The sequence below is a fragment of the Myxococcus sp. CA023 genome, from assembly GCF_010998615.1.
Lineage (GTDB): Bacteria > Myxococcota > Myxococcia > Myxococcales > Myxococcaceae > Myxococcus.
In genome coordinates this window covers 1-57,671 of record NZ_JAAEAH010000030.1, presented here as the reverse complement: position 1 = coordinate 57,671, position 57,671 = coordinate 1, and the positions used below count along the sequence as shown (strand labels likewise).

Below are 57,671 nucleotides of genomic sequence, written 5' to 3'. Positions count from 1 at the left end.
ACTCCGCGTCGAGAATCCGCGTGAATCCCTCCGCTCGTGATGGGTCCACCACGTAGTGGCCGGGCTCGACGAGCCGGGTCTCCTCGCCGTGGGAGACGAGGATGCAACGCGCCCCACGCTCGCTCAGCACGGCGCGTAGCTTCGCGCTGAAACCAGCACGGTCCGCGAGCACCAACCAGGTGCCGGGCGTGGACTCCGAGACGGCCGTGGGCGTCTCGCGCGGCGCTTCCTGCCAGTCCACCCGGTACATCCACTGGTCGATTTCATCTGCGGACCGGCGCCGGACCGCATCCAGACGGCGCGCCATCAGGCCGCGGGCCTCCATCAGGACGTTGCCCTCCGCGTCCAGCAACGTCACATCGGCTTCAATCGAGCCCGGACCACTGCCCGTGCCCGGCCGGACACGAGCGTGACTCCACAGCGCATGTCCGGGCCGCCCGTGCATGCGCAGCGCGTCCACCGCCACCGGGACGAACGTCTCCCCCCTGCGGTCCCCCAGCCCCGCGCCGTTGATGGCTTGCAAGCAGGCATCCAGCAGCGCCGGATGGAGCTGATGCGCCGTCATCTCCGCCGCGACGGAAGGTGACAATTCCAGGCGCGCCACCGCCTCGCCCTCCCCCTTCCACATCTCCTTCACCAGGCGGAAGCTGGGACCGAAGTCGACGCCCCGCTCCAGCATGAGCTGGTAGTGCTTCTCGCCCTCCAGAAGCTCGGGGCACCGCGCCCGCGCCTCGTCGAGCGCGAAGGGCTCCGCTCTCGTGCTCTCACTCAGTCGCCCTTCGGCGTGCAGTGTCCAAGCCCCAGCGCCGTCCACCGGACGGCTGAAGACCTGCAAGCGACGGGTGCCATCCGCCTCCGGGATGACGCGCATCTGAACCGACAGCGCCTCGTCCCGAGGGAGCACCATCATCTCCTGGAAGATGACGTCCTCCAGCGCGAGCCGTGCCGGCCCGAAGGCCTCGGCGGCCCCCGCGAGCGCCATCTCCAGGTACCCGGTGCCAGGGAGCACGACCTCCCCGTGGACGACGTGGTCCGACAGATACGAAGGGCTGTCCGCGAACAGCTCCGTCTGCCACAGGTGCGCGCCGTCCTGTCCCGCCAGGGACAGGTGCGTGCCCAGCAACGGGTGGTGGCCCGTGTCCCGGGCACGACGGGGCCGCGTGGACGACTCAATCCAGAAGCGCTCGTGCTGCCACGGGTACGTGGGCAGCGCCGCGAGCCGGCCCCGCACGGGGTGCTGGCGCTTGAGGTCCACCTCGTGCCCCACGGCGTAGAGCGCGCCCAGGGACGACAACATCGCCCCGCGCTCGTCTTCGTCACGGCGGAGCGAGGGCAGCACCGTCCCCTCTCGCCCGAGGTGCCGCAGGTGTTGCTCCACGGCGGGCAGGAGGATGGGATGCGGGCTCAGCTCGATGAAGATGTCATGGCTGTCAACCGCGAGCTTCTCGATGGCCTTCGAGAACAACACCGGCTCGCGCAGGTTGTCCGCCCAGTAGCCGGCACGGAACTCCGCGCCATCCGTCATTCGCCCCGTCACCGTCGAGCAGATGGGCACACGGGCCGCGCGCGGCGCGAGGTCCTGGAGCGCCGCGATCAGGTCGGGCCGCAGCGGGTCCATTTGAGGACTGTGCGAGGCCACGTCCACCTTCACGAAGCGGCAGAAGACGTCCCGTTGCTTGAGCCGCTGGGCGATGTCCTCCAGGGCCCCAGGAGCGCCCGACAGCACCGTGGAGCGCACGCTGTTGCTCACCGCGACCGAGACCTGCGACTCCCAGCCGTAAAGGGCCTGCTTCGCCTCTTCCAACGTCAGGTCCACCAGCAGCATGGAGCCCTGCCCGCTCACACCTCGAAGCAGGAGACTGCGGCGGCAGATGATCTTCGCCGCGTCCTCCAGGCTCAGCGCTCCGGCCACGTGCGCCGCGGCCACCTCGCCCATGCTGTGCCCCACCACGGCGTCGGGCTCGATGCCCCAGGCGCGCCACAACTCCGCCAGCGCCACTTCCATGGCGAAGAGGACGGGCTGGATGACGTCGATTTCATGGAGGCGGCCCTTGCTCTCTTCGGCCGCCAACTCCCCCAGGACGCTGAAGCCCGCGCACGCATGGATGGCCGCGTCGCAGCGCTCCATGGCATCGCGGAACGCCGTCTCCTCCGCCAGCAGCTTCCGGCCCATGCCCAGCCACTGAGAGCCCTGACCCGGGAACACGAAGACGACCCGGCGCCGGGTCTGCCCCGATGCACGTCCCGTGGCCGCGCCCGGCACGGGCTCACCACGCGCGAAGGCGCCCAGCTTCTCCTCGAGTTCAGCGTGAGTGTGACCCGCGAGCGCGAGGCGGTGCTCATGGTGGGAGCGCGACAGGGCGGCCGTGGCGCAGACGTCGCGGAGTGACACCTCCGGATGCGCGGCGAGCCAATGCGCGTGGCTCCCGGCCATGGCCTGGAGCGCCTCCTGACTGCGCGCCGACAACACGAGCAACTCCGCGCCACGAGCGGGCATGGCGGGCTGTGATGACGGCACCGGCGGCTCCTGCAAGATGACGTGGGCATTGGTGCCACTGATGCCAAACGCGCTCACGCCGGCGAGACGAGGCTGCTCGGCGCGGGGCCACGGCTGGAGCGCCGTGGGAACGACGACGGGTGCCCCGTCGAGGACGATGTCCGGGTTGAGGCTGTGGAAGTGCAGGTTCGGAGGAATCGCCTCGTGGCGCAGCGATAGGGCCGTCTTCAGGACGCCCGTGAGGCCCGCTGTCGCTTCGAGGTGTCCGACGTTCGTCTTCACCGAGCCCACGACGAGCGGCGTATCCGCGCGCCGTCCCGCGCCCAGTACCCGCGCCAGCGCTTGCAGCTCGATGGGGTCCCCCAGCGACGTGCCCGTTCCGTGTGCCTCGACGAAGGAGACCTGCGAGGGCTTCAGCCCCGCGCTCGCCAGCGCCTGCTCGATGACCCGCTCCTGCGCCGGCCCGTTGGGCACCATGAGCCCACTGCTGGCGCCGTCCTGGTTCACCGCCGAGCCCGCGACGAGCGACAGAATCTCATCGCCGTTGGCCAGCGCATCCGAGAGCCGCTTGAGCACCAGGACGACGCAGCCCTCCGCGCGCACGAAGCCATTGGCGGCGGCATCGAAGCTCTTGCACCGTCCGTCCGGCGCCAGCCCTCGGCTGCTGGAGAGGGCCACTGTCGGGTCCGGCATCAGCATGAGGTTGACGCCGGCGGAGAGCGCCAGGTCGCACTCGCGGTTGCGCAGGCTCTGGCAGGCGACGTGGAGTCCCACCAGCGACGACGAGCACGCCGTGTCGATGGACATGCATGGCCCCTGGAGGCCCAGCGTGTACGCCAGGCGGCCCGCCGCCGCGTTCAGGGAGGTCCCCGTCAGGTGATAGATATCCGGCGCATCGCCGAGCTGCCGCGCCTGGAGCTGTGCGTAGTCGCTGCCGATGATGCCCAGGAAGACACCGGACTTGCTTCCCGCGAGCTGGTCCGGTGGCTGGCCCGCGCGCTCCAGCGCCTCCCACGCGACCTCCAGCAGCATCCGCTGCTGCGGGTCCATGCGCGAGGCTTCCCGGGGCGAGACGCCGAAGAATGCGGCATCAAACTGGTCCACGCCGTCGATGAAGCCGCCCCAGCGAGCATAGGTGCGGCCCCGCTTGCTCGGGTCGGGGTCGAAGAGCGCCTCCGCGTCCCACCGCTCGCGCGGTACCTCGGTGATGGCGTCCACCCCCTGGCTCAGCAGGCGCCAGAAGGCCTCGGGTGTCCGCACGCCTCCGGGAACGCGGCAGGACGCACCGACGATGGCGATGGGCTCCGAGCGCGCGCGCTTGAGGGCTTCGCTCTCCGCGTGCAGGTCGAGCGCCAGCAACGCGAGCCTCTTGGGAGAGAGGTTCGAAATCTTCTCGTAGAATTCCTTGCTCATCGCAGTCGTCCGATTCAGCTCAGCTTCAGGGCAATCAACCGCTCGACTTCGTCGTCCGACAGCTCCGTGACTTGCGCCAGCCGCTCCGACAGGCCACCGACGTCCGAAGGCACCGGGGATGACTTCTGCACCGGAGCCGCCGCCACCGTGGGCAACGGGATGTCCACCGCGGTGACGCTCCCCGCCAGACGCTTCGCCAGCGCCAGGACGGTGGGGTGATCGAACGCGAGGCTCGCGGGCAGCTCCTTCTCGAGTCCGCGCTGCAACACGTTGCGCAGCTCCACGGACATCTGGGACGTCATCCCCATCTGGAAGAAGCCGCGGTCCGCGGGGGGCAAGTCGGTGGGAGCGAAGCCGAGAATGCGCCCCACCTCGCCCTGGATGCGCTGCACGAGCGTGTCGAACCGGCGCTCAGCAGGGAGCGCCTTCAACTCCGAGAGCAACCGTGCCCGCGAGGTGGCCCCCCCCTTCGTGGCCGGCGACGCCGCGCCCATGTTCAGCAGGAAGGGCCGGCAACGCCGAGCCTCCCAGATGGGCTTGAGCACGGACCAGTCCACGGAGGCGACCGTCTTATGGATCACGCCCGACCGCAGCACCTGTCCCATCGCATCGAGCGCGCGCTCCGAGGCCATGGGGTTCAGCCCGAAGCGCGCGTAGCCCCGCGCGTTGTCGGCGCGCTCTCCACCAATCTCGTCCCACGTCCCCCAGTGAATGGTGGTCGCGGGCAGCCCTTCGGCCCGGCGGTGGTGCGCCAGCGCTTCCAGGAACTGGTTGCCCGCCGCGTAGTGCGCCAGACCGGAGGCGCCCCACAGCGTGGATGTCGACGAGAACATCACGAAGAAGTCGAGCGAGAGGCCGCGCGTCAGGTCGTGCAGCACCCAGCTCCCGAGCACCTTCGGACGCATCATCGCCGTCGTGGCGGCGACATCCAGGTCCTCCAACCGGCACTCCGTGATGAGCGCGGCGGCATGAATCACGCCGCGCAACGGAGGCAGCGTCGCCGCCATGTCGCGCAGGAGCGCCGCCATCCGCTCACGGTCCGCCACGTCCGAGGCCATGGGCATGACAGTCGCCCCGAGCGCCCGGATCGACTCGAGCTCCTCGCGGCGCCGCACCGACGCCGCATCGTCCGCACCGGAGACCCCACTGCGGCCCAGCAGCACCAGGTGCCGCGCGCCCCGCTCCACCAGCCACCGCGCCACCTTCAGCCCCAGCCCGCCCAGGCCGCCCGAGACGAGGTACGTCGCGTCCGAGCGCAGGCGCAGTGACTCCTTGGCCGTCCCTGCCTTTCCCCGTGTGAGCCGGGGGACCAGCGAGCGCCCATCGCGGAAGGCGAGCTGGTCCTCTCCATCCGTTCCGAACGCGGAGACTTCCCGCAGCACCGAGGTGACTTCATCCGGAGACCGAGTCGGCGGCAGGTCGATGAGGCCGCCCCAAACGCCCGGCTGTTCCAGCGAGACGCTCCGGCCCATGCCCCACAGGGGTGACTGGGCCAGCGACACACGTTCGGTCCCCACGCCCGTGACCTGCGCGCCCCGCGTCACCCCCCAGAGCCGCGCACGCCCTGGCACCTCAATGAGGGCCTTCACCAGGTGCAGCGCCGCCACCGTAGACGCGGGCACTGCCATCTCCCCATCCAGCGTTTCGTCGAGGCCCCACAGGAAGAGCGCCCGGCCTTCGTGCCCAGCCGCGAGCGCTGGAAGCTCTCGCAGCAAGCGCGCCATGTCCTCCGGTCGCTGCGGGTCCACCACGAAGCTTCGCGTATCCAGGCGCTGGAAGGCGTCCCCCGCGGTCACCGTGACGAAGGGGGTGCCCTGACGCCGCAGCTCCTCGGCGAATGCCACGCCCCAACCACCCCGGTCCGCGAACACAAGCCAATCCGTGGGAGCCGACTGGGGTGTCCCCGCCGGCCGCGCCTCCCACGACACGTCGTGGAACCAGTCCTGCGCGCGGACCTCTCCCAACACCTCGAGCAGCCGATCCATCGCCACGTGCCGCAACCGGACACCGCGAGCCACCGCGACCGGGCGGCCCTCCGCGTCCAGCAAGGACAGTGTGCCCAGCCGCTCCTCAGGACGAGACGCGGGCGAAATGGATACATGGGCCCACCGGACGTCCGCGCTGCCAGGGACGCACTCGAAGGATTCGAGCCCCAAGGGCATGAAGAGCGCGGACTGCCCCGGTTCGGCCGCCAGCGCGAGCGCCAGCGTCTGGAGCCCGGCGTCCAGCAACGCGGGATGAAGCTGATACTGGGACGCTTCCTGAAGTCGCTCCGCGCCCAGCACCACCCGGCCCAGCGCCTCCCCCGGCCGCCGCCACGCCTCGCCCAGTGTCCGCAGCGGCTCGTCGTATTGGACGTTGCAGCGCTCCAACTCGCCGTAGACCGCCGCGCCCGGGACATGCTCCACACAGCGCGCACGGACCGCGTCGATGGACGCCAACGCGCCCATCGATGCACTGAGCACCTGGACATGGCCCCGGCAATGGCGCACCCATCCCGCCTCGGCCGAGGTCCCACCCACCGCGCGGCTGTGGATGTGGAACTCGTGCTTCCCTCCTGCCTCGGAAGAGAGGTGGACCTGCACGAGCCGCCGCGGAGTCTCCGTCAGCACCAGCGCCCGCTCGAACTCGACGCCGGACAGCACCCGTCCCCCAGTGCCCAACACATCGGCGGCGGCGCTCAGCCCGAGCTCCACCAGCGCCGAGGCAGGAACGACCGCGACGCCACCCAACCGGTGAGCACCAAGCCACGGCAGCGAATTGCTCCCCAGTTCCAGCTCGAAGACCTGGCCATCGACGCCGTGAGCCACGCTCACCGGCCGGCCCTTCAGGGACGTCACCGGCTCGACCATCGCGGCCACGGGCGTGGCCACCGCGTCCAGCCAGTACCGCTTGTGCTGCCAGGGATAGGTGGGCAGCGGGAGCGGCGCCCCACCCTCCGGGAAGAAGCGCCTCCACTGCACGGGGAATCCCGCGCGGTACAGCGCGCCCACGGACTCCAGCAGCACGGTCCGCTCAGCCTCCTCGCGGCGCAGGGACGGAAGCGTCACGCCCTCGCGGCCCCCGTGCTGCAGACACCGCTCCACGGCGGGCAGCAGAATCGGGTGCGGGCTCATCTCCAGGAAAACGGAGTGCCCAGCCTCGGCGAGTTGCAGCACCGACGAGGAGAAGAGCACCGGGTCGCGCAGATTGCGGACCCAGTAGGTGGCATCGAAGCCGGAGCCGTCACAGGAGGCGCCGGTCACCGTGGAGAGAATGGGCACGCTGGAGCGTCCGGGCCGCACCGCCGAGAGCACGGAGAGCAGCTCGTCACGCAGCGGGTCCACCTGTGGACTGTGCGAGGCCACGTCGACCTTCACCCAGCGGCAGAAGACGTTGCGCGACTCCAGCTCGGCGCGAATTGCTTCGAGCGCGGCATTCTCCCCCGACAGCACCGTGGAGGTCGGACTGTTGCTGACCGCGATGGCCACGCGGTCCTCGCGGCCCGCCAGCGTCTTGCGCGCGTCCTCCAGGGTCAGCTCCGTCGCGAGCATGCCCCCCTGGCCGCTGATGCGCCGCAGGAGCTTGCTGCGCAGGCAGATGATGCGCGCCGCGTCCTCCAGGGAGAGCGCGCCCGCGACGTGCGCCGCGGCCACCTCGCCCATGCTGTGCCCCACCACCGCGTCCGGCTCGACACCCCAGGAGCGCCAGAGCGCGGACAGCGCCACCGCCATGGCGAACAACACCGGCTGCACGACGTCGATGTCCTGAAACCGGGAGTCCTCGGCGGGTGCGCGCAGCACGTCGATCAGACGCCACGTGACGTGGGGTCGCATGGCCGTGTCGATGCGCTCCACGGCCTCACGGAAGACAGGCTCCTGTTCGAGGAGCTGCCGCCCCATGCCGGCCCACTGCGAGCCCTGCCCCGGGAACACGAAGACCGCCTTGCGCCGGGTATCCGTGTCCGTCGCCGCCGGAGCAGGCCCCTCCAAGGCGAACTCCCGAAGCTGCCGCGCCACCGCCTCCGCCGAGTCCCCCGCGACCGCCGTCCGGTACTCGTGATGGGTCCGCCGCAGCGCCGCGGTGAAGCAAACATCCCGGAGCGACATCTCCGGGGACGACGTGAGGACGTCCGCGTACTTCCTGGCCAATGCTTGAAGCGCGGAGGGTGAGCGCGCGGACAGCGGCAACAGGTACGCCCCGCGAGAAGGCGCAGCGGGCGCCGCCGCGGCCACGGGGCCCTCTTCGAGAATCACATGGGCATTCGTGCCGCTGATGCCAAACGAGCTGACCGCGCCCCGGCGCTTGCGCGTCTCCCGCGCGGGCCAGGGGTGCAGCTTCGTGGGGACGGTGAGGACCTCACCGCCGAAGTCGATGCGCGGGTTGAGCCGCTGAAAGTGCGCGAGCGGCGGAACGGCCCCGTGCTGCATCGACAGGACCAACTTGATGATGCCGGCGATGCCGGCGGCCGACTCCAGATGGCCGATGTTCGTCTTCGCCGCGCCCACCACCAGCGACTGCTCCGCGGTGCGCCCCTGGGCGTACACCTCGTGGAGCGCCTCCATCTCGATGGGGTCGCCCAGCGACGTCCCGGTGCCATGGGCCTCGACGCAGTCGATGTCGGCGGGCTCCAGGTTCGCGCTCTGGAGCGCCTGGCGGATGAGCGCCTTCTGCGCGAGCACGTTGGGCGCCGTCAACCCCGCCGACTTGCCGTCCTGGTTGACGGCAGAACCCCGGATGAGCGCGAGGACGGTGTCCCCCGCCGCCAGCGCATCCGACAGCCGCTTGAGGACGACCACGCCGCAGCCCTCGCCCCGCACGAAGCCGTTGGCGCGGGCATCGAAGGTCTTGCAACGACCATCCGGCGCGAGCGCCTGGGCACGGGACACGCGGCTGGACGACAGCGGCGACAGGATGAGGTTGACGCCGCACGCCAGCGCCATGGTGCACTCTTGCTGCCGGAGACTCTGCGCGGCCAGATGCAGCGCCACCAGGGATGACGAACACGCGGTGTCCACGGACAGGCTGGGTCCCTGGAAGTCCAGGAGGTACGACAGCCGCCCCGGCACCACGCAGTTGATGGCGCCCGTCACGCTGCTGGAGTCGCGCGCCGCCGGATTCCCCACCTGCAACAGCGCGTAGTCATCGCTGTACACGCCCACGAACACGCCCGTGCGGCTCCCCGCCAGCCGAGACATGTCCTGGCCCGCGTTCTCCAGCGCCTCCCACGCCACTTCCAGGAGGATGCGCTGCTGCGGGTCCATCCGATGCGCTTCGTGCGGAGAGATGCCGAAGAAGTCCGCGTCGAACTGGTCCACCGCGTCCATGAAGGCGCCCCACTTCGCGCCCAGCTTCTCCTGGGCCTCGGGGTCCATCCGCGCCATGTCCTCACGGGTCCACCGCGAGGATGGCACCTCGGTCACGGCATCCACGCCGTTGCACAGGAGGTTCCAGTACGACGCAGGGTCGTTCCCTCCGCCCGGGAAGCGGCAGCCCATCCCGATGATGGCCACGGGCTCCGACCGGCTGCCCTCCACCGCGTCGAGCCTCGACTTGAGGTCCATCGCCAGCAGCGCGAGCCGCTTGGGGGAGTACTGCGCAATCTTCTCCGCGAACGTCGTCATGAGCCTTGCGCCATCCTCTGAGCGAACAGCCGCTCGACTTCTTCTTCCGACAGGTCGTCAATCTCGCTGGCCGTCACATCCGCCTGAGGGGCCTTCGCCGGTGCCACCTCCAGCGCGGGCTCGGGGCGGGAGTCCTCCAGCGGAAGTGCCAGCTTCTCCGCCAGGAACGGCGCCAGCGCGGCCACCGTCGGATAGGTCCACACCACCGTCGCGCTGAGCTTCAGCCCGAGCGCCGCCTCCAGGCGGTTGCGAATCTCCATGCTCATCAGCGAGTCGAGCCCGAAGGTCACCAACGGTGTCCGTGGTTCGATGCGCGCGGGCGCCATCCGCAGCACCCCGCCAATCAGCTCACGCAAGTGCGTATCCAGCAGGCCGCGACGCTCGGACGCACGGGCCGCTTCGAGCTGCTCTCGAATCCGGCTCTTGCCCGCGCTCACAGCGGGCCGGCTGGACGGCTCCTGCGCCAGCTTCGTGAAGTACGGAGACTGCGCCGCGGCCAGATAGAAGCCCAGCCACTGGCGTGGCTCGAAGGCCATGACGCTGAGCTGTGGCCGCTCCTGTCCCAGCAGCATGCCAAGCACCGCCAGCGCCTTGTCCGGCGCCATGCCGCCCAGGCCACGTGCCTCCAGGCGCTCACCGCGGATGGACTGCGCCGCCGCGAGGCCCACCTGCGTCCAGGTGCCCCAGTTGATGCTCAGCGCGGGCAACCTCTCCGCCCGACGGGCCTGGGCCAGCGCGTCCATGAAGGCATTCGCCGACGCGTAGTTCGACTGTCCCGGCGTGCCCAGCGAAGCGGCCACGCTGGAGAACAGCACGAAGTGCTCCAGCGGCAGGTGTCGCGTCTGCGCGTGCAGGTTCCAACTGCCCAGGACCTTCGGTGCCGACACCGAGGCGAAGCGCGCCTCGGTGAGGTTGAGCAACAGTCCGTCCTCGATGAGTCCCGCGGCATGGAACACGCCGCGCAGCGGGGGCATCGCGTCCTCCACCCGAGCCAACGCGCCCGTCACGTCCTCCAGCCGCGCGACGTCGCCCTGGAAGGACTCCACCCGAGCGCCGGCCTCACGAAGCGCCGCCAGCGCCTGCTCCGCCTCCGCGGAGGGAGCGCGGCGGCCCATCAGAAGCAGGTGACGTGCGCCCTGGGAAACGAGCCAGCGCGCGAGTTCCAGCCCCAGGCCACCGAAGCCCCCCGTGATGAGGTAGGTGCCATCCTCGCGCAGCAGCGTCGCCGGTTCACGGGCGGACAGCGCATCCGCCGCCCGAGACAGCCGCGCCACCCGTCGCGTCCCACCCCGCCACGCGGTCTGGTCCTCGAACGCGGTCGATGACAGCTCCCGCAGCAGCGCATCCGCCGCGACGTCCGCGCCGCCTTCCAGGTCCACACGGGTGCAGCGCAGCTCCGGTTGCTCCACCGCCAGCACCTGCCCCAAACCCAGGAGCGGAGCCTGCGCCACCGCGACACGTTCTGCCGCCTTGCCCGCGGAACGTGCCCCACGCGTGGCCAGCCAGAGCCGGGGCGCATCCCGCCAGCCCGCCCCCGAAAGCGCCTGCACCAGGTGCAACACGCTGGTGGTCCCCAGCCGCCGCGAGTCCTCCAGCGCCAGTGGCGTCAGCGCCTCCGTCGAGGCCAGGTCCAGGCTCCACAGGTGCACCACGCCGCGACAAGGCGGAACGCCCGCGCCCAACAGGTCCGTGAGCAACCGGCGCCAGTGCTCCGGATTCCGGGGGTCCACCTCGGCACTCCGCGGTCCGGTCAGCCGGTACGCCTCACCGGGCGCGACGAGCACGCACGTCTCGCCCCGCGTCCGGAGCTGCGCGGACAGCCGCTGCCCCACTCCGCCGTCGTCCTGGAGAATCAGCCAGCTTCCCGGCGTGTGCTCGGGCCACGCCAGCTCCGCCGGCAGCGGCCGCTCCTCCCAGTCCACCTGGTAGAGCCACGCACCCAGCTCCTTGCGGGCGGAGGCGCCCGCATCAAGGCGGTACAGGCGCAGCGCTTCGAGTTCCAGCAGCACCTGGCCCTGCTCATCCAGCAACCAGAAGTCGAAGGTGCGCTCACGCTCGCTCGCGGCCCCTTCCCCACGGACCTTCACTCGCGCCCAGGCCGCGCGCCCGGGACGCTGGAAGAAACGAATCCGCCCGATTCCCACCGGCACATGCGTCGCTGGAGCGGACGTCGCGGTCAGCGGGGCAAGGAGCTCCACCGCCACCTGCAGTCCCGCATCCAGCAGCGCGGGGTGGAGCCGGTACGCCCCCGCCTCCAAGGCCACCGTGTCGGAGACCTCCAGGCGTCCCAGTGCCTCCTGCTCATTGCGCCAGATGCCCCGCAGCCCCTGGAACGTCGGGCCATACATGAGGCCTTGCGCCTGCCGGCGCTGGTAGTGCGATTCAGCGGAGACCGCCACCGTGACGCGCACCCGGAGCGCCTCGGGTGATTCAACAGCCGCGCCCGCATGTGCCTCCCGCCGCACCGTCCCCGCCGCGTGCTTGCGCCAGGACGTCTCGCCCTCCGCGCGGCCGGCAATCTGGAAGGTGGCGCGGCCCGGCACCTCCTCGGACAGCACCACCTGCACGCGCTTCGACTGGCCCGGCTCCAGCGCGAGCATCTCACTGAAGGAGACGTCCTCCAGCACGAGCCCCGTCTCGCCCAGCACCTCCGCGCCGGCGCTCAGCGCCATCTCCACGTAACCGGCGCCAGGGAAGACAACGTCCCCCCACACGCAGTGGTCGGCCAGATACGGGAACGCCGCCGTGCTCACGGTCCGCTCCCAGAAGTGAGTCCCGGGCTGGACGGACGAAGAGAGCGAACCACCGATGAGGGGATGTCCCTTCCGGTCCGCGAGGACCACGCCCTCCGGCTGCGCATCCACCTCTGCCTCGTCCGGGAGCCAGAAGCGCTCCCGCTGCCACGGGTACCGTGGGAGCGCGACGACACGGCCCTTCACCGGGTGCAGCGCCTTCCAGTCCACCGCGCAACCCCAGGCGTACATCGCCGCCAGGGACTCCAGCAGGCAGCGGCGCTCGGGCATCTGTCGCCGCGCGGACGCGAGCGCGATGGCGCCCTGTTTCGACTCGCGCAGCGTCTCCTCGATGGGCGCGAGCAACACCGGGTGTGGGCTCACCTCGACCAGCACCGTGAAGCCATCCGCCAGGAGTTGCTCGACAGCACCGTGGAACAGCACCGGCTCGCGCAGGTTGCTGACCCAGTAGGCCGGGTGGAAGTCCGCGCCGTCGCTCGTCTGGCCCGTCACCGTGGAGTAGATGGGCACGGGCGCCCCCTGAGGAGCGACACCGTCGAGCACCCGCAGGAGGTCGTCCTTCAGCGAGTCCATCTGCGGACTGTGAGAGGCGACGTTGACCTTCACCCGGCGGCAGAAGACACCCTGGCTTTCGAGCTTCGGCAGCAGCGACTCCAATGCGTCGGTGTCACCCGAGAGCACCGTGGAGCGCGCGCTGTTGCTGACCGCGACGGAGAGCCGCGTCTCGTAGCCGGCCAGCACCTCGCGGGCCTGCGCCAGCCCCAGCTCCACCACCGCCATGGCCCCCTGCCCGCTCTTGCGGCGCAGGAGCTTGCTGCGCAGGCAGATGATGCGCGCCGCATCCTCCAGGGAGAGCGCGCCCGCGACGTGCGCAGCGGCCACCTCGCCCATGCTGTGCCCCACCACCGCGTCCGGCGCGATGCCCCACGAGCGCCACAGTGCCGTCAACGCCACCTGCATGGCGAAAAGCACCGGCTGCACCACGTCGATGTCCTGCAGACGCGAATGCGGCTCGTCCGCCAGCAGTTCCGCCGTGAGCGACCAGTCCACGTGCGGCCGCATGGCCTGCTCGCACGCCTCGATGGCGGACCGGAACACCGGCTCCTCACGCAGGAGCTGACGCCCCATGCCCAACCACTGGGAGCCTTGTCCCGGGAAGACGAAGGCCACCTTGGCCCGTCCCTCGGGGCTCACCCGTCCCTCGCTCACACCCGGCGGGAGCTCCCCCCGCGTGACGGCGTCCAGCGCCTCCGCCAGCTCCCGTCGCGAGCCGCCCACCACCGACAAGCGGTGCGACAAGTGGCCGCGGCGCACGCTCGCGGTGTAGGTGACGTCATCGAGCGGCGCGCCCGACTCCCCAGCCAGGAAGTCGCGCCAGTCCGCGGCCAGCGCCTTGAGCGCCTCCGGGCTCCGCGCCGACAGGGGCAGCAGGTGCACCGTCTCCCCGTCATGGTCCACCCCACGCGCGACGAGTGCGTCCCACCGGACCGGCTGTCCCGCCGCGTAGAGCACGCCCAACGAATCGAACAGCGTGGCGCGCTCATCCTCCTGCCGCCGCAGGGAGGGCACCACGCGGCCCTGCCGCCCCAGGTGCTTCAGCGTCGCGTCGATGGGGTGCCGCAGAATCGCATGCGGACTGACCTCCAGGAACGTGTCATAGCCCTCTTGGATGGTGTGGGAGAGCGCGCCGGTGAAGAGCGTGGGCCACGCGATGTTCCGCACCCAGTGGGAGGCGTCCGCGCTCGCGCCGTCGATCTCCGCGCCGGTAATGGACGAGATCAAGGGAACACGCGCCGGGCGGGGCCGGATGTCCCGAAGCTCCTCGGTCAACGCGTCCGCCAGCACATCCATGCGAGGGCTGTGCACCGGAACGTCGATGTCCACCTGCCGGCAGAAGACTCCGCGCTGTTGCAGCGTCGCGAGCACCTCGGCCAGTGCGTCCACATCCCCCGACAACACCGTCGAACCCGCGCCCGAGTCGATGGCGCGGAACAACCGCCCCTCGTAGCCCACGAGCAGTTCAGCGGCCTCCGCCCACGGGACGCCCACGACCGCCAGGCTGCCCTTGCCCGCCTGCGTGTGCATCAGCCGGCTCTCGGCGCAGACGACGCGGATCGTGTCCTCGATGTCCAGGACTCCCGCCGCATATGCCGCCGACACCTCGCCGATGCTGTGCCCCACCACGGCGCCGGGCTCGATGCCCCACGAGCGCCAGAGGTCCGTCAGGGCCATCTCCATCGACACAATCGCGGGCAGCCCGATGTCGAGCCGGCTCAGCCGCGCCGCCGCGTCGTCAGCGGCCAGCACTTCCAGCAGCGACCAACCTTCGTACTTTCGGATGAGCGCATCGCAGCGCAGCAGCGTCGCCCGGAACACGGGCTCGGCGTCCAGCAAGGGCAGGCCCATGCGGGGCCACTGGCAGCCGTGTCCCGAATAGACGAATACCGGCTTACGGACCGCGTCCTCCGCCACCGCTCCCACGGACACGCCCGGGCGCGGCACGCCCGCCAGGAAGTTCTCCAGGCCCGCACGGAGGTCCTTCCGGGTCCGGACCGTCACCGTCAGGCGGTGCGCATGCGTGCCCGCGTCCGCTTCGGCCGCGCGGAGCAGCTCGGCCAGTGGCAGGTGCTCCCGGGCCGTCACGCGGTCGAGCAGCCCCTGCGCGGCGCCCCGCAGCGCCTCCGTCGTCTCACCCGACAGGTGGAGGAGCCGTGCCTCGGGGAGACGCGCCTCTTCCATCACGATGTGGCAGTTCGCGCCCCCGAAGCCGAAGGAACTGACGCCCGCGATGAGCTTCCGGTCGGGCTCCGGCCAATCTCCCAGGGTGTGGTGAACCGCCAGGCCCAGCGCCTCGAAGGGAATGAGCGGATTGGGCTTCTCGTAGTGGAGGCTGGCTGGAAGCGCGCGGTGCTTGATGCACAGCGCGGTCTTGATGAGCCCGGTGATGCCCGCCGCGGCCTCCAGGTGCCCGATGTTCGTCTTGCAGGAGCCGATGAGCAGGGGCTTGCCCCCGGGCCGTCCCGCGCCGAGCACCTCGCCCAGGGCCTGTGCCTCCAGCGGGTCTCCCAGTTGCGTGCCCGTGCCATGCGCCTCGACGTACTGCACCTCCGCCGGCTCGACACCCGCGCTGGCGCATGCCTGGCGGATGACCTCCGCCTGCGCCTTCGGGTTGGGCGCGGTGAGGCCGTTGCTGCCACCATTGTTGTTGATGGCACTGCCGCGGATGACGCAGTAGATGGCGTCGCCGTCCGCGAGCGCCAGGGAGAGCGGCTTGAGCACCGCCACACCCGCTCCCTCACCGCGCACGAAGCCGTTGGCGCGGGCATCGAACGTGTAGCAGTGCCCGTCTGGAGAGAGGGCCCCCAGCTTGGACAGGGACACCGTGCTCTCGGGGGCGATGGTGAGATTCACACCGCCCACCAGGGCCAGCGTCGACTCGCCCCTGCGCAGGCTCTCACAGGCCAGGTGCACCGCCGTGAGCGAGGACGAGCAGGCCGAGTCGATGGAGAAGCTCGGCCCCCGCAGCCCCAGGACGTAGGAGACCCGGTTGGCCAGGACGCTGTGGTGATAGCCCGTGGACGTGTACGAGGAGATGCGCTTCATGCCGAAGCGCTGCAGCGTCATCTCGTAGTCCATCCACGCGGCGCCGAAGCAGACCGCCGTGGGTGAGCCCTGCAGCCGGTCCGCGGCGATGCCCGCGTCCTCCAGCGCCTCCCAGCTCAGCTCCAGCATGAGCCGCTGCTGCGGGTCCATGTGGAGCGCCTCCTTCGGTGAGATGCCGAAGAAGAGCGGGTCAAAGCCATCCACGCGATCCAGATAGCCGCCCCAGCGGGAAATCACCTTGCCGGGCGCCGCGGGGTCTCGATCATAAAGGCGGTTGACGTCCCACCGGTCCGGCGGCACTTCCGTAATGGCATCCGTCCCGCCCACGAGCAGACGCCAGAAGGCCTCTGGATCCGCCGCCTGGGGATAACGACAGGCCAATCCAATAATGGCAATGGGCTCATGGGCCCGCGCGATACGTGCCAGGGAATGCGACGACGCGCCATCCTGCTCACCCGCGAGGTAGCGGGCCAGCCCATCCAACGTGGGATATTCCCAGGCAAGCGTGGGCGACAATGAACGCCCCAGCATCGCCCCCACCTCCGCGATGAAGCCGGTGGCCTTCAGCGAATCAAGCCCATACAGACTGAAGCGCTCTCGGACATCCAGAGTGTGAGCCTCGATTCCCAATCGCTGAGCAAGGACCGCGGTCAAACGAGCCCGCACTTCGGCCAAACCCGCCTTCGACAACCCATTTTGTGGCGACACTCGGACCTCTAACTGGCACGCTCGAAAGCCGGGCTTTTCCTCGGCGAACGAGATGACGACGGACGCAGTCCGCCTCCCCCTCGATAGACCCGATACAAGGAAGAACGGATCAATGCCAAATCCCTAACGTTGGCGCAAGCCCGTCAGCACGAAGCCGTTTCGTGCACTTTCACGAGAACCGGACACTCCAAACGGAGCAACCCATGTCTCTCAATCACCAAGACTTTCAATGATGCATGCCTGACTTGAAAATCAACAAACCCCGAAGCAAACACATGGGTGACCCCAGTAGAACTAATTGCGAACAAAACACTCCCCAGACATGACACACCCGCCAGTCAGAGCGCGCGCCGCCTCCATTCCGGGGAAATCGCAGAACCCATAAGCATAAAGCCTATCAGTCGCCCAGCGTCCCCCAGGGCCGATGCCCAGGGGGTTCCACCAGCAAACGCAATGGCCTGGATGTGTCCTGCACACGCCAGCCGCCTCCACCTGCTGGGCACCCCGAGCTCCGCGTCGCGAAGCAATCACCGGGCGCATGAATTCTTATGATAAATCAATACAGAAACGCGCTGCGGGCTACCGGCCCCGGACCACGAGGAGGCAACCCGAATGGAGCTTTCCCCAGGCGAAGTGGAGCAGTTCATCGAGCGTGGATTCGTCCGGCTGGACCAGGCGTTTCCCCGCGAGCTGGCGGACACGTGCCGCGATCTGCTCTGGCGCGACACGGGGTGTGCCCCGGACAATCCGGCCACCTGGAAGCAGCCGGTCATCCGGCTCGGGGACTACGCGCAGGAGCCCTTCCGGCTGGCGGCGAACACGCCCCGGCTGCGAGGCGCGTTCGACCAGTTGGTGGGCCCCGGACGCTGGCTCCCTCGAGGCAGCCTGGGCACCTTCCCCGTGCGCTTTCCCAGCCCGGACGCGCCTGGAGACGACGGCTGGCATGTCGATGCCAGCTTCCCAGGTGACGACCCGAGCTCGTTTTTCTCCTGGCGGGTGAATGTGGCGTCGAAAGGCCGCGCCCTGCTGATGCTCTTCCTCTGCTCCGACGTGGGCGAGGACGACGCCCCCACCCGCATCCGCGTGGGCTCCCACCGGGACGTCGCCCGCGTGTTGGCCCCCGCGGGAGACGCGGGGTTGACGTTCATGGAGCTCGCCGGGAAGTTGGACGTGTCAGCCCACCGGCCGCTCGCGCTCGCCACGGGAGAGGCCGGCACCGTGTACCTGTGCCACCCCTTCCTGGTCCATGCCGCGCAGCCGCACAAGGGAACCCGGCCGCGCTTCATGGCCCAGCCGCCGCTCCTGTCCCGCGCCCCCTTCGCGGTTCAGGGCCCGGAGGACGACGCCTCGCCGGTGGCACGCGCCATCCGGCAGGCGCTGAACGAAACGCGCGCGTAGCCCGCGCGTTCCCCGCGTCGCTACTTCCTGGCGCGCTGACGCTGACGCTTGAGGCTCTCCAGCTGCCGCTTGGCCCGGTCCTGTGCGGCTTCCACCTGGGACTGCGCCGCCGCGGGCCCCTGCCGCGCGAAACGCGCCAGGGTGCTGATGGTGGGGTGCTCCAGCAGCTTCAGCAGGGGCAGGTCCTGTCCCAGCACGGACTTGAGCTGTGTGTGCACCTGCACCATCAGGAGCGAGTGGCCGCCCAGGTCGAAGAAGTTGTCGTGCACGCCCACCTGCTCCACACGGAGGACGCTGCGCCACACCTGGGCAATCTGCTCCTCCAACTGCCCCTGCGGCGCCACGAAGGCCGCTTTCGCGGAGCGCACCACGCTCGGCGCGGGCAGGGCCCTGCGGTCCACCTTGCCATTGGGCGTCAGCGGGAGCGCCGGCAGCTCCATGACGAGCGACGGAACCATGTGCTCCGGCAACCGCTGAGCCAGGGCGTCGCGCAGCGCGGACGCCTCCACCGTGGCGCCCTGCGCGGGCACCACGTAGGCCACGAGCCGCACGTCGCCGGGCACATCCTCGCGCGCCACCACCACCGCCTCGCGCACCGAGGGCTGGGCGGTGAGCGCCGCCTCGATTTCCCCCGCCTCGATGCGGAAGCCACGTACTTTGAGCTGGTGGTCCACACGGCCGAGGAACTCCATGGTGCCGTCGGGCCGCCACCGTGCGCGGTCCCCCGTGCGGTACAGCCGGGCCCCGGGCTCACGGGCCCAGGCATCCGGAATGAAACGCTCCGCCGTCAGCTCGGGCCGGCCCAGGTAGCCACGCACCACGCCCGCGCCGCCAATGTACAGCTCACCCGCCACGCCCACCGGTGCCGGCTGCAGCCGTGCGTCGAGGACGTACAAGCACGTGCGCAGCAGCGGCGTGCCGATGGAGACGACGGCCGCCGTCTCCTCCGGGGCCACGCGCGCCGTGGAGGACCAGATGGTCGTCTCCGTGGGACCGTACATGTTGAGCAGCTCGGCGGACTCCGGCAGCGCCGTGCGCAGGGACGCGGCCAACGCGCCTGGAAGGGCCTCGCCGCCCACCATCAGCCGTTGCAGGCCGCCCAGCGCCTCCACGGACTCGGGCTCGGACAGCAGCGCGCGCGCCAGGGACGGCGTGCACTGCAGGTGCGTCACGCCGTGCTCGCGGAGCTGCTCGGGAATCGTCTTCGCCGTGCCCGCGCGGCGGCTGTCCCGCACGCAGCGCTGCCGCACCTCGTCCAGCAGCGGCAGGCTGGCCAGCACCGTGTCGGCGGGAATGCCGAAGTCGATGAGGCAGCCCACCTCGTCCACGCCCAGGGCCTGGAGCTGCCCGACGCGCTCGCGCACCGAACGCGGCGTGCCGAACAGGCCGCTCGTCTCGAAGTAGCGGTCGAAGGCATGGCCGGCGAGCCGGTCCAGGTCCGCCTCCGTGGCCGAATCCATGTCGATGCCCAGCGTGCTCCCCAGGCCCCGCATCAGGTCGGCCGAGCTCTTGAGGTAGTTGCGGAAGGGCTGCTCCACCACCTCGCGCACCTTCGCCATGTCCTCGCCGATGAAGGTGTGCAGCATGAGGGTGACGTGGCCCTCGCCCGCGTGGCCCGCGTCGCGCCAGGCCTGACGGTAGAGGGACAGCTTCTTCTCCAGGTCCTCCCACGTCTGCCCCAGCAGGTGCGTGAGGATGTTGCACCCCAGCCGGCCCGCGGTGATGAACGTCTCCGGGTTTCCCGCGGCGGTGAGCCACACGGGCAGCTCCGCCTGCACGGGACGGGGGCGCAGCTTCACATCCACCTGCGCGCCGCCACCGCCCGGGAAGCGCACCGTCTCCCCACGCCACAGCCGGCGCACGGTGTCGATGCCTTCCATCATCAGCTCGCGGCGCTTCTCGTACTTCTCCGGCGCGAAGACGAAGTCATTGGCATGCCAGCCGGAAGCGACGGAGATGCCCACGCGTCCGCCGGACAGGTTGTCCACCAGGGACCACTCCTCCGCCACGCGCACGGGATGGTGGAGTGGCAGCACCACGCTGCCCGCGCGGATGGCCACGCGCTTCGTCACGGTGGCGACCGCCGCGCCCGCCACGGAGGGATTGGGGTACAGGCCGCCGAAGGCGTGGAAGTGGCGCTCCGGTGTCCACACCGCCGCGAAGCCGTGGGTGTCCGCGAACTTCGCGCCCTCCAGCAACAGCCGGTAGCTGCTCTCCCCGCGCGACACCTCCGCGTCATCCGCGAAGTAGAACAGGCTGAAGTCCATGGGGCGCTTCCGGGCCCCCGCGGCGCGAGCGGGCGCCTTGAGTGAGGCCCCCTCCCCTTGCACCACCACCTTGAAGCCGCGGGTGAGCGTCCACAGCAACTCCAGGACGGAGATGTCGAAGGAGATGCTGGTGACGGCCAACCAGGCGCCCGCGGGCGAGTGGCCCACGCGCACGTCCATGGCGGCGAAGAAGTTGGCCACGCCCCCGTGCGGCACCACCACGCCCTTGGGCCGTCCCGTGGAGCCCGACGTGTAGATGACATACGCCGCGTTGTCGGGCGTGGTCCCCAGGGCCAGCGGTGACGCTGGCGTCGCCGCGTAGGGCTCCGCCGTATCCAGCAGCACGGTGTGCAGGCCGGCCACGGGCAGCGTCCCCGCCAGATGGGACTGCGTGACGAGCACGCGCGCGCCCGAGTCCTCCAGCATGTACGTGAGCCGCTCCCGGGGATAGTCCGGGTCGAGTGGCACATAGGCGCCGCCCGCCTCGAGGATGCCGAGCATCCCCGCCACCATCTCCACTGAGCGCTCGGCGCACAGGCCCACGCGCACCTCGGGGCCCACGCCCAGGCCCCTCAGGTGCAAGGCCAGCGCGGACGCACGGCGCGCCAGCTCCGCGTAGGTGAGCGTCCCGTCCTCGGCGACCACCGCCACCGCGTCGGGCGTGCGGGCGGCCTGCTCACGGAACTGCGCGTGGATGCAGTGTGAAGGGTCCTGGGAGAGCGGGGCCGTGAAGTCGTTCCAGCGCTCCAGCAGAGAACGGCGCTCCGCCTCGTCGAGCAGCGGCAGGTCCTCCACACGTGCGTCCGGAGCAGCGACGATGCCCCTCAGCAACGCCTCCAGGTGTCCCGCGAGCCGCGCCATTGTCTCGGCCGAGAAGAGGTCCGAGCGGTACTCCAGCGCGCCCTCCAGCCCTCGCGGCGTCTCCACGACGGCGAGCTGCAGGTCGAACTTCGCCGTGCCCTCCACGGCGCCGTCCGGCACGGGCAGCACCGGGCGCCACTGCATGCCCGGCACGTCCATGTCCACCGGCGGCAGGCTCTCCAACACCAGGTTCGCCTGGAACAGCGGGTTGTCGCCGCCACGGACCGCGCGCGACGCGCCCACCACTTCCTCGAAGGGCAGGTCCGCGTGGGCCAGGGCCTCGTGGAACGTGTGGCGCATGCGGCCCAGCAGCTCCCGGAAACGGGGCGCGCCAGACACGTCCGCGCGGAGCACCAGCGTGCTGGCGAAGAACCCCACCACGTCACGCAGCTCGGCCCGGTCCCGCTGCGCGAAGATGGTGCCCAGGCCGAAGTCGTCCTGACCGCTATAGCGGTGCAGCAGCGCCGCCCAGGCCGCCGCGAGCGTGACGAAGAAGGTACAGCCCTCGCTCCGGCCCACCGCCTTGAGCGAATCCACCAGCTCGGCCGGCAGCGCGAAACGGTGGAGCGCGCCGCGGAAGCCCGGCTCCCGGGGACGCGGGAAGTCCGTGGGCAACTCCAGGCGCGGCAGGTTCTCCAGCTTCCGCGCCCAGTAGGCACGCTGCCCGTCCAGCGCGCCGTCCAGCCCGCGCTGCCAACGTGCGTAGTCCACGTACTGCAAGGCGGGCGCGCCCAGCGACGCGGCGGCGCCAGCCACCTCCGCGCGGTACAGCGCGGCAAGCTCCCGGGCCAGGACGCCAATGGACCAGCCATCGGTGACGATGTGGTGCTGGGTCATCAGGAGCACGTGCTCCTGATCCTCCAGCGCCACCAGCGCCGCACGCACCAGCAGGCCCTCTGACAGATTGAAGGGCGCCTCGCCCTGGGCCCGGGCCAGCTGATTCAGCCGCGCGTCACGCTCGGCGGGCGACAGCGCCCGCAGGTCCTCGCGGGCCACGTCCAGCGGGCGCAGGTGCGGCAGGAGCTGGCGCGGCTGGCCCTCCACTTCGGGGAAGGCCGCGCGCAGCACCGCGTGACGCGACAGGAGCCCTTGCAGCGCACGCTCCAGCGCGGGCACGTCCAGCGCCCCAGAGAGCCGGAGCTGGAAGTGGACGTTGTACAGCGCGCTCTCCGGCACCAGCCGGTCCAGGAACCACAGGCGCTGCTGACCGGGAGACAGCGGCAGCTCTCCATCCAGCGAGCCGGCCTTCAGCGGCGGCGCGGCGGGCGCGGCGGAGCCCTTCCACGCGTCCACCAGATGCGCGGCGGCGGCCCCCAGCGTCGGGTGCTGCCAGAGGAAGGCCACGGGCAGCGACACACCGAGTTCCTCTTCCAGGCGGCCGTGGAGCTCCAGCGCCATCAGCGAGTCGAGCCCCAGGCTGGCCAGCGACGTCTCCGGCGCCAGGGACGCGGGCGCCGTGCGCAGCACCCGCGCGGCCTCCACGCGGAGGAAGTCCACCAGCAGCGCCGGACGGGCCTCCTCGGACGCCAGGGCCAGGCGCTCGCGCAGGGGCGCGGACGGCGTGGAAGGCACCGCCTCCGGCACCGGAGCGGCCTCCTCGCCCGACACCTCCACCACCTCCAGCGAGCCCGCCAGGAATCCATCACGACAGGCGCGGCGCTGAATCTTCCCGCTCGACGTCTTCGGAATGCTCCGGGCCTGGAGCAGCACCACCGTGTGCGCATGCACCTGATGCTCATCGGCGAGCGCGCGGCGCAGGGCGCCCACCACCGCCGCGCCGTCGAAGCCTTCGCGCACGTCGACCTCGGAGACCACCACCAGCCGCTCCTCCCCCTCCACGTCCACGGAGAAGGCGGCACTGCAGCCGGGACGCACCGCGCGGTGCGCGCGCTCCGCGGTCATCTCCAGGTCCTGCGGATACAGGTTCCGGCCCCGGACGATGAGCAGGTCCTTGAGACGGCCGGTGATGAAGAGCTCACCCTCCGGCGACAGGAACGCCAGGTCACCGGTGCGGAGAAAGGGCCCCTCGCCGTTGGCGAGCCGCGCACCAAAGGCATGCGCCGTCTCCTCCGGACGATCCCAATACCCACCCGCCACGCTGGGGCCAGCGACCCAGACCTCACCCACCTCGTTCGAGGCCCGAGGCACCCGCGTCTCCGGGTCCACGATGAGCAGCCGCTGGTCCGGCGCGCCCTGACCCGAGGACACCAGCGTGCGCGCCGTGGGCCCCTCCGCCGCGTCGGACGCGGGCTTCGCGCGCCCCAGCTCCAGCGAGCCGGTGTCGTAGCGCTCCTGCACACACGGCGTTCCCTTCACGCCGCCGCTGACGATGAGCGTCGCCTCGGCCAGGCCGTAGCAGGGATAGAAGGCCTCTCGCCGGAAGCCAGCGGGCGCGAACGTCTCCGCGAAGCGCTCCATCGTCTCGCGCCGCACGGGCTCCGCGCCGTTGAAGGCCAGGTCCCAGTGGCTCAAATCCAGACGGGCCACGTCTTCGGCGCGGGCCTTTCGCGCGCACAGGTCGTAAGCGAAGTTGGGTCCACCACTGACCGTCCCCTTGAAGTGGGAGACGGCCTCCAGCCAGCGCAAGGGCCGCTGGAGGAACGCGATGGGCGACATCAGCACGCACGGGAAGCCCAGGTAGAGCGGCTGCAACACCTTTCCGATGAGCCCCATGTCATGGAACATGGGCAACCAGCCCACGCCCACCGAGCGCTCCGCCTGCAGCCCGAAGTCACGCGTAATCAACGACTCGTTGTGGAGGATGTTGGCGTGGCTGACCTTGACGCCCTTCGGGTTGCCCGTGGAACCCGACGTGTATTGCAAGAAAGCCAGCGACTCGGACGTCAGGTCCGGGCGCTTCCAGTCCGCGGCCTCGGCTTCCAGCACCGCGTCACTGGCAATCCACTGCAGCTCACCCAGCTCGGGAGCCTGCGGCGTGAGGAACTCCGCCATCTCCAGGATGGTGCTCGTCGTCAGCACGTAGCGCGCGCCACAGTCCCGGGCGATGGCGCGAAGGCGCGGCAGCGTGCGATCCAACCGCGTGGGGTCCGGCGGGTAACACGGCACGGCGATGACACCGCCATACAGACAGCCCATGAAGCCCGCGACGAACTCCAGGCCGGGCGGGTAGAGCAGCAGCGCCCGCTCCCCCTGCGCGCCCAGGGCACGCAGCCGAGTCCCCAGCGATCGCGCCCGCGAATCCAGCCGCCGGTAGGTCCACTCCTCCACCGGGCCGTCCACGTCTCCTGTCTCCAGGAAGCGATACAACAGCGCGTCGCCTTGGGACTCGGCGCGTTGACACAACACGTCCACCAGAGTGGGGAAACGGTGAGCTCGCGGCTCGATGTGCTCGGTCATGTCTTCTCCTGCGCTGGACACGGCCCGGGTTGACACGCGGCCACGACATCCGGCTGAGCACGAAGAACCCCCCGGCAAACATCTTCCGGCCAAGGCTCCCCGAGACAGCATGCCGCTTCGCCCGGAAGAGGAAGCACGCTCGTACCTCGCCTGAGCCCGCCCCCTTGATACAGCGCAGCTTGTGCCACCGCCGTTGCCTGCTTGTCCATATAAACGATAAGATCGATTATTACAGCGATAGCGGTTCCTGATAAAAAGAACGCGGTATCCGGGTAGACGCGCTGGCCGTGCTCACGAAGACTCTAGCCATGCATCTGACACCGAGCGGCGCACGCCCGCGGAAGGCCCGCTGACGGCATGGCATTCTCAAGCAGGAACGTCGTCACGAACCCTGCCCGGGTCTTCAGTCTCATCTGGCTGGGTCAGCTCATCTCATCGCTGGGGACGGGACTCACCCAGTTCTCGGTGGGTGTCTACGTCTACCAAAACAGCGACTCCGTCACGGAGTACTCGCTGGCGTCCTTCTTCGGGTTCCTCCCGATGGTGCTGCTCGCGCCCGTCGCGGGCTCCATGGTGGACCGCAGCAACCGTCAGCGGGTGATGCTGCTGGCGGACCTGGGCGCGATGACGGCCATCGGGTTGATGTGGTGCCTTGTCGCGGCGGACCGCGCCGGGCTGTGGCCCCTTCAAAACTGGCACTTCTATCCCCCCCTGGCGATGAGCGCCGCCTTCAGCACCTTCCGCATCCTGGCCTTCTCCACGACCACGCCCCTGCTGGTCTCCAAGCAGAACCTGGGCCGGGCCAACGGCATGGTGGAACTGGCCATGAGCGCGGGTCAGCTCCTGGGCCCCGCGATGGCGGGCGTGCTGGTGGTGCGCATGGGCTTGCAAGGCGTGCTGCTCATCGACCTGGCGACCTTCCTCTTCGCGGTGGCCACGCTGCTGAGCGTGCGCATCCCCCAGCCCGAACCGGACGCCGCGCGGACCGAGGCCAGGAAGTCGCTGTGGACGGACATCGCGCTGGGCTGGCGCTTCATCCGCGAGCGCACCGGCCTGCTCGGACTGCTGGGCTTCAGCTCCGCCGTCAACCTGGTCTCCGTGCTGGTGACGGTGCTCATCACCCCGCTGGTGTTGAGCTTCACGGACCCGACGACGCTGGGCCTGGTGGTGTCCTGCTCCGGCGTCGGCATGGTGGCGGGTGGAATCACCATGGGCGTCTGGGGCGGCCCGAAGCGGCGCATCCAGGGCGTGCTGGGCGCGGAGCTCGTCGCGGGCATGGCCTTGCTGGCCGCGGCGCTCCCCGCCAGCGTGTTCGTCGTCGCCTGCGCCGCCTTCGTGTTCATGTTCACCGCGCCGGTGGCCATGGGCTGCTCGCAGGCCATCTGGCAGAGCAAGGTGCCTCCCGCCATCCAGGGACGGGTGTTCGCCACGCGCCGGATGCTCGCGCTGGTCGCCCCGCCCATCGCCGCACTGCTCGCGGGCCCGTTGACGGACAAGGTCTTCGACCCCTGGATGGCGCCGGACGGCGCCCTGGCCAACACCTTCGGCCAGGTGCTGGGCACCGGCCCGGGCCGGGGCATCGCCCTGCTCTACGTCGTCCTGGGCCTCCTGCTGATGGGCTGCGTCATGCTGACCGCGTCCTCCCCGCGTGTACGTGGCGTGGAAGACGAGCTCCCGGACGCGCTGCTGCCCCAGGCTGTCCCCACGGCGCAACAGCAAGCCTGAGCCGCCGCGGCGCGTCCGCTCGTCAACGCTTCGCGCCCGGCGACACCTTCAGCTTATTCCCGATTTACCGATTGCCGTACAGTCCTTGCGGCTCCGGCCCCCGGAGCCAAGGCCTCCGCCCGCCCCAGGCGTGGCGCGCCCGAGAAACCCTCGACCGCAAGGAGCACAAGCATGTCCGGCAAGTTCGTGTCACGCAGTCTGGCCCTGCTGGGAATCTGTGGGGGCCTGAGCGCCCTGGGAGGCTGTGGCGGCGCCGAGCCACCGCCCGCCGCCCTCGAACCGGTGGGCCAGGTGGAAGGCGCCGCCATTGTCGACACCATCACCGAAGGCACCTACGTCATCCGCTCGGTGATGACGAACAAGTGCATCGACGTCGCCTCGTCGAGCACGGCGGACGGCGCCAAGGTGCAGCAATGGGATTGCAACGACACGAATGCGCAGCGCTTCCGCGTCACGCCCACGTCCGGGGGCTACTTCAGCATCATCAACGTGAACAGCAACAAGGCGCTCGACATCAAGGAGGCGAGCACCGCGGCGAACGCGCTGGTCCACCAGTGGGGCTATGGCGGCGGAGCGAACCAGCAGTTCCGCTTCGTGAAGGAAGTGGGCAGCGAGTTCAGCATCCGCGCGCGTCACACGGACATGGCCATTGACGTGTACTGGGGCAACACGGCCAACGGCACGGAGCTGGTGCAGTACCCCTACGAGCAGCGCACGAACCAGCGATGGACGTTCGACCGCATCGACGGGGGCGGTGGCAACCCTGGCACGGGGCTGGCCGCCATCCTGAGCGAGTCCACGTTCAACGCCATGTTCCCGAACCGGAACCCCTTCTACACGTACAGCAGCCTCATTGCCGCCGCGAACACCTTCCCGGCCTTCGCCAACACGGGCTCGCTGGAGACGCGCAAGCGCGAGGTGGCGGCCTTCTTCGCCAACACGGCCCATGAGACGGGCGATTACGTGTACGTGGAGGAGATCAATCGCGGTGACTACTGCGGCGCATGGGGTCCGCCGGGCTGCTACTGCGTCGCGGGCAAGAAGTACTACGGACGTGGGCCCATCCAGTTGTCCTGGAACGGCAACTACTGCGCCGCCGGCGCCGCGCTGGGGCTGCCGCTTCACACCAACCCGGACCTGCTGGCCCAGGACGCCAACGCCGCATGGCGCTCCGCGTTCTGGTTCTGGACCACGCAGGCCGGCGCCGGAACCATGTCCGCCCACCGCGCCATGGTCGACGGCCACGGCTTCGGTGAGACCATCCGCACCATCAATGGCTCGCTGGAGTGCAATGGTGGCAATCCGGGCCAGGTGCAGAGTCGCATCAACAACTATCAGCGCTTCACCAACATGCTCGGCGTGAGCCCTGGCGGCAACCTGGGCTGCTGAGATGCGTCACCAAGGTGGGGATGGATCGCACCTCCACCTCACGCCGAACGCCGGGCGGCCTCCTGCTCCAGGCCGCCCGGCTCCAGCACCTCGCCCCGGCAGCACCCGCGTCCGGAACCGGGCAGCCCCCTGCCCCGTCTCCCGAAGGAACGTGCTGCCGCGCCTGACGGCGCTCCCCGCGTCGGCCGCGCTCCCGGAACGTCCCCCCGAGCCGCCCTGGGTTGCATCGGACAACGCCAGCATCCGCCCCGAAGAGTGCATTTGAGGGATGGGTCTGTCTTTACCACCTGGGTGGTATGGGCAACGCGCGCCAGAACTCCTGAACAGTCCGTGTCTCGCGAAGCCCCCGCTCCCCTCCGACCGGGATGGCAGGAGACCACGCAGTGCATCACAACATCAGACGCTGAAGCAGGGTGTCTTCGCAGACGCCGAGTCCGCGACGACCTGCGCCGTTGGCAAACCTGACTCGTCCAAGCCAACGAACGGAGCCCAGGTGCATTGGCTCCACTGTCTGCATTACCGTCCATGAACATACCACCCGGGAGGTACAGACACGCGGCTCGCCTGCCAGGAACCATTTGGGTGGCGCAGATGCATGTTTCCGTCGAACTCGCCAGTGCGGCTCCGAAGGAGCACATGCGCGCACGTATTGAGCGCGTCCACGGAAACTTCCGATGAGGAGTCAGGATGGGAATTCCAACACGAGACGAGGACGTCGCGTTGCATGCGCGCATCCTCCAGCGAGAGTCGGTGGCGACCTCGGAAGCGTTTGCGGCCCTCGCCGACCCCATCATCGGGGCCGTGAAGCGCGCCCGCGGCTGCACCTACGAAGATGCCCGTGACGCCACTATCGACGTGTTGATCGACTACTTCGAGGCGCCCGAGCGCTTCGACCCTCAGCGGGGTCGCCTGTTCTCCTACCTGACCCAGTCCGCGAAGAACACGGTCACTGACTGGCAGCGCTCGGCGACGAGGCGCCAGGTGCGTGAAGAAAAGTTCGGCGCCCTTGTCGAACTTCCAGGGTGGTCTCCGAAAGTCAGTTTGGAGCAATCCGCGGAGGTGAAGCGAATCGTGGAACGCATCGAACAATCCGACCTTTGCCCGGTGGACCGCGCGTTCCTCGAACTCATGCTCCAAGGGGAACGGTCGACCCAGGAGTTTGCCGAAGTGCTGGGCCTGAGCGCACTCCCCGCAGTCGACATCCAGCGCGAAGTGAAGCGCAACCGTGACCGCATCATGAAGTGGCTGGTGCGGTTTGGAAGGGAGGTTTTCGGTGACGAATCCTGATTGGCTTGAGACTGCGTCCAGGCGGAGCACAGAGAAAGCCTGGATGCTTGGCCATGCGTTCGAGCGTTACCGCGCGATTGAAGGCATCACCACCACTGACCTCGCGAACCAACTGGGTTGCTCGCTGGAAGAGTTCCACTGGCTGTCCCTCTGCCGACGCCCCGTTGGCGCTTCTTTTGCCAGGCAGACCATCGCGGTCGCTCAGCGCTTCGCGGTCAACGAGCGGGTCCTGGTCCGAGTGCTTCGACACGTCGAGGTCATCGACGCCCTGACATCCGATAACGAAGGCGAGGCAATGACCGGCGCCAGTCGCATCCAAATCGCGGCCAGGGACCGCATTCGTGACGATGAGGATACTCCATGATGGGTCGTTGGCTGGATGAGGCCATGGCCATCAGTGGGCTCCAGGAGTGCACTTCCTATCCACGCGACCTGGCCGTAGACGCCCCCTACCAACTGTCCGTGGAGACGGTGCCCATCCCCAGGCTCACGACAGCGCACGTGGCAGCGTGGACATCGAAGCGGAAGGTTCCGCATCCCATCTCCGACACCCACCGGGAACTATACGGGTGCATGGTCGCCTGGAAAGGGAGCGCCCTGCTCTTCCACGACACCGGTGACTCGGAGGATGAACAGCGCTTCACCGTGGCACATGAGGTCGCGCACTTCGTGCTCGACCACGTGATTCCCCGCGAGCGAGCCCTGCGCTACTTCGGAGAAGGAATCCTCCCCGTCCTCGACGGAAAGCGAAACGCAAGCCTGGAGGAAAGACTGTCCTCGGTCTTCGGACAGGTCCCACTGGGCGTCCAGGTCAAGCTCATGGACAGGAACCCGTCCGGGCACCTTGCCTCTGGAGCTATTGCGGAAGCCGAACGGCGAGCCGACCGGCTTGCGCTCGAGTTCCTCGCGCCAGCAGAGCTCGTGCGGCGGATGCTCCGTAACACCCCAGAAGAAGACGGCATCCTGCGGTTGGCCAGCCGCTTCGGTCTCCCTGAAGACAAGGCCAGGGGCTATGCCCGCGCGCTCATGCGACAGGAGCGCGCCCAGCGATTCTCCATCATCGAATTTCTTGGCGAAGACAGGAGCTAGGCATGGCGGGTGGTTTTCACGCCGAAGACGGAGCGGATCTCGTCGGTGACGACGACTTCGTCGACGCGTTTGGAGAGGATCTGCTGACGACGCTCAACCTCGACACATGGTCGCAGGGGCTCGACCTGGAGAGCGTCATGGCACGGTTCCGAAAGGAAATCGCCAGTGCCGTGGACAAGGAGGGCGTCGTGAAGAAGATCATCCGGCAACAAGTCCTTCCAAAAATTTCCGCAAACTCTCGCGGTGGTGCCAAAGAGGCTGGAGTCTACAGAGCCACGCCCGAAGAATTGGCCACGGTCCATCAGAGCCTGCTCTTCTCTGGGAAGGTGGAGGCCGTCAACAGCATCTCGACGAGTCACGAGAGCCTGCCAATTGGAATCACCCAGATTGGAATCGCCGCTGTGGGTTACGGAGGGACGAGCGGAACATTTTCTCAGCGACTGTTCCGGAAGGAGATGTCGGACCAGCGTTCGAATCCAGTTCAAGAGGCACTCGCGTGCATCGACCAGCGGATGGACAGGTCGGCCAGTCCTCGCGAGAGGTCGCTTTCCAAACTGGCTCGTCGCGGTATCAAGACCTACGCCGAACGGGCCGTGCTCGTGGACAAGTCCGAAGCGGAGTGGCGTATCGGGCATGGCAATCCATGCGCTTATGAACTGATCACGGGCTCGGGTTACATGAGCCTCCTGCGCGAATCCATCAATGTGCTCAGGCGCCTCATCCTCCAGCAGAAGAAGTTCGTGTTCGTGCCAAGCACGCTCGAGGAGCGGGGCATCCTGACCATTGGTCATGCGCTCCAGGCTGGCGAGTACGTCATCTTCGAAACGCTCGAGCGCTATGGGAGGCGGGTCATCGAGCAATGGAAATACGGGGACCGCAGCCAGAACTTCGCGGCGAGGTTCGTGCAGGAATGCTGCCCCGAAGTCATCTCTGGTGTGTTTCGCGCATCCGAGCGAACCCCTCCCCGCTCATTCTATGCGCATCGCGACCACGTCCACCTCGCGGCGCGAGTCGCCATGGCCGACAGCATCCTCCGGCCCGATCGGGGATTCCCCATGCTGCTCGATGTCGCGGAAGCGTCGTGCCGGAGCGCCTTCGGTGAGGATGGGTTCATGGGCCTCGTTCATGACGCCTATGCCCAGGCAGGAGCCAACCTCGAGTTCTTCAACGAGCACACCAAGCGCCATTAGGCCAGGGGGACCATGAACATGGCTGACGACGGCAGGGGGCAACGCGCGCCGGGTGCCGGGACTTTCCGGGGGCAACCCGCCGCATCAGGGCAGGCTGCGACCCGGTCTGGTGACGTGTCGGAGGATCCAGGCAATTGGGGCGATCCACCGCCCGGCCACCGCGCGGCGGGAAATGGACCGTTCAGGCCAGAGGCGAGGCCCACCAACGGTCCCCCACGCCCCGTTCCCATGCCGGGCATGGGCCCTGGCCGGCCGCCGCCCGGGAAGAATGGTCAGCACCGCGCTGTCCCCACGGCGGCAGCACCGGTCATGAATGGCAAGGCCCCCGGGCCCGTGTCCCCGCGGGAGCCTGACAGTGAGGTCGTTCGACCGACCCCACCAAAGACGCTGAGCGAGCTCGACGAACTCAGGAACCAGGCCCATACCGGTCCCCAAGTGGATCCAGAGCTGGCAGCGGCGGTGGGTTTCACCCACTTCGACGTCACATCCAGCCAGGACAACCTCATCACCGTGCTGCTCACGCGTGAGGATTTGCACCTGCTCGCGTCCCAGACGCTGGTCCGGGTGAGGTCGAGGGAGGACAACCGCGCCTACCTGGGCGTCGTCGTGCGGGGTCCCTTCGCGGAACCGAACGCGGTGCCCGCCAACTCCACCATGGCCATTGGCGTGGTCACCCACGGCAAGAAGCTGGCGTACACATTCGACTATCACGGGCGTGCGGAGATTGAGATTGTCGGAGAGGAAGTCGAAGGCACGCTGAAGCCTCCCCGCTTCCGACCCCGGCCGCAGAGCCCCGTCTTCCTGCTCGACGAGGCGGAGAGCGCTCGCGTGCTGGGCGTCGGCGGCGACATGTGCCTGGGGCTGGTGGTCGGGTACGAAAAGATGGAGGCCCGGCTCAATCCCCGGGACAAATCCATCCTTCCACGCCACACGGGCATCATCGGAACAACGGGCGGCGGCAAGTCCACCACGGTGGCCACGCTCATCCACCGAGCCCAAGCGGAGGGCATCGCGACCATCGTCTTCGACGTGGAGGGTGAATACACGCACGTGGACCAGCCCACCGACCATGCCGCCATGCTCGAGGCGCTCAGGCGGCGAGGCCAGCGCCCGCAGGGCGTCAAAGACTTGCACATCCACCACCTCACCGGGCGCGACAGCCTCAATCCACGACACCGGAACAAGCACGCGTTCTCGCTCAAGTTCTCCAGCCTGTCTCCGTACGCGCTCGCGGAGATTCTCGACATGTCGGACGCACAGCAGGAGCGGTTCCTCAAGGCCTACGACGTCACCAAGCTCTTGCTCGAAGACTTCAACATCTACCCGCAGACGGAAGAAGAGCGCCGCCAGGTCCTCGACGTGGACGAATTGTCCACGGGCTTTCCCCACATGACCATCGACCACGTGCTGGACGTGGTCAGCGCGTACATCTACAGCCTCAGTGACGAAGGCAAATCAGAGACGCGTGGCAAGTCACGCGCCACCCCTCGGAAGCAGGCGTCCCTGCTCGAGGAGAACGACGACGCGGAGGCCGACCCGGACGTCACTGCCAAGGCGCCATCGCGCGGACTGATGCTGCGCACAGAGTTCAAGAGCAACTTCGGCCGGGTCATGGCGCGCGTCATGGCCCAGAGCAGCCGGCACGAAATCAGCTGGAAGGCCCTGGCCAGCAAACTCCACCGACTGCGGCGCTTGGGCATCTTCGACGTGGGTAACGAGCAAGGCGTGGCCTATGAGTCCATGCTCACACCCGGGCGCGTTTCCGTCATCGACCTGTCGGACACGGACTCACCACAGCTCAACAACCTGGTCATCGCAGACATCCTGCGAGGCCTCCAGGAAGCACAGGAGCGACGCTACGAGCGGGCCAACGCGAAGGACCAATCGGTCACGCCGGTCCTCATCATCATCGAAGAGGCCCACGAGTTCCTCTCCGCGAACCGCATTGCCCAGATGCCCGTGCTCTTCGAACAGGTGGCGAAGATTGCCAAGCGGGGCCGCAAGCGCTGGATGGGGCTCGTCTTCGTCACCCAGCTTCCGCAGCACCTGCCCAACGAGGTGCTAGGCCTCATCAACAACTTCGTCATCCACAAGATCGCCGACAGCTCTGTCATCTCCCGCATGCAGAAAACCGCGGGCAGCATCGACGAGAGCCTCTGGAACCGGGTGTCGCGGCTGGCCCCCGGTCAGGCACTGGTGTCGTTCAGCAACTTCACCCGGCCGCTGATGGTCGCGGTGGACCCCGCACCGGTGAAGCGGTTGCTGGTGGAGTGACACGCGCCCCGCGTTTCACCCTCCTGACACCTTGGGTGCGGGGGGACTGGACGCGCGGGCCAGCCCTGGCCAGATAGCGGACATGAACCGACGCATGAAGGCCACGCTCGCGGTCGTGGCCCCGCTGCTCCTCACGGATTGCAGCGGAACCTCCGGCGATGACGGTGATGCCTGCGTACAGGTGCGGGTGTTCGCGCGCCCTGCCTCGGGCGACGCCGAGTGCCGGAGCTTCGCGACGCCGTGCGACGTGCCTCGGGGGTACGTCGAATGCTGCGGTGGGTTCCACGGCGATTGCGTGTCGACGGGGACACGGTGCGTGGACGACCCGTTGGATGCCTGCTCGCCTGGCTCGGGAGCAAAGGACTGCCCCGGCATCTGCCAGTGACGCCGGGCTCGGGAGACTACGGCGTCTTGTTCTTCGCGCCGGAGGACCTCGACGCGTCCTGCCCCTCCCTCTTCCGGTAGCCCCAGGTGGAGCTCCACATTCCGGGCCCAGTGAAGAGCACGGTAATGAGCGTCATCACCGCTGCGCCAATTAGAATCTCGATCACCATTCCGCGCACTCCCCTCCGCACAAACTGTCCGTACGGTAATCTCGAAACCCACCGCCGTGCGTTCTCATGCCGTAACGCTCAGCAGGAAGTAATGCGCGTGAGATTAGGCCGCCTCCTAGCGACGCTGCGCCCCGCCTGCCTGCCCGCGCCAGGGCCGCGATGGGGTAGTCTCACGGCCCCATGTCACGCCCCCTTCCTTCTGCGTCGAGGAACCGCAAGCACCTCCGCGCCGCGGCCTTGCTGGCCGCCCTCTTGTCGCTGTCCGCCTGCGAGGGGCGTGGAACACCACCGGGGCCGAATGAACCGTGTGTCGGGGCTGCCTGTGGACCGCAGCAACCGCCCGACACCGCGCTTGAAGGCAGCGTGCGCATCGCGGCCTTCAACTTGCGGCGGCTCTTTGACACGGTGTGCGACTCCGGTGAGTGCGGCGGCAGCAACTACGAGGCGCTGCCCACCCCCTCCGAGTTCGGCCTCCAGGCGGACCGGCTCGCGTCCGCCATCTCGCGACTGAACGCCGACGTGGTGCTGTTGGCGGAGGTGGAAACCCAGGCCTCGCTCGACGCGCTCACGTCACGGCTCCCCCGCTTCGGCTATTCGGAGCTGGGCGAAACGGGCGCCGCGGCGTCCGTGGACGTGGCCGTTCTCTCCGTTCACCCCATCACCGACGTCCGCGGGCATCGGGAACGCACGCTGTGGCGCCCGGATGGCTCCGCCACCCGGTTCTCCCGCGAGTTGCTGGAGGTCCACCTGGACGTGGACGGGAAGAAAGTCATCGTCTTCTCCGCGCACTTCCGCTCCAAGTCCAACGACGACGCCGGACGCCGCTTCGCCGAGGCCGTGGCGACGCGGGACATCGTCGCGAGCACGGCCCAGGCGGCTCCAGACGCGCTGATTGTCCTCGGGGGAGACCTCAACGACGTACCGGGCTCGGAGCCCATCACCGCGCTGGAGCGCGACGGCGCGCTGCTGCGCGTCTCCAGCGACCGGCCGGCCAGCGAGACGTGGACGTACACCTACCACGGCGACCTCCAGGCCATCGACCACCTGTACCTGGCGCGCGGCGGGGGCTCGTATGTGCCCGGCTCGTTCCGCACGGCGAGGGACCCACGGGGCGGCTATGGCGGGTCGGACCACGCCGCCGTGTACGCGGACTTCCTGCCCGCGCCCTGAGGCCGGCTCAGGCCGTCGCGGGAATGGCCTGGATGTCGAGCTCGAGATCGATCTTCTCGCTGACGAGCCAGCCGCCATTGTCGAGCGTCTTGTTCCAGCGGATGCCGTAGTCGGTGCGGTTGATGGTGGTGCGCGCCGAGTAGATGAGCCGCGAGTTGCCCCACGGGTCCTTCGACGTGCCGATATGCCGGGCGTCGAAGGCCACCGGCTGCGTGACATTGCGGATGGTGAGGTCGCCCAGGAGCCGGAAGCTGGCACCGCCCGCAGGTTCAATCCTGGTACTGCGAAAGGTGAGCTTGGGCGCGGCGTCGGCGTCGAGGAAGTCCGGTGAACGCAGGTGCGCGTCCCGGTCTGACGAGCCCGTGTAGATGCTCGCCGTTTCCACGGACATCTCGACTTCACCCTGAGTGGGCTGCTCCGGATTCACGCGGAGGATTCCGGAGAAACGCTCGAAGCGACCGTGGACTCGCGCCACCACCATGTGGCGCGCGACGAAGAGGACGGACGAGTGGGAAGCGTCGATGTTCCAGGTGCTGACAGTCATGGGAGGGCGCTCGGCGGATGAGGGGGCGGGGAGAAACCGGTGCGCGCCGGGGGGGCGCAAGCGGACCCTGACTAGATAATGACCCACTCATTGAAACTCCATGCACACGGTGTGACGAAGCCGACTGCACGATGAACCGCGCGCGAAACACGACAGTCTGGAACTTGCGATGGTTCCGTCTCATCCTTCCGCTTGAGCGCGTGTTGCGGGGTGTGGAGTGGACGTTCATGCATCGCCCGCGTCGCCGGTCCCCGACATCAAGCCGCTGTCATTTTGCGTGAAGCTTGAAACGGGGGGATTCTGCTTTCACGGCCAGGCCGGGGGGAGCCGAACCATGTGACAAGTGCTCCTTGCCGCACCGTGGCCACGCCGCCTCGTCTTGGAGCCACGTCATCGCATGCGGATTGCCGTCATCGCCACGTACACGCACCCCACCCGGCTGCGCCTCAAAGAGCCCTCCATCATGCAGTCCTCCGTGCCGGAGCTCATCGCCGGCCTGTGCCCCCCGCACGTGGAGGTGGAGATCTTCAACGAGAAGGAGCGCGACATCCCGATGGACCGCCACTGGGACCTCGTCTTCTTCTCCTATCTGCACTCCTTCTACGAGCACACCAAGGTGCTCTCCACCCTCTTCCGCCAGCGAGGAATGACGACAGTCGCCGGCGGCCGCCACGCCAGCTACTTCCCAGACGACGCACAGCAGTACTTCGACGCCGTCATCACCGGCGAGCCCGAGGCCAACGTTCCCGCGCTCATCGAGGACTTCGAGAAAGGCCAGCTCCAGCCGCGCTACCAGCACCCGCCGCTGGGCCCCGCCGCCATCCGGCCCTACCGCTACGACCTCATCGACTTCACCCACAACAAGCTGCGCCTGCCAGGCATCGAGGCCTCACGCGGCTGCCCCTTCTCCTGCAACTTCTGCGTCCTCACCGGCAACGAGCGCTACCGCTATCGCCCTGTCGCCCACGTCATCGACGAAATCCAGCAGCACATGCACTGGAACCCCAACTTCATGGGGCTGATGGATGACGCCTTCGTGTTCCTCGACAACAACCTCGGTGGTTCACCGAAATACCTGCGCGAGCTGTGCGAAGCCCTCATCCCGCTCAAGAAGACGTGGGGCTGCGCCCTCACCTTCAACGTCCTCAAGGACGAGTCGCTGGTGAAGCTGATGGCCAAGGCGGGCTGCCGCTACGTCTACACAGGCCTGGAGTCCCTCAACCCCGACTCCATCAAGGCCATGAACAAAGGCCAGAACAAGCTGAGCGAAGTGGACGCCGTCATCCGCCGCGTCTTCTCCTCCGGCATCCTGTTGTCCTTCGGCCTCATCGTGGGCTCGGACGGAGACACCAACGCGTACCTGGAGAAGCTCCCCGAGTACCTCTCCGACCTCCAGTACTTCTCCGTTACCTTCCTGGGCATCGTCTGCCCCTATCCGGAGACGCCCTTCTTCCGCGAGCTCCAGGAAGAGAACCGCCTGCTGCCAGGCACCTTGAGCCGCGACTACGACGGCTACACGCTCTGCCACCGTCCCAAGAACCTGGACACATCCGAGGTGGTGGAGCACTTCCACCGGCTCTGCGCGCAGCTCGGCAGCCTGCCCAACATCGCCCGCCACTATTGGTCCAAGCTCACGATGAGCGACGTGCCCCGGTACAAGCAGACCATCCTCTTCTCCGGGCCCGAAATCGTGAGCATCCGAAACCCGGTGAAGAACACGGCACGGCGCTACATCGCCGGGCAGGACGCCTTGGAGTACTGGGACACGCAGCAGATGGCCCAGCTTGGCCTTCAGCCGCAGCGGCTCACGTGAGCGCCGCCGCCAGCATCGGCGCCGCATCCTGAGGCCCGGACTCCAGCCGATCCACCCGCCGCAGCTCCGCCTGCGCGTCGATGGCGGTGAAGATGCCACGCGCACGGGCGAGCAACGCCGTGCGCCGGTGAGGCAACGCCGCCGCCGCGTCCAGGTAGGCCACGCCCGTCTCCCAGCGGTTGGGCGTGGCCTCCAGCACCTCGAGCGCGCGGTCGAACAGCGGCTCCGCGGCCTTCGCGCCCCGCTTCAGCGCCTTCGCACGCGCCATCACCCGCATGGCCGGGCCGCGCAGGTATGGGTAGAGCGCCCCCAACGCCCGCGCCTTGAGCGCGCAGCGGCGGTAGAGGGCCCATAGTTGTTCGCGCGGCACGGAGACAGCGCCCTGCTCCAGCGCGAAGAGCGCGCCCTCCGCCGCGTCCACGAGACCAATCTGGAGGAAGGGCACCAGCACGTGGTAGCGCCACAGCGCCTCGTCGGCGCGCACCGCCATCAGCGCGGCTTCCTCCACCTGGTGCTCGCGCACCGCCACGTTGACCAGGTGATTGAGGCTGGCGCACTGGTTGGCCAGGTCCTGGACGTCGATACTGATGCGCAGGCCTTCCTCCAGCTCCGCGCACAGCTCTCCCACGTCTCCATCGCCCCGCAGGTAGCGGCACATGGGGACCCACGCGTGGGACCAGCCCTGGTGCATCAGCGCGTTGAGCTCCACGCCCACGCGCCCCATCTCCCGGTACGCGCGCTCCGCGTCCTCGAAGCGCGAGGCCAGGAACTGGCTGGTGGCCAGCATCATCAGGCCCGTCTGCACCTCCCACATGTCCCCCACCTGCCGCAGCAGCGACACCGCCTGCTCGCCGTACTCGGTGGCGCGGGCCTGCTCGTTGGTGAAGATGGACTGCGTGGCCAGCCGGCTCAACGCCACGCCCTCCGCCGCCGTATCCCGAGAGCGCCGCGCATGCTCTAGCGCGCGCTGACACCAGTGCCCTGAGCGCCCCACCATCCCCGAGCCGAACAGCAGTGAGCCGTAGTAGCTGGTCGCCAGGCTCAGGCCGTACTCACTGCGCGAGCGCTCCGCCATCGTCGTGGCCACCAGCGTGGCCCAGGTGAGCTTCCCGATGTCCGCGAAGTAGTAGATTTTGATGAGCGAGATGAGCGTGGACAGCTGCTTCAGGTACAGCGGCAGCCGCGCGCCCAGTGGCCGCACCAGCCAGGGGAACAGGCCGTAGAGCAGGTGCAGCCCCATGGCCAGCACCGAGCGCAGCACCAGCGCCGCCATGCCCCGCGGCATCGTGCGCCCCATGAGCTCCAGCGCCGTCTCCAGTTCCTGGATGGCGCGCTTTGACTCGCCCTTCTCCTGGTAGGCCCGGCCCAGGCCCAGGTGAATCTCCGCGCGGCGCGGCACCTGCTCCTCGTCCGCCAGGCACTGCTCGAACATGAGGATGGCGCCCGCGTAGTTTCCCGCGTTGAGCAGGGTCTCCGCCAGTTCCTTCATCACGACGTGCGTCTTGCGTAGGACCTCCTCCGGGTCCAACGCCACGGTGCCACCCAGGATCTCCATGGCCCGGTTGTAGTGGTGGACGGCGTCGTCGTTGGCGTACTGCTCGCGCGCGCTGCGCGCCGCCATCAACGTGTACTCCAGGCCCTTCACCTCGTCGTTTCCAGCCAGCGAGTGGTAGGCCAGGATTCCCGCCGACTTGACGGGGTTCTCCCCGGCGCGGGCCTCGATGAAGCGCGCCATGCGCCGGTGCAGGTCCTCGCGCGCGGACACCAGCAGCGTGGTGTACGCCACGTCGCGGATGACGATGTGCTTGAAGATGCAGGTGAAGGGCTCCTCCAACTCCAGGAGGATGAGCCCCAGCCGCGTCAGCGTATCGATGGCCTCGCGAATCCGCTCCGGGGACACCGAACCGGGCGCCAGCGCGGCCACCGCCTCCAGCGTGAAGATGCGGCCCACCACGGAGGCCACGCGAACCACCAGCTTCTCCGTCTCCGAGAGCAGGTCGATGCGCGCCAGCACCACGTCCTGGATGGAGTCCGGCAGCTCCAGCCCCTGCAGGCTGCGCTTGAGCTCCAACCGCTCCGCGCCCGGCGCCACCGGTCCCAGGTAGCCCTTCTCCACCATGCCCTGGACGATGGACTCAGTGAAGAACGGGTTGCCCTGCACCTTGGCCAGCAGCAGGTCCTCCAGCGCCGTGGCCGGCGTCTCCATGCGCAGGTGCAGCCGCAGCAGCGCCCGCGTGTCCTCGTCATCCAGGCTGGACAAGTCCAACCATCGCAGCCCGGGCAGCCCCTTGAGGCTCTTGAGGTGCTCGCCCGGCCGCATCGTCACCAGCAGCGTCACCCGCAACGGGGACAGCCGCGCGGCGACGAACTCGATGAGGTCGACGGAGATGTTGTCGGCCCAGTGCAGGTCCTCGAAGAAGAGCAGCACCGGCGTCTGGCGCGACACCTTCTCCAGGAGCTGGAGGATGATCTGGAAGAGCTTCTGGTTCTTCCGCCGGGCATCCAGGTCGCGCGTGAGCGGTGACTCCTCCACGGGCACCCCCAGGATGCCCGCGAGCACGGGTATCCATTCCGGCCCCGTGTCCTCCAGGCCCGCGAAGCCCTGGCGCAGCTGGGACAGCTGCGTCTCCACGTCGTCGCCTTCGTGCAGGCCGAAGAGCTGGACCAGCACCTCCTTCCACGGGAAGAAGGGCGTGAACATCTCGTACGAGTAGCAGATGCCGTAGAGGCTGTGGGCCCCCCGCGCCTCCGCCACCTCCACCACCTTCGCGCCCAGCCGCGACTTGCCGATGCCCGCTTCGCCCGACACCACGCAGATGCGGCCGTGGCCCTCCAGCGATTCGTCGACGGCCTGGCGCAGCGCCTCCACCTCGCGCTGCCGGCCGACGATGTCGCCCTTGCCCTTGAGGAACAGGCTGCGGCGCACCTCCGCCGACAGCCGGTAGACAGGCACCGCGCGTGACACGCCCTTGAGCCGCGCATCCTCCACGAACTCGGTGTCGAAGCCGCCCTGGTGCAGCTTGCGCTCCGTCTGCGCATCGATGTGGATGCCGCTGCCCTGCCCGTGCGTCATCAGGCGGGCGGCCATGTTCACGACTTCGCCGAGCGCGGAGTACCCCTTGCGCCAGGGCGATCCCATGTCGCCGAAGTAGGCCGGACCGGTGGCGATGCCAATCTGCAGCGATGAGACGAAGGGGAAGGACTCCCGCTCCCGCATCAGCTTGCACGCGAGCCGGCAGGCCAGCACCTCCTTGCTCTGCAAGGCCGTGGGCGCGCCGAAGATGACGTAGAGGACGTTCCCCTTGTCGGTGAAGTCCGTCATCAGCAACACGCCGCCGTGGTGCGCGCTCTCCCGCTGGACGTATTCGTAGAAGGCGTTCAGCTCGCGGGTGAAGTCCTCCGGCCGCGCGGACGCACGCTGACTGTCGAAGCGGAGGAAGAAGCAGGTGACGTCGCGGAAGTCGCCGCTGAACTCCTGGTGCGCCGTCGTGATCTTCGTGAAGAGCACCGGGTGCAGCAGCAGCGAGCACCGGGCCACCATCTCCGGCCCCGAGGGCAACACGAAGCCGGGCGCTGGAGGCACGCGCAACGGCACGGTGGGCGCCAGGCGGTACGCGTTGCCGCGGGCCTCGCCTTGACGGGCCGGCTCCGGCAGCAGGGCCCACGCCTCCGGGCTGAGCAGCACCTCCCCCACCGTGGCCCGCTTCTCCGCCGCCACCGCCTGCGCCAGCGGCTGGCCGATGAGCGCGGGGTGCATCCACATGCCCGTGGCGCCCAACACCACCCGGTGGGCTTCGCCGAACCCGATGCCGATGCGCGACGACACGCTGAAGCGCTGGCCCAGCAGCTCCAACTTCGCGAAGCGGGACAGCCGCTGCTGGACGTCCAACGCACACCGGGCCGCGCGCTGCACCGCGCCGCTGGCGTCCACGCCCGGCTCCACCTCGAAGCAGGCCAGGATGGAGTCACCGGCGAACTGGTAGATGTCGCCGCCGTGGTCCTTCACGACGTCGATCATCTCCGTGTAGTAGCTCGTCAGGAGCCGCTGGAGCGCATCGATGCCGCGGGGCCCGGCGCCACTCAGGCTGACGACGATGGGCGTGAAGCCCGCGATGTCCAGGAGCAGGATGGCGCCTCGCACCGGCTCCACGAGCGGCAGCGCGTGCGCCTCCGTGCGCTCCAGACGCCGGAGCACGGCGCCGGGGATGTAGGGCGCCAACGTCGCGAGGATGGGGTCGATGTCCACCGGAGACATGGGCGTGCGCTCAGCTCAGGGCGTTGAAGCGGATCCACATGGCCAGCACGCCTACCACCGCATAGAAGCCGATCTCCACCGTCTCCGACACCGGCTGCGCCTTCTTCAGCGCTCCCCAGGTATGGACAACCACCATTCCCGCACACACCCAGCCGATGAGGTCGAAGATGGCGGGGCCTGGCCGTGACACGAAGCGGGCCGCCGTGAGGATGATGGCCAGCGCCACCGCTCCCAGGCAGCGCCCGAAGTACACCGTGAGGTGATTGTTCCCCTCCGGCAGCCGCCACCCGAACCAGCGCGCCCACGTCAGGGGCATCAGCAGCAGGGGAATCGCGATGACGACCAGGAAGAGCGTCCCGGCGATGACGAGGAACCAGCTGGCGAGCGGATGGTCGGGACTGATCATGATGGCGCACTCGAGACGACGCGGCCCGCCCTGCCTGGGTGGCTCCCGCCCGTTCCCCCGAGTGCATCATCCTAGACGTTTCCAGCGGCTACGGCACGGCCAGGCGGAGCGGATCACGCACCGCGGCCCGGAGGAACTCGGCCACCCGCTCCAGGGAGTCCGTCCGCTCCAGCTCCGCTGGGAAGCGCCGGAACGACTCCGGCGGCCCGTAGAGGATGACCGGCTTGCCATAACGCAGGGCCAGGGCCGCCTCGGCCACCGTGCCCGCGCCCCCGGGCAGTGACACCAGGGCGTGCGGCGTGAGCACGTTGATGTGATTGCGGCTGAGCGGCTCCGTCCCCTGCTCTCCGCTGAGCGGCAGATGCGTGTAGATGGGCAGCTCCACGTTGGGATTGGGGTAGCCCGAACGGGGCCGGTACTCGCCGCCCTCCACCGTGCCTGGGACGATGCCAATGGAGATGCCGTGCCGGTACTCCACCTGGACGAAGGCATCCGCCGCCGTCCGCATCACCCCGCTGCCCGCGCCCGTGAGCAGGTCGAAGCCCGCCTCGGCGATCCACCGGACCAGCGGGATGACCCGCTCCGCGTGGTCCTCCTTGCCAGAACCGAAGACACCGATGATCCGCCGTGGCCTGCGCATGGGCTCTGCTCCTTCCCCCGGTATGACGGGCCCCTCCTCCAGCTTGTTCCAACCGCGCGCCGTATTCCTCTCACGACGGTTCATTGCCCCACATTCCCCCCGCCGGGCGTTCACCGATGGAAGCCTTCACACGTGGAGCGTGACGGATTGGACGCTTCACCTGTCAGACCCCCTCTCTACCTTCATCCGCATGCGACTGGAGGTCGTCCATGTTCGACAGTTGTGGAGGATGTGAGCGCCGCGGAAGCTCCGGTGAAGTGTTCGACTGGTGCGCCCACTGCGAGCTGTCCCTGTGCCCCCGCTGCATGGAGCGCGGCTGCTGCGACAATGAGCCCGCCGATTCCGGCCGCTCGGCGCCCCGGTGCCTGCCAGAGCCTCCCGAGGACGACGAGGCCACGGCCCTTCCTGAGCACTTCGGCGGCCGGTGCTGCACACGCGCCCGCGCCGTGGCGTGCTCCTGCGCCTTCCACTGGGTTTGCGCTCACCACGGCGATCAGCACATCGGCACGCATGACTGACGTTCCCGTTCTCCGCTGGGAACGGATCTCCAGGCGCTGGGCTCGACACATCCTGCTACGCCCGGAATGTGACGTTTCACCTGATATTTTCCGGGCAGGCCAGATTGCTCAGTTCCTGAGAGGGTGTGAAGATGCGTGTGAGACAGATTTTGTGTCTCGCCCCCACCTTGCGCCCCTCCGAGGAGCCTCCCGTGAGTCCCCCCTTCGCGCGTCCCCGCGAGCTGGCTGTCACCGTGGAGACGTCGCTGCCCGCCGCGCTGCCCTCGCACGCCATCGAAGTCGACGTGGGGGTGGCCCTGCCTGTCGCGTTCGGTGGGCTGAGAAAGGTCCTTCGCGCGTGTGAAGCCGCCGCGCCCCAGGTCGTCCACACCCTGTCCCGCGCCCATCCCTCCGAATGGAACCGGCTGTTTCCCGGCGCCATCGACGGCGTGCCGGACCTCGGTGACCTGGCGCTGACGCCCTCCGAGCGCCGCCTCCACCGCGAGTCGGAGCAGATGTTCTGGGTCCTCAACGTGGCCGCGAAGGCCATCGTGGAGACGCTGCGCGTCAGCGGCCGGCCCCTGGTGCTCCATGGCGCGGGTGAATGTGACCTGGTGAGCCTTCGCGCGGTGATGCGGGCGGCCGAGTGGAGCCGCTTGGAAGGGCTGGACGGCACCCTGTTGTTCACCGGGTGGAACGTGCGCCGGCCCCATGGCGCGGAGTCCTTCGAGTTCCGGCGGCAGGCCTACCTGGATGCGCTGTGCGACCGGATGCGTGCGCCCCGCGTGCCGACGCCCGGTCCGGTGTCATCGCGCGCGCTGGAAGCGCCGGTGGACCTGGAGGGGCGCTATCTCCAGGTCGCCGTGGACGCGGCCCAGGCGCCCGAAACACGGGTGGCCGCCGCCATCCTCGCCATCCGGAGCTGCTTCTTCACCACCAACTACGAAGGCGCCATGCTGGCCGCCGAGCAGGGGCTGGCGGTGCTGGCGGCGAACGCGGACGCGGCATTGGCGTCTCGCGTGGTCCAGGCCTGGGAGACGCTGGACACGGGCTTCGCCACGCCCGCCATCGAGATTGACCGCGCCAGCCTGGGTGACGTCGAGGAGCTGAAGGCCCTGTTCGCGCGCAGCATGGGCGTGGTCCATGTCTACACCGGCGCGCACGACGCGGCGATGGAGGCATTTGGGCGAGGGCTGGCATGCCGGATTCCTCCCGAGCTGGTGGCGCGGCTGCACATGTTCCGCGCGCTCACCCTGACGAAGCGCTTCGGACAGCTTCCCAACGCGCGGACGGAGGTGGCCGCGGGACTGGCCGCGCTGGAGCGCAGCACATCGCCAGACCGGGCGCTCCAGGAGGGCTGGCTGCGCAATGTCTGCGCGCTGACGTGGTTCCTGGAGCGCAAGCTGGACACTGCGCTGGTGGAGGAGAAGCAGGCCATGCGCTGCGTGGGGGACCTGCACGACGCGAGCGCCACGCACCTGAAAATCAACCTCATCTCCAACGCCAGCTATCTGCAGGAGACGGCGCGGCAGTTCGGTGATGCCATCGCCACGTGGCGCCGGTTCGAAAAGATCAGCGAGAGCTGGGGCGTGAACTTCGCCAAGCACCACCGCTACCGGCTGGCGGGGCTGGAGCTGGCCGCTGGCGAGCGTGACGCGGCGGTGGCCCACTTCACCGAGGCGTTCGCCAACGCCGATGCGCTGGGTGACTCGTTCCACCGGCAGGTGATTGCCGCGGAGCTGGGACGCTTGCTCCTGGACGAGCAGAAGCCCGCTGTCGCCGTGGACTGGTTCGTTCGCGCGGAGGAGCATGCGCGCGCCATTGGGGACCCGCTGAAGACGGCGGAGAGCCTGGCTGGACAGGCCGTGGCGGCTGGGCGCACGGACTGGTCGGAGGCGGTGCGGTGCGCTGAGGCGAGCACGACGTGGCCGAAGCAGACGGAGGCGCTGAAGGCCGCGCTCGCACAGGGGGATGCGAAGGCGGTACACGAGGTGCTGCCTCGCGCCCGGACGAAGCTCAACCGCCCGTTTGACCCGGTGAACCTGTACTGACGTCCCGCTGGGGCGCGGCGCCTTCCCCGGGCGAGTGCCCCACCGGCGCGCATCAGCGCATCCGTGAGCTCCGAGAACCTGCTCAGCGCGTTGTGAGCGGAGAACCGTCGGTGATGCGCGCGGGCGAGAACGGCTCGGCGGCGGCACAATGGCCGTGCGCCACGAGCTCCGCGAGCAAGGCACCGGCATACGCACCGGTCAGGATGCCCTGGCCACCCAGCCCCGTGGCGACGTAGGTGCGCCGGGTGCCGGGATGACGGCCGATGTACGGGTGGCCATCCGGCGTCGCGGCCCGCAGCCCCGCCCATGCGCGGACGAACCGGGCGTCACGCAGTCGCGGCGCCAGCTTCGCGACGGTGGCACTGAGGTGCAGCAGGCCCGCGGGCGTCACCTGCTCCACGAAGCCCGCGTCCTCCTCCGTCGCCCCCACGACGATTTCGCCCGAGCGCCACGGCGCCAGGTACGAGGGCCCCGAGACGACGCGCGTCAGGTGCAATCCGGGCTGGTGCACCACCAGCATCTGCCCACGCAAGGGCTTCAACGCCAACGAAGGCAACCCCTCCACGCCTGCCGACCAGGGCCCCGCGCACACGAGCAACCGGTCCGCCCGGAACGTCTCCCCTTCCGTCTGGACCTCAACCCCCGTGAAGGATTCTGAAACGGAGCGCGCGGCCACGCCCAGCCGCAACTGCACGCCCACGTGGGCAGCGGCCTTCAGGAGCGCGTCGACGTAACCATCCGTGTCCACGAGGTGGCCCTGGTCCGTCTCGAAGGCACCGAACAGCGGCGTACCTTCCAGCGCGGGCTCAAGCGACACCAGGCTCGCGGCATCCCGCCAGGTGCCCAGTCCTTCCGCATCCGCCACCGCTTTCGCCGCCAGCGCATCGCGCGCCTTCGCGTCCGCGACGACGCGGAGGATGCCGTTGCCTCGGCGAAGCTGGTCGCCTCCCGGAAGCGAGGCCAGGTCCTCCGCCAGGGTGCCGCGGCCCGCCCGGGCGAACGCCAGCATCACCGGGTCATCGAACAGCCGCACGGATGGAATGGCGACTCCGGCGGCGGCGCGCGAGCCCCGGCCTCCGGGCTCCACGGCGTCCAGCACCGTGACGCTCGCGCCCAAAGCAGAAAGCCGGCGCGCGGCCGAAAGGCCCACGACACCGGCTCCGAGAATCAAGATGTCGGCCCCAGGCTTCATTTCACCTGAGGCGCTTGGCGATGACGTGAAAGCCACCATCCACGTAGATGAAGCCGTGCCGCTCGGCGCGCTTCACCACCGCGTCCAACTGGGTGTAGCCCACCAGCACTTGAAACCCGAGCCTCGTGGACTCCTCACAGATGGCAGCCACCACGAGGTCGACGGCGGCGCTTCGCTCTTCCTTGGACAGCCCCGGCGCGGCCACCAGGGTTTCAATCATGGCCAGCGAGCTGTCGGTCCGGTAGAGAAACCCCGCCGCCTTGCCAGGAATGATGAAGCCCGTCTGCGGAAGCGTCTCTGGCGTGACGGCATCGTTCCAGAACTGCAGCCACTCCTGCAGTTGAGCGAAGTGCAGCTCTGGAACGTAGGGGATGGGCGTCATCCGGCGATGCTATTACGAAACCAGGAACTGCGACATGCGCTGCGCGGACAGCTCGGCCGCGTTGTTCATGCCCAGCTGGCTCAGGCCCGTCTTCGCCGTGTTCTTCATCAGGTCGCCCAGCACGTCGGTGATCTTGCTCTTGCCCGTGGCCAGGTTGAGGGCGCTGCTCACCAGACTGTTGCCGCCCGCGCCGTCCATGAGGAACTGGCTGGCGAACTTGCCCACCGTGTTCTTCAAGGCGCCGCCACCCGGAATCAGGTCCGTCGCCGCGCCCATGAGCGCCTGGAGCGGGTTCTTGCCCTGGATGAGGCCGCTGGCGAAGCCCATCGCCGCGCCCAGCAGCGGGTTGACCGCGGAGACGAACGGCTTGACGACGTTCAGCACCTTGCCAACGATTCCCTTGAGACCGCCCATGGTAATTCCCCTTGAGAGGATGGCTGCGGTGCAGCCATCAAGTGCATCCGATGTGAGAATTGTCGGGGGACGGGCGTATTTGTTTCCCCGTTACCCGAAAAAACCGGACGCCACTCAAAAGACCGTTTGAATTCAGGAACTTAGCTCAGGGGCAAGGCACCGGGGATTCCGAGAAATGATCCCCGGGCAGTTCCTCCGCCGATCAATTCTTGTCGGTGGAAGGCTTCTTGCCTTCCGTGGCGTGCAGATCGCCGGCGGACGTCCCCTTGCGGCTCTCGGGAGCGCCCTTCTGCACCGCGTCGGACGCGAGCGCCGACTTGTAGCGAGCATCCGCGTCCTGGTCGCTGAAGCCGTCCCGCTGATGCGCCCGGCTGATGACGACGCGGCCGTCGACGATGTCCTGCAGGTGCCCCTGAAGCTCCTCGATGGTGGGCACGTTGGGGTCCTTGGCCTTCAGCTCCTCGTCGGGGACGATCTGGATCTGAGGCGGCTTCTCCGGGTTGAGGGCATAGTCGATGATTTTCTCGACGTACTCCTCGACGGGCACCTTGAGCAGACGGGCCTGCTCCTTCACGTCCGCGTCGGCCAGCAGCTCCGCGCGAACCTCCTCCACCGGCCGCTTCAGCTTCTTGGCGGGGGGAGCGACGACGTTTTCACCGGACATTGACTGTCTCCTCAAAAGGACCCGAAATCCTGGCAAGGCGGGAAGCACCTCCAGGCCGGGGAAGGGACCATTCTGGTAACCGATGCGCCCCGGTTGTCAAAGGGCGTCAGGCCGGTACTTCGCTCCAGCGGGTGAACTGCATCCGCAGTTCGCAGGTGTAACGGCCCCGCTCGTCCTTCAGCCAGAGCTGCTCCGGTGCCGGGTACATCTCCTCCACGGACAGGCGCTCCGCGTCCCGAGCCAGGTGTGACAGCAGGTCCACGGCGAAGGGGCTCGCGGTGTCGATGAGGTACGGCTTGCGCTCCTTCGAGCTGCGCATGAACACGAAGCGAGGCCACCCACCCGCGCGCCGCTCCCGCTGCACGGCGAGGAAGAGTTCGAAGCCCGCGGGCTTTCCCAGCCGCTCCGCCGCCAGGTTCCAGCGCTCGCGCTGGTACACCGCGCCGCCCACGCTGAGCCGCGGCAGGTGACTGCCCTGCGTCCGCAGCGGCGCGTGCAGCACCTGGGGATGCGCCAGCGCCGCGAACGGTGGATAGGACGAGAAATCATCGAGCGGCAGGTACAGGCTCAGCCGCTCCCCCTTCCCGTCCACCAACACCGGACCTTCAGTCGTGGGAAGGACCTTCACGTTCCCCGGCGTCAGGGCCCCCTCGTCCACATCCAGCACGTCTGACACCGAGTACACCAACCGCCGTCCCGGATAGACGTAGAAGCCCTTGTTGCGCCTGCGGATGGCCAGCCCCACGAGCCCCCGCGCCGCGGTGTCCTGTTCCAGCCAACGCGAAGCCACCGAGGCATACCGCTCTCGCTCGGGCTGGAACGCGCTCAGCCAGCTCCACAGCAGCAGGTGGTGGTGGACCCGCGCCAGCATCACCTCGAAGCCGCTTCCGTCCGGCTTCGCGGCGAGGCACACGTCCGGCAAGGCGTAGCGCCCGCCCGGTGTGGACGTGCCCAGGAAGTCCACGGGCAGCGCACGCGCGCGGCCCTCCTCGGACTCCAGCATCACCGGCGGCACGGGCGAGAAGCGGCTGCCCGTTACGCCATCGGGCCGCAGCCGCACGGCGTAGTCCAGCAGGTCCATGGGGCCCGCATCCGGACCCAGTGCGTCGCGGACCTGCTCCCGGAAGCCCTGTTGCACCTTCTCGCCATAGGCGGCCGACAGCTCCAGCGCGCCTGTCAGCGCCGCCTCCAGCTCCTCGGTGAAGGTCGCGCCGAAGCGCAGCCGAAAAGGCGAGCTCGCCTCCTCGTAGAGGATGAGCCGGTCCGCGTAGACCTGTCCGTCACCTCGGCGCGCGGGCTTGCCCGTAACCTCCGTGAAGGCAGCCTCCAGGCGCGGCAGCAGTTCGCGCCGCTGGGCCAGGTCTCCTCTTTCGAAGTCCGCCTTGAGACGCGCCAGGGCCTCGAACCGCTCCAGCCAGCGTGTGCGTGCCTCCAGGTCGGGGAGCGCCGCCACCGCGTCCCGCACGCTCTCGAAAGTGCTGAAGTCGTTCGGCCGGAACGGCAAGCCCCAGAGCAACAACGCGGTCTTCACCAGCGGCAGCGCCTGGCGCTCGACGTCCACGACCGGAAGGCCAAGCACCCTGGCCGCTTCGGCGGGTGTGGGATGCTCGCGCAGCACGGATAGCAGACGCTCCGCCTCGGGTGACAAGGCGACGTCCAGCTTCAGCGGCTCGCAGCGTGCGCGGCCCGGTGTCACCGTGAAGAGCGGATTGAGGCGCAGCGGCAGGTGCGAGCGCAGCGTGCGCTCCCGCCCCACCGCGCGAGCCAACTCCGTCACCGCCCAGAAGGAGAAGAACGTGCGGCGGCGCGTGTTTCCGCTGGGCACCGTGCGCACGTCGTAGCCGTCATCGGTGGTGCGCTCGCCGTAGGAAATGGGGCCGAAGAAGCTGGTTGTCTCGTTCTTCGCGCAGAAGCGCTGGAGGTATGTGTAGACCTGCCGCTCCACCCGGCGCGCATCGGACGTGTCCGGCCGCTCCCCGCCGCGCAGGTAGCGCACCCAGACGTTGTCGAACATCGCCGGGCTGGAGAGGAACACGGCCTCCTGGATGGCGGGGTCCGCCGCTCGCTCTCGCAGTTGCCGTCGCAGTGTCTTTCGTTCCGCGGTGTAGCTCGCCTGAACGGACGCGCGACGCTCCTGGTAGCGAGCCCATGCGAGCTGAAACGCCGGCCCCAGCCGTGCGTCGATTCGGGGCTCACGCCCCTGGGACAGCGCATCGAGGAGGGCTTGCGCGCCGGACGCGCCCTTCTCCGCGCGCACGGCGTCCACGAGCGCGTCCTCGGCCTCGAGCAAGCGGGCGACGTCGTCCAGCACCGCCTGAGACATCCCCAGCGACTCCAGCCAGTCGAAGGGAAAGCCCGCGTGCCGCAGCACGAATACCTCGCCCAACGTCCAGGGCTCGCTCATCCGTTCACCCTCGTCAGCACCGACCTGGCCACCAGTGTATCCACCAGCTTCTCCCGCTGCGCCTGGGGAACGGCCCCCAGCACGCCGGCCACTTCCATGGGCCGGACGAGGCCGGCGAGCTTCGGCGCCAGCCGCGCGTCCATCGCGAGCACCGAGCCCGTGCGGAGGTTCGCCGCGAACCACGACGGCTTCGGAGCACCATCCAGGCCCGCCGGGAGCTGGACCCATGCACAGTCCGCATCGAGCTGGATGGCCGCTGCGCTCACGTCCGTTGCACGGGGCCGAGACACCTCGGGAAGACACGCGGCGGCGACCCGGCCCGGGCTCAGCGGCCCTCGCGCGAGCAGCCGCGTCGCGAGCCCAGCAAGCACCTGCGGAACACTGGCACTGGGAATGGACCGGGCGTGCTCGAAGGGCCGGCTCCTCGCGAGGTCCCGGTCGTAGGGAGGCGCGCCGACTTTCACGTCCGGCCACAGCAGCGGGCGGCCACTCTCGGGAGGCGTCCGAGGCCAGTGGAAGGGACGCACTCCCGCGAGCTTGTCGAACACCGGTTCCGCGCCCAGCACAGCGAGCGTCGCGTCGAGCTCCGCTTCGTCGACTCCGGGCGCGCCGATCCACCACTCCGCCACGAGGTGAACCCCCGCGTCCCGAAGCCGGCGAGTGCCCTGAGCCAGCGCCTCTCGGGAGACGCGCGCACCCAACGGGTCGCTCCAGGCGTCGTCGTCCACGGCGCAGAACCCCACGACGGCCACCTTGCAGCCGCTCTCCACCAGCACGTCCGGATGCAGGAGCGAATCGAGCGACACATGCCCCGCCCACCCCTCCGCGCCTCCCGTGAGGGCGCGCACCGTGTCCGGAGTGGTGGCTCTCACTTCCAGCGCCTCGGAAAGCCAGACGAGTGACGAGCGGACCGTCTCATCCAATCCGGGCGACACGCGCCAGCGCAGTGGGGCCGCGTCCACGAAGGTGGCGCGCTGGAACACGGACAGTTGAGCCAGGACGGCCCTGTGCGCCCAGGCGAACGGCCCCGCGACTTCGAGCGGTACCTGATCCGGACAGGCCCGCGCCAGCCAGGCCGCGGCAGGCAGTTGCAGGTCGCGTTCGAGCCAGAGCCGCACGCGCTCGGCACCGGCGAAGCGAGCAGCGGCGAGGGTCAGGTCATCCCGATAGGACGCGAGCTGGTCCAAGGAGCGCAAGACGTCCGCGCTCCGCTCGGTCGTGCCGCCTTCCAGCTCTACATCGTCCAGCCGGAGGTGCACCCCGTCGGGCGGCCCCGAAATGGCGGAGAGCACCGCCCCCAGCGCGCGCAGGCGGGTGCTCACGCTCGAGTCCGCGCGCGCATGCAGCGACTGGGCGGCACGCAACAGCAGCAGCTCTCGCATCGTCTGCGCGGTAGCAGGAACTCGCTCGCGTGCGGCGGCGGCGGCCTCCACCGCGTCGTGGGCGAAGACGCGCCGGCAGAAGTCGCGCGCCACGTCGACGCACTGCCACCCTTCCGGCGCCTCTGGGACGAGCGTCACGTCGCGGTGAGGTGGTAGGACGAGCAGCCTCATTCCCGCGCACCGGCAGCGGACTCCGAACCCCACATCAGCGTGCAACGGAGTTCCACGGTATGGCGCCCGCCCGAGGCACTTCGCAGCCAGAGCTGGTCCGGCGAGGGCAGCATCTCCGACAGGATGACCTCCTCCTTCTGCTCCAGCAGGTTGAGGAAGACGCGGAGCAGTGGCGGGCTGCGCACGTCCACCAGCACCGGCTTTCGCTCGTCCTTGAACTTCGCGAAGACGCAGTCCGGCATCCCTCGCTCGCTCCACACGCTCACCGCCGCGCGGAGTCTCGCCGAGTCTTCGCGGCCCGCGAGCAGCGCCTCCCGCTCCGCCTGCGAGAGCCGCCACTGCTCGCGCTGCACGACCACACCGCCCAGGGTCAACCGAGGCGTGTGCTCGCCCAGCGACACGCGCAGCGGGCGGATGCGCGGCAGGGAGAAGGCGGTGTGCACCAGACTGTCCAGCTCACCGTTGTAGAGACACACCTCGGAGCCCAGCCGCTTCGACACCAGCCGCGCCCGCGTTCCATCACTCTCCACGAACAGGTCATCCAGCGGCAGCCGCCACGCGGAGGCGCGGGCACTGACACCGCCCAGCTCCACCACGGGCCCCGGGAACTCCGACGGCAGCAGGCCCGTGCGCCGCGACGCCAACACCGTCACCAGGGGCACCGGCCTGCTCAAGGCGCCGAGCGCCCGCACCATGGCGCTCTCCACCCGGCCGCGCGCCTCGTGGAACTGGAGCGCCCAGCCCCACACCAGCGCCGTGTCGTGCACGTCGCCCATCACCAGCTCGTACTCACCTCGGCTCCAGGCCTCCACGTCCCGGGCCCCCACGAGCAGGTCGATGGACGTGACGAGCGGAAGCGCCTTCGCGTCTCCGTCCAGCGACGGCGGCGTCACCGAGCCCAGGTCCGCGCAGCGCGCGGACGCGTCTCCCACTGCGCCAGCCAGCACCTCCGCCACCGAGCCATCCAACGGCACCGGTCGGTCCGAGTACGCGGCCGCCACCTTCCAGAACGGCACCGTGCGCGCCCCCACCAGCTCCGCCACGGTGGTGCGAGCGGCCTCCCGGGTCCGCCGCGCCGCCACTCCCATCCACGCCAGCGCGGGCTCCAGGCGCGTCACCAGCTCACGCGCCCGCTCACCTCCGGCCTCCAGCCGCAGGTCACCGCCGCACTCCTCCCGGAGCGCCAACCGGTCCTGGTAGAAGTTGTGCGACTCCGACGCGGGCCCTCGCTCGGATGGCGGCGCCACGCCCCACTGCTCACTCGCGCGCTTCGCGAAGGCTGCCTGGAGCGCCATCTTCCCCGCGGCATCCGCGGCGCCATACCCGGCCATCAACGCCAGCAGCGCGCTCAAGCCCTCCACGTGCCGCCGGGCCGCGGAACACGGCAGGCCCGCAACGCGCTCGGCCAGATCGTCCACCGGGTGATGCGTGGCGGCGGGCACCTCGAGCTGATGCGTCAGCAGTCCCTTCTCGCAGCCCATCCGCGCCGCCTCGCGCGCCAGGCCCGGGGCCACGCCCAGCGATGATGCGAGCCCCGCGAGCGTGCGCGTTCCATCCACCGCCTCCACCAACCGGGGCAGCAACGCCTCCGCGCTCTCCGGCGCGGGCAGCGTCTTGCGCGAAGGCACCTCCGCGAAGGCCTTGCGGCGCAGCACCAGCCACGCGGCGACCTCGGGGTCGAAGGCGATGGCGCGAACCAACCCCTGCACCAGCCACGACGCCGCGAAGGTGTTCCGCCCCGTGAGCACCTCCGGCCCGGACCAACGCAGCGTCACACCCGTCGGCGCCGCCGCGTCCGCGCGGCCGTAGTTGATGGGACCGAAGAAGCCCATCGTCTCGTTCTTCGCGCACATGCGTTGCAGATAGCTGGCCACCTGCCGCCGCAACCGCGCGCCGTCTCGCCCCTCCAGCAAGTCTCTCGCCACGGGGGGGCTGGAGCTGGCCACCGCCTCCAGGAAGCGCGGCTCCTGCCGCAGGGCCCTCAGCGCGGACTCCACCGCCAGGGACTCCTGCTTCATCGCCGCATGAAAGGTGGCCTCCGCCTCCTGCGCGGCCCGGGCACGGTCGTTCCATTCCGCGAACAGCTCGGGTGACTCCATTCCCTCGAGGTCCACCGGGCGCCCGGCCTTCAAGGCCGACAGCACCGCGCGCGATGGCCGCTTCACCCGAGGGCCCTGGGCTTTCAGCGCCTCCAACTCCCGCCGCGCCGAGGCCAGCTGGCGCGCGGCCCGTGCGGCCTCCGGGCACCCCAGCCGCTCCAGCCAATCGAAGGGAAAACCCGTGGTGCGAACCACGAGGTGAGGGAAGAGGGTCCAGCCCTTCATGCGTTTCGCACCCTTCGTCCGGGACGCCGCTCGGCGCCCGGCAGCGCGCCGCTCAGTTACGCGGTTGCGACTTCACTTCGATTTGCTGTCCGGGCACGGCCATCACCCACAGCTTGCTGACGCCGCTGGGGCAGCGCACCAGGACTTCCAGCTCCCGGCCCGCTTCGATTCGTGCCTTCAACAGCGGCGTTCCACCCGGCAACAACGCGCCACCGACGTGGACCTCACAGCCAGGGGCCGCGCCCGTCACGCTCAGCAGGCCCGTGGTGCCAGGCTCCGGCGAGGCGTCCGCCAGCGTGCGCACGTCGATGCCCTCGCGCTGCTGCGTGGTTCCGAACCGCCGCAGCTTCCCCTCCACCGCCGTGGAGATGAGCAGCGGGCCGCCCGACGGGTCATGCACCTCCGTCCCCGGCTCGTGGCGCAGGCCGCCGACGTAGACGTGCTCCCCGGGCCCCACATTGACGAAGTTCGAGCCTCCATCGCGCGTCATCACCACCGCCACCACGGCCAACACCAAGGCGCCGCCACCGGTGATGCCCAGAAACTTCCATAGGGGCATCTTGCCCGCCGACGTTTCCGCGGGCGCGGGAGCGCGACTCGCGGGCGCAACGGGCCGCGGCGGAGGCGGCTGGGCGGGACGGGCCGCGCTGGCGTGAGTCCCATGCCCCAGCCCTGGCACCGGCCCGGACGGACGCGGCGCCGCCGGCATGGCGGGCTGCGGCTGAGAGGCACGCGGCGCGGGAGCGGGCCGAGGCAGCGCTTCCGTCCGAGGCGGCGGCGCGCCCAGGTTGAGCGGCACCACCTCGGTGCGGTCGTTCGCGTCGTCCTCGGACACGGCAATGTCGGGGAAGGAGTCGTCCGCCGGAGGCGGCGCAGGAGGCCGCACAGCCGCGCTGGCGACGCCCACGGGCCGTGTCGGGGGCGGCGGGGGAACCGGTGGGCCAGGGCGAGGAGTACCGCCACTGCCACCCATCCCAGGACGGCTTCCGGCCATGGGCACACTGCCCCGGCTGGGCGTCCGTCCATCCGTGGGCGCGGCCATCTCCCCACTGCCGATGTTGCCGCTGCCACTGGCCGAAGGCACCGGACGCGGGTGGCTTCCCGTCCCGCCGACGGCGGACGGCGCGAACTCCACCAGCCGGTCGCCCAGCGTGTCCCGGAAGAACTGGGCCACCGCCGCGGGCGACGAGTTGAGCCGGTGATGCGCCATCACCGCTTCGATTTCCTCGCGCAGCGCGGCGGCGGACGGCGTACGGCGCGCCGGGTCCTTCACCAGCGCGCGGAGGACGAGGTCGGAGACGTCCTGCGGGATGTTCGGCTTGAGCTGCGAAGGGACTGGCGCGGGGTCCCGGACGATGGCTTGCAGCGTCGCCGCGTCGTGGTCCCTGCGAAACGGGAGCGAGCCGGTGAGCAACTCGAAGAGCACCACGCCCAACGCGAACACGTCGTTGCGCGCGTCCAGCGTGCGCCCGGACGCAGCCTCCGGGGAGATGTACGAAATCTTCCCCTTCAGCACGCCCGCCTGCGTGTGCTCCTCGCCCGCCACCTTGGCGATGCCGAAGTCACTCAGCTTGATGGCGCCGTCCAGCGAGATGAGGACGTTGTGCGGGCTGACGTCCCGGTGCACCACCGGGTGCGGCGTGCCCGCGGGGTCCACGTAGGCATGGGCGTAGTGAAGGCCCGCGGCCACCTCCGCGACGATGCGCAGCGCATGCTCCAGCGGAAGCGCCAGGCCCTTGCGCCGCAGCTCGATGACCAGCTTCTTCAGGTCCGGCCCGCGCACGTACTCCATGAGGATGTACGCGACGCCGTCGGACACGCCCACGTCGAACGTCTGCACGACGTTCGGGTGCGTCAGCCGCGCGTTGGCGCGGGCCTCCGCGAAGAGCATGTCGACGAACTCGGGGTTCTCCGCGAACTGCGGGAGAATCTTCTTCATCACCAGGAACTTCTCGAAGCCCTTCACGCCCACCTGCTTGGCGAGGAAGACCTCCGCCATGCCGCCCTGCCCCAGCCGCCGGATGATGCTCAGCTTGGTGCTGCCCAGCGAGTTGGAGATGTCCGTGGACGCGCCCTGGCGGGCCGCCGGGTCGATGTTCGTGGCGCCGAAGAGGTACTGACTGAGGGCGCGCGTCTCCAGCGCCTCCAGGTCCTCCAGCGGCCGGTCCGTCAGCTGCACCCGCGCCAGCAGCCCCTGGAGCTGGGGCATGTGGGGGACGCGCGCGTTGCCGCCGCAGATGGGGCACGGCACTTCCACGCCGGACGCCTGCGCCCGCAACCTGTCCAGGTAATCCACGGCCTGGAGGCGCTGGTGGCTCACCTGCCCGCAGTTGCGGCAGTCACACGGCAGCCACAGCGTGGCCAGCCGCACCGGCAACACCTTGGCCGAGCGCGCCAGCACCGCCAGCGCGGGCGGCGGCACCCGGCACAACACCACGTGCGCGCCCTGCGCCGCCGTCTCCAGCACCTGCTCCAGCTTCGGCAGGGCTTCCGGCTCCACCTTGCTGACGTGGCTGAAGTCGAAGCCGACGCGGCCCTCCAGGCCCGACGCCAGCCGGCGCACGTTGAGGTCACCCTTCAGCGCGCTGGCCAGGGTGATGTACGTGATGTCGTCCTGGATGATCTTCAGGTGCTGCGACAGCTCCGGCTGCTCCGCCGGCATGCTGGCGCGCAGGTAGCGCATGACGACCGGGTCCACCTGACCGAACTGCTGCCGCCGCGCGTAGTCGAAGAACTCGCCCGGCAGGTCCGCGAACTCCAGCGGCCCCTGACACACGGGACAGGAATGGTCGGGCGCGCGTTCCTCGGAGATGACCTGCAACTCGTCCAGCAGGTTCACCAGCCGCAGCCGGTCCTCGTTGCAGGCGCGGCAGGTGTAGGGCGCCAGCACGGAGAGGACGCGGGCGACGCCAGCGAAGCCCTCCACCATGTTGAGCTGGTCCACGATGACGGGCGGCGCGTGGACCACGTAGAGGCCCAGGGCCCCCTGGGGCAGCTTGGCGGCGAACTCAATCCACCGCCGCACGCCGAAGGAGCTGATGCGCTCCACCTGCCCCAAGTCCACCACCAGCAGCCCGCTCATCTCCGGGCTGGCGGACGTCAGTGGGAATGTTTCGTCGATGACGCCGGAAATCCGGACGTGGGTAATCGTCCCCACGCGGAGCCGGCTGATGATGGCGTTGGAAACCTGGCTATCCACCGGCCCTGACCTCATTGAAGACAGAACAGCAGCGACTTGGGTTGTGTGGCGCGGCGGCGGGCCTCCCCCAGGTCCACCACGCACAGGACTCGTGACTCACGGCCAGCGGCCACACGGACGGCCACCACATCGCTGTGCTCCAGGATGCGCCGCAGTCCCAGCCCCGCCCCTCCTCCGGACGCATCCACCTGGACG

29 protein-coding genes and 1 pseudogene (1 of these 30 running past the window's edge) are annotated in these 57,671 nt (G+C 69.2%); 12 read left to right on the top strand and 18 right to left on the bottom strand.

Annotated elements, in window-relative coordinates:
* The 3 genes in view from F8M74_RS15305 to F8M74_RS15295 are tightly spaced (at most 14 nt apart) and all read right to left on the bottom strand, a layout consistent with a single transcriptional unit that may run on beyond the window.
* Positions 1–3,910 carry the 5' portion of a type I polyketide synthase gene (locus F8M74_RS15305; protein WP_141253196.1) on the bottom strand. 1,664 nt of this gene lie to the left of the window's left edge, so 3,910 of the gene's 5,574 nt are visible here — the first part of the coding sequence; the start codon lies at positions 3,908–3,910; the stop codon falls past the left edge of the window.
* A 14-nt stretch (positions 3,911–3,924) separates the two neighbouring features.
* On the bottom strand, positions 3,925–9,513 hold the full coding sequence (locus F8M74_RS15300) for a type I polyketide synthase (RefSeq protein WP_141253195.1): 5,589 nt from the start codon (positions 9,511–9,513) through the stop codon (positions 3,925–3,927).
* The gene (locus F8M74_RS15295; protein ID WP_141253194.1) at positions 9,510–16,523 is read right to left on the bottom strand and encodes a type I polyketide synthase; all 7,014 of its coding nucleotides are present in this window, start codon (positions 16,521–16,523) and stop codon (positions 9,510–9,512) included. Before F8M74_RS15295 ends, F8M74_RS15300 begins: the two co-directional genes overlap by 4 nt.
* 666 nt (positions 16,524–17,189) lie before the next feature.
* Between F8M74_RS15295 and F8M74_RS15290 the strand changes: the two genes are divergently transcribed.
* A complete protein-coding gene (locus tag F8M74_RS15290; RefSeq protein WP_141253193.1) occupies positions 17,190–17,975 on the top strand; it encodes a phytanoyl-CoA dioxygenase family protein in 786 nt (261 codons plus the stop codon).
* 20 nt (positions 17,976–17,995) lie between these two features.
* Here F8M74_RS15290 and F8M74_RS15285 read toward each other — a convergent pair whose 3' ends face one another.
* Complete coding sequence (locus F8M74_RS15285; RefSeq protein ID WP_141253192.1) at positions 17,996–24,460, bottom strand: MupA/Atu3671 family FMN-dependent luciferase-like monooxygenase; 6,465 nt, start codon at positions 24,458–24,460, stop codon at positions 17,996–17,998.
* A gap of 357 nt (positions 24,461–24,817) precedes the next feature.
* Here F8M74_RS15285 and F8M74_RS15280 point away from each other — a divergent pair, with 357 nt between their 5' ends.
* The 8 genes from F8M74_RS15280 (at position 24,818) to F8M74_RS15245 (ending at position 33,799) form a co-directional block, all read left to right on the top strand.
* A complete protein-coding gene (locus F8M74_RS15280; RefSeq protein ID WP_141253191.1) occupies positions 24,818–26,185 on the top strand; it encodes an MFS transporter in 1,368 nt (455 codons plus the stop codon).
* Positions 26,186–26,356: 171 nt separating this feature from the next.
* Positions 26,357–27,574, top strand: coding sequence for a glycoside hydrolase family 19 protein (locus tag F8M74_RS15275; protein ID WP_141253190.1), 1,218 nt, complete (start codon positions 26,357–26,359; stop codon positions 27,572–27,574).
* Between the two features lie 687 nt (positions 27,575–28,261).
* Positions 28,262–28,861 carry an RNA polymerase sigma factor gene (locus tag F8M74_RS15270; protein ID WP_141253189.1) on the top strand — a complete coding sequence of 200 codons (600 nt, stop codon included), beginning with the start codon at positions 28,262–28,264 and terminating at the stop codon, positions 28,859–28,861.
* A gap of 43 nt (positions 28,862–28,904) precedes the next feature.
* Positions 28,905–29,225, top strand: a complete 321-nt coding sequence (locus F8M74_RS15265; protein WP_141253188.1) for a hypothetical protein — start codon at positions 28,905–28,907, stop codon at positions 29,223–29,225.
* The gene (locus tag F8M74_RS15260) at positions 29,222–29,950 is read left to right on the top strand and encodes an ImmA/IrrE family metallo-endopeptidase (RefSeq protein ID WP_141253187.1); all 729 of its coding nucleotides are present in this window, start codon (positions 29,222–29,224) and stop codon (positions 29,948–29,950) included. Before F8M74_RS15265 ends, F8M74_RS15260 begins: the two co-directional genes overlap by 4 nt.
* A gap of 2 nt (positions 29,951–29,952) precedes the next feature.
* Positions 29,953–31,140, top strand: a complete 1,188-nt coding sequence (locus F8M74_RS15255) for a hypothetical protein (protein ID WP_141253186.1) — start codon at positions 29,953–29,955, stop codon at positions 31,138–31,140.
* Between the two features lie 12 nt (positions 31,141–31,152).
* Positions 31,153–33,414 (top strand): ATP-binding protein, encoded by a 2,262-nt coding sequence (locus F8M74_RS15250; RefSeq protein WP_141253185.1) that lies wholly within the window; start codon positions 31,153–31,155, stop codon positions 33,412–33,414.
* Between the two features lie 82 nt (positions 33,415–33,496).
* Positions 33,497–33,799, top strand: a complete 303-nt coding sequence (locus F8M74_RS15245; protein WP_141253184.1) for a hypothetical protein — start codon at positions 33,497–33,499, stop codon at positions 33,797–33,799.
* A 16-nt stretch (positions 33,800–33,815) separates the two neighbouring features.
* Here the strand turns inward: F8M74_RS15245 and F8M74_RS15240 are convergent, their stop codons facing one another.
* Positions 33,816–33,968: a hypothetical protein gene (locus F8M74_RS15240; RefSeq protein WP_162295008.1), complete on the bottom strand. Its 153-nt coding sequence runs from the start codon at positions 33,966–33,968 to the stop codon at positions 33,816–33,818.
* A gap of 180 nt (positions 33,969–34,148) precedes the next feature.
* Here F8M74_RS15240 and F8M74_RS15235 point away from each other — a divergent pair, with 180 nt between their 5' ends.
* On the top strand, positions 34,149–35,138 hold the full coding sequence (locus F8M74_RS15235) for an endonuclease/exonuclease/phosphatase family protein (RefSeq protein ID WP_141253183.1): 990 nt from the start codon (positions 34,149–34,151) through the stop codon (positions 35,136–35,138).
* A gap of 7 nt (positions 35,139–35,145) precedes the next feature.
* On the opposite strand, the gene F8M74_RS15230 is transcribed toward F8M74_RS15235, so the two are convergent.
* Entirely contained in the window at positions 35,146–35,682 is a 537-nt protein-coding gene (locus F8M74_RS15230; protein WP_141253182.1) for a YceI family protein, read from the bottom strand.
* Positions 35,683–36,079: 397 nt separating this feature from the next.
* On the opposite strand from F8M74_RS15230, the gene F8M74_RS15225 reads away from it, so the two are divergent.
* Entirely contained in the window at positions 36,080–37,495 is a 1,416-nt protein-coding gene (locus F8M74_RS15225; RefSeq protein ID WP_171410195.1) for a radical SAM protein, read from the top strand.
* On the opposite strand, the gene F8M74_RS15220 is transcribed toward F8M74_RS15225, so the two are convergent.
* From F8M74_RS15220 to F8M74_RS15210, 3 genes are all read right to left on the bottom strand, one after another.
* Positions 37,488–41,750: an AAA family ATPase gene (locus tag F8M74_RS15220; RefSeq protein WP_141253180.1), complete on the bottom strand. Its 4,263-nt coding sequence runs from the start codon at positions 41,748–41,750 to the stop codon at positions 37,488–37,490. The genes F8M74_RS15225 and F8M74_RS15220 overlap by 8 nt on opposite strands.
* A gap of 10 nt (positions 41,751–41,760) precedes the next feature.
* Positions 41,761–42,156, bottom strand: coding sequence for a hypothetical protein (locus F8M74_RS15215; RefSeq protein WP_141253179.1), 396 nt, complete (start codon positions 42,154–42,156; stop codon positions 41,761–41,763).
* 88 nt (positions 42,157–42,244) lie between these two features.
* On the bottom strand, positions 42,245–42,796 hold the full coding sequence (locus tag F8M74_RS15210; RefSeq protein WP_141253178.1) for a molybdenum cofactor carrier protein: 552 nt from the start codon (positions 42,794–42,796) through the stop codon (positions 42,245–42,247).
* Between the two features lie 709 nt (positions 42,797–43,505).
* On the opposite strand from F8M74_RS15210, the gene F8M74_RS15200 reads away from it, so the two are divergent.
* The gene (locus F8M74_RS15200) at positions 43,506–45,344 is read left to right on the top strand and encodes a lipopolysaccharide assembly protein LapB (RefSeq protein WP_228559755.1); all 1,839 of its coding nucleotides are present in this window, start codon (positions 43,506–43,508) and stop codon (positions 45,342–45,344) included.
* 82 nt (positions 45,345–45,426) lie between these two features.
* Here F8M74_RS15200 and F8M74_RS15195 read toward each other — a convergent pair whose 3' ends face one another.
* From F8M74_RS15195 to F8M74_RS15155, 9 genes and pseudogenes are all read right to left on the bottom strand, one after another.
* Positions 45,427–46,536 (bottom strand): FAD-binding oxidoreductase, encoded by a 1,110-nt coding sequence (locus tag F8M74_RS15195; RefSeq protein ID WP_239004923.1) that lies wholly within the window; start codon positions 46,534–46,536, stop codon positions 45,427–45,429.
* Position 46,537: 1 nt separating this feature from the next.
* Positions 46,538–46,918: a hypothetical protein gene (locus F8M74_RS15190; protein ID WP_141253174.1), complete on the bottom strand. Its 381-nt coding sequence runs from the start codon at positions 46,916–46,918 to the stop codon at positions 46,538–46,540.
* Between the two features lie 12 nt (positions 46,919–46,930).
* Complete coding sequence (locus F8M74_RS15185; protein ID WP_141253173.1) at positions 46,931–47,332, bottom strand: hypothetical protein; 402 nt, start codon at positions 47,330–47,332, stop codon at positions 46,931–46,933.
* Positions 47,333–47,534: 202 nt separating this feature from the next.
* Positions 47,535–47,996: a hypothetical protein gene (locus F8M74_RS15180; RefSeq protein WP_171410194.1), complete on the bottom strand. Its 462-nt coding sequence runs from the start codon at positions 47,994–47,996 to the stop codon at positions 47,535–47,537.
* Between the two features lie 106 nt (positions 47,997–48,102).
* Positions 48,103–50,400 (bottom strand): lantibiotic dehydratase, encoded by a 2,298-nt coding sequence (locus F8M74_RS15175; RefSeq protein ID WP_141253171.1) that lies wholly within the window; start codon positions 50,398–50,400, stop codon positions 48,103–48,105.
* Positions 50,397–51,953, bottom strand: a complete 1,557-nt coding sequence (locus F8M74_RS15170; RefSeq protein ID WP_141253170.1) for a hypothetical protein — start codon at positions 51,951–51,953, stop codon at positions 50,397–50,399. The genes F8M74_RS15175 and F8M74_RS15170 overlap by 4 nt, the downstream gene beginning before the upstream one ends.
* Complete coding sequence (locus F8M74_RS15165) at positions 51,950–54,277, bottom strand: lantibiotic dehydratase (protein ID WP_141253169.1); 2,328 nt, start codon at positions 54,275–54,277, stop codon at positions 51,950–51,952. Before F8M74_RS15165 ends, F8M74_RS15170 begins: the two co-directional genes overlap by 4 nt.
* Positions 54,278–54,329: 52 nt before the next feature.
* On the bottom strand, positions 54,330–57,476 hold the full coding sequence (locus tag F8M74_RS15160; protein ID WP_141253168.1) for a serine/threonine-protein kinase: 3,147 nt from the start codon (positions 57,474–57,476) through the stop codon (positions 54,330–54,332).
* 11 nt (positions 57,477–57,487) lie between these two features.
* Positions 57,488–57,671 (bottom strand): annotated as a pseudogene (locus F8M74_RS15155) (hypothetical protein); the annotation flags it as partial.

Coding starts and splice junctions, on each gene's coding strand:
- F8M74_RS15220 (WP_141253180.1), bottom strand. CDS start 41,750: ATGTCTCCGGTGGACATCGACCCCATCCTCGCGACGTTGGCGCCCTAC.
- F8M74_RS15285 (WP_141253192.1), bottom strand. CDS start 24,460: ATGACCGAGCACATCGAGCCGCGAGCTCACCGTTTCCCCACTCTGGTG.
- F8M74_RS15290 (WP_141253193.1), top strand. CDS start 17,190: ATGGAGCTTTCCCCAGGCGAAGTGGAGCAGTTCATCGAGCGTGGATTC.
- F8M74_RS15250 (WP_141253185.1), top strand. CDS start 31,153: ATGAACATGGCTGACGACGGCAGGGGGCAACGCGCGCCGGGTGCCGGG.
- F8M74_RS15195 (WP_239004923.1), bottom strand. CDS start 46,536: ATGAAGCCTGGGGCCGACATCTTGATTCTCGGAGCCGGTGTCGTGGGC.
- F8M74_RS15180 (WP_171410194.1), bottom strand. CDS start 47,996: ATGTCCGGTGAAAACGTCGTCGCTCCCCCCGCCAAGAAGCTGAAGCGG.
- F8M74_RS15260 (WP_141253187.1), top strand. CDS start 29,222: ATGATGGGTCGTTGGCTGGATGAGGCCATGGCCATCAGTGGGCTCCAG.
- F8M74_RS15240 (WP_162295008.1), bottom strand. CDS start 33,968: ATGGTGATCGAGATTCTAATTGGCGCAGCGGTGATGACGCTCATTACC.
- F8M74_RS15235 (WP_141253183.1), top strand. CDS start 34,149: ATGTCACGCCCCCTTCCTTCTGCGTCGAGGAACCGCAAGCACCTCCGC.
- F8M74_RS15245 (WP_141253184.1), top strand. CDS start 33,497: ATGAACCGACGCATGAAGGCCACGCTCGCGGTCGTGGCCCCGCTGCTC.
- F8M74_RS15185 (WP_141253173.1), bottom strand. CDS start 47,332: ATGGGCGGTCTCAAGGGAATCGTTGGCAAGGTGCTGAACGTCGTCAAG.
- F8M74_RS15265 (WP_141253188.1), top strand. CDS start 28,905: ATGCTTGGCCATGCGTTCGAGCGTTACCGCGCGATTGAAGGCATCACC.
- F8M74_RS15270 (WP_141253189.1), top strand. CDS start 28,262: ATGGGAATTCCAACACGAGACGAGGACGTCGCGTTGCATGCGCGCATC.
- F8M74_RS15230 (WP_141253182.1), bottom strand. CDS start 35,682: ATGACTGTCAGCACCTGGAACATCGACGCTTCCCACTCGTCCGTCCTC.
- F8M74_RS15175 (WP_141253171.1), bottom strand. CDS start 50,400: ATGAGCGAGCCCTGGACGTTGGGCGAGGTATTCGTGCTGCGGCACGCG.
- F8M74_RS15300 (WP_141253195.1), bottom strand. CDS start 9,513: ATGACGACGTTCGCGGAGAAGATTGCGCAGTACTCCCCCAAGCGGCTC.
- F8M74_RS15280 (WP_141253191.1), top strand. CDS start 24,818: ATGGCATTCTCAAGCAGGAACGTCGTCACGAACCCTGCCCGGGTCTTC.
- F8M74_RS15165 (WP_141253169.1), bottom strand. CDS start 54,277: ATGAAGGGCTGGACCCTCTTCCCTCACCTCGTGGTTCGCACCACGGGT.
- F8M74_RS15190 (WP_141253174.1), bottom strand. CDS start 46,918: ATGACGCCCATCCCCTACGTTCCAGAGCTGCACTTCGCTCAACTGCAG.
- F8M74_RS15210 (WP_141253178.1), bottom strand. CDS start 42,796: ATGCGCAGGCCACGGCGGATCATCGGTGTCTTCGGTTCTGGCAAGGAG.
- F8M74_RS15275 (WP_141253190.1), top strand. CDS start 26,357: ATGTCCGGCAAGTTCGTGTCACGCAGTCTGGCCCTGCTGGGAATCTGT.
- F8M74_RS15255 (WP_141253186.1), top strand. CDS start 29,953: ATGGCGGGTGGTTTTCACGCCGAAGACGGAGCGGATCTCGTCGGTGAC.
- F8M74_RS15215 (WP_141253179.1), bottom strand. CDS start 42,156: ATGATCAGTCCCGACCATCCGCTCGCCAGCTGGTTCCTCGTCATCGCC.
- F8M74_RS15225 (WP_171410195.1), top strand. CDS start 36,080: ATGCGGATTGCCGTCATCGCCACGTACACGCACCCCACCCGGCTGCGC.
- F8M74_RS15170 (WP_141253170.1), bottom strand. CDS start 51,953: ATGAGGCTGCTCGTCCTACCACCTCACCGCGACGTGACGCTCGTCCCA.